This window comes from Amphritea opalescens, assembly GCF_003957515.1.
In the GTDB taxonomy this organism is placed as follows: Bacteria; Pseudomonadota; Gammaproteobacteria; order Pseudomonadales; family Balneatricaceae; genus Amphritea; species Amphritea opalescens.
In genome coordinates, this window is sequence record NZ_RQXW01000016.1 from 1 (window position 1) to 57,671 (window position 57,671).

At 49.1% G+C, this 57,671-nt stretch carries 45 protein-coding genes (1 of these 45 running past the window's edge); 30 read left to right on the forward strand and 15 right to left on the reverse strand.

Annotation, left to right across the window (positions count from 1 at the left end):
- Nucleotides 1-285: 285 nt before the first annotated feature.
- From EH243_RS14965 to EH243_RS15025, 13 genes are all read left to right on the forward strand, one after another.
- Nucleotides 286-765, forward strand: a complete 480-nt coding sequence (locus tag EH243_RS14965; protein WP_126159473.1) for a MarR family winged helix-turn-helix transcriptional regulator — start codon at nt 286-288, stop codon at nt 763-765.
- 395 nt (nt 766-1,160) lie between these two features.
- Complete coding sequence (locus EH243_RS14970; RefSeq protein WP_126159474.1) at nt 1,161-2,309, forward strand: amidase; 1,149 nt, start codon at nt 1,161-1,163, stop codon at nt 2,307-2,309.
- A 3-nt stretch (nt 2,310-2,312) separates the two neighbouring features.
- Entirely contained in the window at nt 2,313-3,461 is a 1,149-nt protein-coding gene (locus tag EH243_RS14975) for an acyl-CoA dehydrogenase family protein (RefSeq protein ID WP_126159475.1), read from the forward strand.
- 142 nt (nt 3,462-3,603) lie between these two features.
- Nucleotides 3,604-4,557 (forward strand): PDR/VanB family oxidoreductase, encoded by a 954-nt coding sequence (locus EH243_RS14980; protein ID WP_126159476.1) that lies wholly within the window; start codon nt 3,604-3,606, stop codon nt 4,555-4,557.
- Nucleotides 4,558-4,765: 208 nt separating this feature from the next.
- On the forward strand, nt 4,766-5,782 hold the full coding sequence (locus tag EH243_RS14985) for a TRAP transporter substrate-binding protein (RefSeq protein ID WP_126159477.1): 1,017 nt from the start codon (nt 4,766-4,768) through the stop codon (nt 5,780-5,782).
- An 11-nt stretch (nt 5,783-5,793) separates the two neighbouring features.
- A complete protein-coding gene (locus EH243_RS14990) occupies nt 5,794-6,345 on the forward strand; it encodes a TRAP transporter small permease (protein WP_126159478.1) in 552 nt (183 codons plus the stop codon).
- A gap of 3 nt (nt 6,346-6,348) precedes the next feature.
- The gene (locus tag EH243_RS14995; RefSeq protein WP_126159479.1) at nt 6,349-7,665 is read left to right on the forward strand and encodes a TRAP transporter large permease; all 1,317 of its coding nucleotides are present in this window, start codon (nt 6,349-6,351) and stop codon (nt 7,663-7,665) included.
- Between the two features lie 74 nt (nt 7,666-7,739).
- Entirely contained in the window at nt 7,740-8,225 is a 486-nt protein-coding gene (locus tag EH243_RS15000; RefSeq protein ID WP_126159480.1) for a universal stress protein, read from the forward strand.
- Between the two features lie 46 nt (nt 8,226-8,271).
- Nucleotides 8,272-9,195, forward strand: coding sequence for a catechol 2,3-dioxygenase (locus EH243_RS15005; protein WP_126159481.1), 924 nt, complete (start codon nt 8,272-8,274; stop codon nt 9,193-9,195).
- A gap of 85 nt (nt 9,196-9,280) precedes the next feature.
- A complete protein-coding gene (locus EH243_RS15010) occupies nt 9,281-10,210 on the forward strand; it encodes a flavin reductase family protein (RefSeq protein ID WP_126159482.1) in 930 nt (309 codons plus the stop codon).
- Between the two features lie 105 nt (nt 10,211-10,315).
- Nucleotides 10,316-11,536, forward strand: coding sequence for a multidrug effflux MFS transporter (locus EH243_RS15015; protein WP_126159483.1), 1,221 nt, complete (start codon nt 10,316-10,318; stop codon nt 11,534-11,536).
- Between the two features lie 371 nt (nt 11,537-11,907).
- A complete protein-coding gene (locus EH243_RS15020) occupies nt 11,908-13,167 on the forward strand; it encodes an alginate export family protein (protein ID WP_126159484.1) in 1,260 nt (419 codons plus the stop codon).
- Nucleotides 13,168-13,243: 76 nt separating this feature from the next.
- Nucleotides 13,244-14,653 carry an aldehyde dehydrogenase family protein gene (locus EH243_RS15025; RefSeq protein WP_126159485.1) on the forward strand — a complete coding sequence of 470 codons (1,410 nt, stop codon included), beginning with the start codon at nt 13,244-13,246 and terminating at the stop codon, nt 14,651-14,653.
- Between the two features lie 191 nt (nt 14,654-14,844).
- Here EH243_RS15025 and EH243_RS15030 read toward each other — a convergent pair whose 3' ends face one another.
- Nucleotides 14,845-21,174, reverse strand: a complete 6,330-nt coding sequence (locus EH243_RS15030) for an AAA family ATPase (protein WP_126159486.1) — start codon at nt 21,172-21,174, stop codon at nt 14,845-14,847.
- Between the two features lie 3 nt (nt 21,175-21,177).
- Nucleotides 21,178-21,903, reverse strand: coding sequence for a response regulator (locus EH243_RS15035; protein ID WP_126159487.1), 726 nt, complete (start codon nt 21,901-21,903; stop codon nt 21,178-21,180).
- Nucleotides 21,904-22,238: 335 nt separating this feature from the next.
- Between EH243_RS15035 and peaA (EH243_RS15040) the strand changes: the two genes are divergently transcribed.
- The 7 genes from peaA (EH243_RS15040) to qhpG all read left to right on the forward strand — a co-directional run bounded on the left by peaA (EH243_RS15040) (nt 22,239) and on the right by qhpG (nt 30,694).
- Nucleotides 22,239-23,834 (forward strand): quinohemoprotein amine dehydrogenase subunit alpha, encoded by a 1,596-nt coding sequence (gene peaA, locus EH243_RS15040; RefSeq protein WP_126159488.1) that lies wholly within the window; start codon nt 22,239-22,241, stop codon nt 23,832-23,834.
- Nucleotides 23,835-23,896: 62 nt separating this feature from the next.
- Nucleotides 23,897-25,330, forward strand: coding sequence for a quinohemoprotein amine dehydrogenase maturation protein (gene peaB, locus EH243_RS15045; RefSeq protein WP_126159489.1), 1,434 nt, complete (start codon nt 23,897-23,899; stop codon nt 25,328-25,330).
- 2 nt (nt 25,331-25,332) lie between these two features.
- Nucleotides 25,333-25,659, forward strand: coding sequence for a quinohemoprotein amine dehydrogenase subunit gamma (qhpC, locus tag EH243_RS15050; protein WP_126159490.1), 327 nt, complete (start codon nt 25,333-25,335; stop codon nt 25,657-25,659).
- An 11-nt stretch (nt 25,660-25,670) separates the two neighbouring features.
- Nucleotides 25,671-26,807 carry a quinohemoprotein amine dehydrogenase subunit beta gene (peaD, locus tag EH243_RS15055; RefSeq protein ID WP_126159491.1) on the forward strand — a complete coding sequence of 379 codons (1,137 nt, stop codon included), beginning with the start codon at nt 25,671-25,673 and terminating at the stop codon, nt 26,805-26,807.
- An 84-nt stretch (nt 26,808-26,891) separates the two neighbouring features.
- Nucleotides 26,892-28,637, forward strand: a complete 1,746-nt coding sequence (locus EH243_RS15060; protein ID WP_126159492.1) for an ABC transporter ATP-binding protein — start codon at nt 26,892-26,894, stop codon at nt 28,635-28,637.
- Nucleotides 28,624-29,343 carry a subtilisin-like serine protease QhpE gene (gene qhpE, locus EH243_RS15065; protein ID WP_126159493.1) on the forward strand — a complete coding sequence of 240 codons (720 nt, stop codon included), beginning with the start codon at nt 28,624-28,626 and terminating at the stop codon, nt 29,341-29,343. Before EH243_RS15060 ends, qhpE begins: the two co-directional genes overlap by 14 nt.
- Nucleotides 29,333-30,694 carry a flavin-dependent monooxygenase QhpG gene (gene qhpG / locus EH243_RS15070; protein ID WP_126159494.1) on the forward strand — a complete coding sequence of 454 codons (1,362 nt, stop codon included), beginning with the start codon at nt 29,333-29,335 and terminating at the stop codon, nt 30,692-30,694. Before qhpE ends, qhpG begins: the two co-directional genes overlap by 11 nt.
- A gap of 33 nt (nt 30,695-30,727) precedes the next feature.
- Here qhpG and EH243_RS15075 read toward each other — a convergent pair whose 3' ends face one another.
- Nucleotides 30,728-31,201 (reverse strand): NADAR family protein, encoded by a 474-nt coding sequence (locus EH243_RS15075; RefSeq protein ID WP_126159495.1) that lies wholly within the window; start codon nt 31,199-31,201, stop codon nt 30,728-30,730.
- A 311-nt stretch (nt 31,202-31,512) separates the two neighbouring features.
- A complete protein-coding gene (locus EH243_RS15080; protein WP_126159496.1) occupies nt 31,513-33,012 on the reverse strand; it encodes an aldehyde dehydrogenase family protein in 1,500 nt (499 codons plus the stop codon).
- Nucleotides 33,013-33,644: 632 nt separating this feature from the next.
- Here EH243_RS15080 and peaA (EH243_RS15085) point away from each other — a divergent pair.
- The 6 genes from peaA (EH243_RS15085) (at nt 33,645) to EH243_RS15110 (ending at nt 41,953) form a co-directional block, all read left to right on the forward strand.
- Nucleotides 33,645-35,240, forward strand: a complete 1,596-nt coding sequence (gene peaA / locus EH243_RS15085) for a quinohemoprotein amine dehydrogenase subunit alpha (protein ID WP_126159497.1) — start codon at nt 33,645-33,647, stop codon at nt 35,238-35,240.
- Between the two features lie 79 nt (nt 35,241-35,319).
- Nucleotides 35,320-36,753, forward strand: a complete 1,434-nt coding sequence (peaB, locus tag EH243_RS15090; RefSeq protein WP_126159498.1) for a quinohemoprotein amine dehydrogenase maturation protein — start codon at nt 35,320-35,322, stop codon at nt 36,751-36,753.
- Nucleotide 36,754: 1 nt separating this feature from the next.
- Nucleotides 36,755-37,081 carry a quinohemoprotein amine dehydrogenase subunit gamma gene (gene qhpC, locus EH243_RS15095; protein WP_126159499.1) on the forward strand — a complete coding sequence of 109 codons (327 nt, stop codon included), beginning with the start codon at nt 36,755-36,757 and terminating at the stop codon, nt 37,079-37,081.
- Nucleotides 37,082-37,098: 17 nt separating this feature from the next.
- Nucleotides 37,099-38,241, forward strand: coding sequence for a quinohemoprotein amine dehydrogenase subunit beta (gene peaD, locus EH243_RS15100; RefSeq protein ID WP_126159500.1), 1,143 nt, complete (start codon nt 37,099-37,101; stop codon nt 38,239-38,241).
- Nucleotides 38,242-38,391: 150 nt separating this feature from the next.
- Complete coding sequence (locus EH243_RS15105; RefSeq protein WP_126159501.1) at nt 38,392-39,723, forward strand: alginate export family protein; 1,332 nt, start codon at nt 38,392-38,394, stop codon at nt 39,721-39,723.
- A gap of 268 nt (nt 39,724-39,991) precedes the next feature.
- Nucleotides 39,992-41,953 (forward strand): sigma-54-dependent Fis family transcriptional regulator, encoded by a 1,962-nt coding sequence (locus tag EH243_RS15110; RefSeq protein ID WP_126159502.1) that lies wholly within the window; start codon nt 39,992-39,994, stop codon nt 41,951-41,953.
- A 74-nt stretch (nt 41,954-42,027) separates the two neighbouring features.
- Here the strand turns inward: EH243_RS15110 and EH243_RS15115 are convergent, their stop codons facing one another.
- Nucleotides 42,028-42,672 (reverse strand): MOSC domain-containing protein, encoded by a 645-nt coding sequence (locus tag EH243_RS15115; RefSeq protein WP_241235102.1) that lies wholly within the window; start codon nt 42,670-42,672, stop codon nt 42,028-42,030.
- A 169-nt stretch (nt 42,673-42,841) separates the two neighbouring features.
- Here EH243_RS15115 and EH243_RS15120 point away from each other — a divergent pair, with 169 nt between their 5' ends.
- On the forward strand, nt 42,842-43,504 hold the full coding sequence (locus tag EH243_RS15120; protein WP_126159503.1) for a YceH family protein: 663 nt from the start codon (nt 42,842-42,844) through the stop codon (nt 43,502-43,504).
- Between the two features lie 13 nt (nt 43,505-43,517).
- On the opposite strand, the gene EH243_RS15125 is transcribed toward EH243_RS15120, so the two are convergent.
- Nucleotides 43,518-43,700 carry a hypothetical protein gene (locus EH243_RS15125; protein WP_126159504.1) on the reverse strand — a complete coding sequence of 61 codons (183 nt, stop codon included), beginning with the start codon at nt 43,698-43,700 and terminating at the stop codon, nt 43,518-43,520.
- 164 nt (nt 43,701-43,864) lie between these two features.
- On the opposite strand from EH243_RS15125, the gene EH243_RS15130 reads away from it, so the two are divergent.
- Both EH243_RS15130 and betI read left to right on the forward strand, forming a co-directional pair.
- Complete coding sequence (locus EH243_RS15130; RefSeq protein WP_126159505.1) at nt 43,865-44,272, forward strand: hypothetical protein; 408 nt, start codon at nt 43,865-43,867, stop codon at nt 44,270-44,272.
- Between the two features lie 127 nt (nt 44,273-44,399).
- Complete coding sequence (gene betI / locus EH243_RS15135) at nt 44,400-44,981, forward strand: transcriptional regulator BetI (RefSeq protein ID WP_126159506.1); 582 nt, start codon at nt 44,400-44,402, stop codon at nt 44,979-44,981.
- Between the two features lie 168 nt (nt 44,982-45,149).
- On the opposite strand, the gene EH243_RS15140 is transcribed toward betI, so the two are convergent.
- The 7 genes from EH243_RS15140 to EH243_RS15170 form a co-directional block, all read right to left on the reverse strand.
- A complete protein-coding gene (locus tag EH243_RS15140) occupies nt 45,150-45,872 on the reverse strand; it encodes a TorF family putative porin (RefSeq protein ID WP_126159507.1) in 723 nt (240 codons plus the stop codon).
- A gap of 161 nt (nt 45,873-46,033) precedes the next feature.
- Entirely contained in the window at nt 46,034-47,239 is a 1,206-nt protein-coding gene (gene choV / locus EH243_RS15145) for a choline ABC transporter ATP-binding protein (protein ID WP_126159508.1), read from the reverse strand.
- A 2-nt stretch (nt 47,240-47,241) separates the two neighbouring features.
- The gene (gene choW / locus EH243_RS15150) at nt 47,242-48,087 is read right to left on the reverse strand and encodes a choline ABC transporter permease subunit (RefSeq protein ID WP_126159509.1); all 846 of its coding nucleotides are present in this window, start codon (nt 48,085-48,087) and stop codon (nt 47,242-47,244) included.
- 153 nt (nt 48,088-48,240) lie between these two features.
- Nucleotides 48,241-49,176, reverse strand: a complete 936-nt coding sequence (locus tag EH243_RS15155) for a choline ABC transporter substrate-binding protein (RefSeq protein WP_126159541.1) — start codon at nt 49,174-49,176, stop codon at nt 48,241-48,243.
- A 154-nt stretch (nt 49,177-49,330) separates the two neighbouring features.
- Nucleotides 49,331-51,037 (reverse strand): choline dehydrogenase, encoded by a 1,707-nt coding sequence (gene betA, locus EH243_RS15160; RefSeq protein WP_126159510.1) that lies wholly within the window; start codon nt 51,035-51,037, stop codon nt 49,331-49,333.
- Nucleotides 51,038-51,151: 114 nt separating this feature from the next.
- A complete protein-coding gene (betB, locus tag EH243_RS15165) occupies nt 51,152-52,609 on the reverse strand; it encodes a betaine-aldehyde dehydrogenase (RefSeq protein ID WP_126159511.1) in 1,458 nt (485 codons plus the stop codon).
- 652 nt (nt 52,610-53,261) lie between these two features.
- The gene (locus tag EH243_RS15170; protein ID WP_126159512.1) at nt 53,262-54,308 is read right to left on the reverse strand and encodes a GlxA family transcriptional regulator; all 1,047 of its coding nucleotides are present in this window, start codon (nt 54,306-54,308) and stop codon (nt 53,262-53,264) included.
- A gap of 496 nt (nt 54,309-54,804) precedes the next feature.
- Between EH243_RS15170 and EH243_RS15175 the strand changes: the two genes are divergently transcribed.
- On the forward strand, nt 54,805-55,815 hold the full coding sequence (locus EH243_RS15175) for a LysR family transcriptional regulator (RefSeq protein WP_126159513.1): 1,011 nt from the start codon (nt 54,805-54,807) through the stop codon (nt 55,813-55,815).
- A gap of 203 nt (nt 55,816-56,018) precedes the next feature.
- Here EH243_RS15175 and EH243_RS15180 read toward each other — a convergent pair whose 3' ends face one another.
- The gene (locus tag EH243_RS15180; RefSeq protein WP_126159514.1) at nt 56,019-57,590 is read right to left on the reverse strand and encodes a GMC family oxidoreductase; all 1,572 of its coding nucleotides are present in this window, start codon (nt 57,588-57,590) and stop codon (nt 56,019-56,021) included.
- A gap of 21 nt (nt 57,591-57,611) precedes the next feature.
- Nucleotides 57,612-57,671, reverse strand: the final stretch of a protein-coding gene (locus EH243_RS15185) for a twin-arginine translocation signal domain-containing protein (RefSeq protein WP_126159515.1). It continues 465 nt past the right edge of the window; the window shows 60 of its 525 coding nt (coding positions 466-525); the start codon falls outside the window, past its right edge; its stop codon occupies nt 57,612-57,614.

A 57,671-nucleotide genomic window follows, 5' to 3' on the forward strand; every position in this document is an offset into this window, starting at 1 on the left:
TTGGAGAAAAAAGAAGTCAGGTTTAATCTACGGCACAGCATCAAAGTGCTAAGGGTGCTCCCAAACTGACTGACTTCTTTGCAATGGAGATAGCTAATCATCCATCGCTGAGAGATACAAGGGTGCTTATTGAGACTGACTTATCTCAGGGAGAAGGTTAATAATTCAATAAATACTCACTCGGAGCCTCTCTGTACTCGTCTGTATCTCTTTAATTTGTTATGGTTGCGCCAAATTTGAGGAAGGCAGATATCTTGCTGGGTATGAAGATGGTCAGGAGCATTTATGACAACCCATTCTAAAAAGCTGGAAAAATACAATCCAGCCAGTGAAAGTTTTGATATCAAAGAGTTTCCCTTTTATTGGGTTGCTCGGGTTAACGCATTGTATTCTCGGGAGATGGAAAAAACCCTGAAGCCGATGGGGATGGATATAGCCCGTTGGCGAGTGGCGGCAATACTGCAATTTAATGGGCCTTCCAGTATCTCTGAATTGGCGCTGCATGCCATCGGCAAACTGCCAACCATTACCAAAATCGTGTACCGCATGCGCGATGCTGGCTTAGTTGAGGTCAATGCGAGTGAAAGCGATGGTCGCGTCGCCATCGTAACCCTGACCGAAGAGGGGCATAAGCAGGTTGATATGGTATTGGATATGACCACTAAAAAAGTCTTTTCACGAGCCTTTAAAGGCTTCAGCGAGCCTCAAATTAAAAAAACCAATGAGTTACTCAAACGTTTATTTGTTAATCTGTCGGCCGATTAGTCGCTAATCGTCGACCTTTTTCTTTTGCGCTCTGCCTCCCTCAACTATTGATCTGCTGTTTGGCTGTTCTGCCATTCTCAACATCATCCTCTGTTTTGAAAACCGAAAAGTTGTTTTCTTTAATGAAAAATAGCTAAGCGTATTTATTTTTATCGAATGCAAACAACTGAATGTGTTAATAGCTATTCTTATTACAACCTATTGTTTTAGATATAAATATTAATTCAGATATCCATTAATACTGATTTGTTTAAGTGTTTCACAAGGATGTTAAAGTGGAAATATCAACTAAAATTTAGTTGACAATTCAACCTTTAGCGTCAATTATTAGTCCATAGTAAGCCGTTATGATATTTAAAAAACGACGGTATAAGAATTATAAGAGTGACTGGACTATGCCTATTTTCTCTCAACCCTGTGTTTTGGGTGGTGATGGTTTGCGTGTTGCCGTCAAAGACACTATCGACATTGAGCAGTTGCCAACACGATGCGGAAGCCGAGCGTTGGAAGATGCTACACCGGCTAGCCAGCACGCAGATGTTGTGGCCGCTGTGTTGCAATCTGAATGTCAAATCGTCGGTAAGACGAACCTGCATGAGCTTGCTTATGGCATGACCGGATTGAATCACTGGAGCGGCACGCCCATCAATTATCGTTATCCGGATCTCATTCCGGGTGGTTCCTCGAGTGGTTCTGCCGTGGCAGTGGCTGCGGCTAAAGCTGATTTTTCATTAGGTACCGATACCGGTGGTTCTATTCGTGTGCCGGCGGCGTGTTGCGGTGTGTATGGTTTTAAACCTACCTTTGCTCGGCTTAGTCGTCGAGGTGTGATGCCTGCTCAGAGTAGCCTTGATTGCGTCGGCGTATTTGCGGATTCCGCTGAGATGCTCATTAAGGCGATGCAGGCGGTTGAAACCGGTTTTACAACCGCTAAATTACCGGACGCGATTGAGCTTGGCATGGTCGAAGTGACTGCCGATGAGAGGGTGCATACCTGTGTGCTAGAGCTGCTGCAACGTGCAGAGAAAAGCGCTCCTATCACTTTCAATAGTATTAGCTTGGCTTCCTTCGATGATGCTCTTGCGGCGGGCATGACGCTGATTAACGCTGAAACCTGGCACGCTTGTGGGCATCTGCTCGACACCGGTAAAGTCGGTTCGGACGTGGCAGTGCGTTTAGCGAATGCGGCGCAGACGACCGATCAGCAGGTTGCTGAAGCGGAGGCCGTTCGTGAACAGTTTACCCGCCAAGTCGACGAAGCGCTACGCAGCGTCACAGCGCTTGTATTACCAACCCTGCCTACTTTCCCTATGACGCTTGCCGATGCCCAAGCGGGCAAAACCGATTTGATGATATCGGCACTGTCCCGTCCCTTCAATTTATCCGGCCATCCAGCGCTTTCGATTCCATTACAAAGCCAAGACCATCGTCCAGTGGGGTTACAGTTAATTGGACGGAAAGGCGACGACGAACTTTTATGTGAACTTGCCCGCTATTTGAGTGAGTTTATACCTAACCAGAATAACAATTATGTGGAGTATTAAGTTATGACTGCCAACGTCATCAATAAAGAGGCCTGGGGTGGCGCAGAAGTGTTTGATGCCCTTCTCGCAGATATTCGTCTTCGTCGTCAAGAGTTTGAAACACAGAGATATGTATCACAGGACATTGTCGAACGCTTTAAAGAGATCGGTGTATATCGGGCCTTTGTTCCTAAGCGTTTTGGGGGTGATGAAAAGTCTCCGACTGAATTTCTGCAAATGGTTGAGGCTATTTCAGCTGCAGATGGCTCTGCAGGCTGGGTTGCTAGCTTTGGTATGAACCCCGCGTATCTAGCGAGCTTGCCGCTGGAAACCATTGAGAAAGTCTGGGCTGAAACGCCTAACGTGGTATTTGCCGGTGGTATTTTCCCGCCGCAGCCCGCTAAACGTGTAGAGGGTGGCTTTTTGGTAAACGGTCGTTGGCAGTTTGCCAGTGGTTGTATGGGATCATCCATTTGTGGTGTGGGTATTACCCCGGATGATGGAGAATCTTTACCCCGTATGGCGGTGATACCACGAGATCAGGTGACCATCGAACCGACTTGGAATGTTGTTGGCATGGTCGGTACTGGCTCCCATGACTTAGTGGTAGAGGATGTAATAGTACCGGAAGAATGGACCTTTACGCGGGGCGGTAAACCTACCCTCGATAGTCCGTTTTTCAAATACCCATCACTCTCTTTTGCCGCACAGGTATTGGCGGTAACGACGCTAGGGTTAGCCCGTGAGGCGATCGATGTGGTGCGTGGTATGGCTGCGGGACGTAAATCGGTGACCGGCGCGCCAAACCTAGGTGAACGAGAGTACGTTCAAATTGAGATAGCTAAGGCGGAAGCCAAGGTTCGCTCTTCTAAGGCTTTCTTCTATGAGTCGACCAATGATGTATGGGCGACGATTATGGCGGGTGATGAACCAACGCCTGATCAGGTCAGTATGCTGCGTTTATCGGCGACCAATTTAACCCATGAGTGTGCTGAAGCGATTCGTATTGCTTATCAAGTGTCGGGTATGACCGGTGCGTACAACGATCATCCACTGTCCCGCATCATGCGTGATTCGATGATGTGTACTCAGCATGCCTTTATGGGGGCGATTACCTATAAAAACGCTGGGGCGATGTTGTTTGATCATAAACCATTGCCTGGCTATCTATGAGTTCTTGGTCTTGACTACCAACTAGACCTAAAGAAATTATCGACCAGACGATTGCCGTGAAGGCGTTTAATCAGCACGTTATTGAGTTGGGGTTGGCACATAAGCGCCGGCTCTACAGTTACATTTTTTTAAGGGTGAGATGATGAGTGAACCACTAATCGATGTTGTTATCAGTCAGCGCGAGGAGCAGGGTGAGGCTGTTGCTGTATTTGAGCTTAAAGCCAAAGATGGCTCTCCGCTTCCGGCGTTTGACGCTGGGTCCCACATTGATGTGCATGTCTCCCCTGAGATGGTGCGTCAATATTCGCTGAGTAATGATCCTAGGCAGCATGATGCCTATCGGCTGGGTATTCTAAATGATCCAAATTCCCGTGGTGGTTCATTGGCGATTCACCATGATTTTAAGGTGGGTAAAACAGTACAAATTAGTGCGCCGCGCAATCACTTTCCATTGGATCTGAGCGCTGAGCGTAGTGTATTAGTCGGCGGTGGTATCGGTATCACACCGATGCTGACGATGGCCTACACACTGCGGGACGCCGGTAAAGCATTCGAGTTGCATTACTGTTGTCGTACGCGCAGCAGTGCGGCATTTCTCGATGAATTAGCGAGCGAGTTTGCGGAAAATGTTCAGTTGCATTTCGACGATGAGGCGGATGAACAACGCTTCGATCCTATCAAGGCGTTAGCACCCGTCGCGGATACCCATGTTTATGTGTGTGGGCCATCAGGCTTCATGGATTGGGTGATCGGTTCGGCAGAGACAGCAGGCTATGACAAACATAATGTGCATTTTGAATACTTTAATGCCGATATCGATACCAGTGGTACCGCCTTTGAAGTAGTGGCTCAGCAGAGTGGCGTCACGGTGATGGTGGGTGAAGATCAGACCATTGTTGAGGCTTTATCGGCAGCCGGCATTAAGGTTGATGTCTCCTGTGAACAGGGTGTTTGTGGCACCTGCCTATGCGATGTGCTTGAGGGTATACCAGATCACAAAGATAAGTTTCTTACCGAGGAAGAGCGGGAAGATAACGACCAAATCATTTTGTGTTGTTCTCGTTCGAAAAGTAAAAAATTGGTGTTGGATATTTAAAACAGTTTAGTGACGGCGCTGACAGCCGGAAGAAAGCGGCTGTCACAAGTTGACTTAGTGATGTTTCAAAAGGGTGAGGTTTCCATTTATTTAACGAGGTTTGATCGTAAGGGTGATTGATTTTATCGGTGGATAAACGGCCACTCAGATAAGAAAAATGCTTTTAATTTAAGCACATTAAACAAACAAAGATACGGAGATTATAATAATGAGAAAATATCTAAAAACAGTTGTTGCTGGTGTGCTACTCGCCTCAACAGGTGTCGTCAATGCGGATACAACATTGACGCTCTCCTCATGGCTTCCACCGACCCATCCGGTTGTGTCACAGATGATTGTGCCATGGACACAGCAGGTTGAAGAGGTGACCGAAGGCCGAGTGAAAATTAATATCTTGGCGAAAGGGTTGGGTCATCCCAAAATTCATTATGATATCGCTCGCGATGGTTTAGCGGATATTACCTACAGCGTTCATGGTTACACGCCCGGACGTTTTACCCTGACTAAAATTGTTGAATTCCCATTCGGTGGCAACAGTGCAGAAGCTTTGTCCGTTGCATACTGGCGTGTGTATGAAAAATATCTTGCCAAAGCGAACGAGCATAAAGGCACTCAGGTGCTGAGCGTTTTTACCCACGGTCCTGGTCAGATTCATAACAGTCAGAAAGCCGTCACATCGGTTGGTGACTTAAAAGGGATGAAGCTGCGGGTTGGTGGTGGTGTGATTAACGATATTGCCACTGCGTTGGATACCGTGCCGTTGCTGAAGCCTTCTTCAAAAAGCTATGAACTACTCTCCCATGGCGTTGCCGATGGCACCTTGTTACCGATGGAGTCGGTGACGGCGTTTAAGGTTCAAGATCTGGTGAAACATACGACGATCGTGCCGGGTGGTCTGTATAACATCAGCTTCTTTTTGGTCATGAACCAAGATCGCTTTCGTAGCATTTCGAAGGCGGATCAAGCGGCCATTATGAGTGTTTCGGGCGAAGCCTTTGCCAAACTGGCTGGGAGCGTTTGGGATGCCGCCGATGCTAAAGCATTAGCCGAGATGAAAGCCAATGGAAATGAGATTACGGTGGCGGATGACGCCTTTATTGCGGATGTCAAACAACGCACTTCAACCCTGGAAGCTGATTGGTTTAAAGCCGCGAAGAAAAAAGGTGTTGATGGGGCAGCGGCACTGGCCGAACTGCGTCAGATCACTGCTGATTATCCTCAATAAGCGAGGCTGTTATGAATATCCTTACCGCAGTATTTAAGGCGAAGGTATGGATCCGACCGCTCGAATTTTTATTCGAGCGGGTGCTGGCTTACACCGCTGCACTGGCGATGTTTCTCATGATGATGGTCACCTTAGTGGACGTCATCGGCCGGGATCTGTTTGCTGCGCCACTACCGGGTGGTTTTGAATTGACAGAGCTGTTACTCGCGGCGCTGATCTTTCTTGGTTTACCGATGGTCACCGCCGAAGGCTCCCATGTTGATGTGGATCTGATGGATTCCACCGTCCCTGCTTTTCTTAAGCCGATTCAAGATATTGCCGTGTGTTTAGTCAATGTGATCGTGTTTGGCGTGATGTCTTGGATGATGTGGAAGCTGGCTATTCGTACCTATGAGTACCAAGACACGACTGCCATGTTAGAGATCCCCTATGCCGGGTTAGTCATTCTGATGGCTGTCTGTTGTTCCTTATCGACCTGGGCATTAATGCTGATGCTTATCTTCAAACGGGGTAAAAAGCTATTTACCCGCCATGACGACCAACCGACCCCAGAGGTAGAGTAATTTATGGAAATTAGTCTGATCGGTTTTGCCGTTTTGTTACTTATCATCTTCGCCCGAGTGCCACTCGGTTTTGCGATGGCATTAGTGGGTGTGTGTGGTTTTGCCTATGTGCAGCAGGTAGAGTTTGGTAATCCACGAGGGTGGTCTGCGGCATTAAATATGGTGTCACAGGTATCGTTTGAAACGGGCCTGTCGTATAGCCTGTCGGTGGTTCCCCTGTTTATTCTGATGGGTAACTTTATCACTGAGGCGGGTTTGTCGTCCCAGCTCTATCGCGCCTCCAATGCGTTTCTTGGACATTTCAAAGGCGGGTTGGCCTTGGCCACGGTCGTGTCTTGCGGTGCATTTTCGGCTGTCTGTGGTAGCTCTATGGCCACTGCGGCAACTATGTCAAAGGTGGCAATGCCATCGATGCGTAAATACAACTACTCCGATGAATTAGCGACCGGTTCTATTGCCGCCGGTGGCACCTTGGGTATCTTGATTCCACCGAGTGTCATTTTGGTGGTGTACGGCATTATTACCGAAACCGATATCGGTCTGTTGTTTATCGCAGGCTTACTGCCGGGTTTACTCGGTATTATTCTCTATATGGCTGCCGTGACGGTGACCGTGAATATCAAGCCTGAGAAAGGGCCGGCAGGTGATCGTTCAAGCTGGGCTGAGCGCTTGATCGCCTTCAAAAATGTCTGGACCATCTGCCTGCTGTTTGTGGTCGTGATGGGCGGGATCTATAGCGGTGTGTTCACGCCTACGGAAGCGGCGGGAATTGGTGCGTCAGGGGCTTTCTTTATCGCGTTACTGCGTGGCCAACTGACCTTTAAAAGCCTTGTCGAGACGTTGGTCGGTACTGTCAGAACCACCGCCATGCTGTTCTTTCTGGTGATTGGTGCCGTACTGTTCTCCAACTTTATTAATCTGGCGGGATTGCCCGATTCCTTGCGGGATATGGTGCTGGCCATGAATCTTAGCCCGATCTGGGTGATTATGGCGATCATCGCGATCTATATTCTGCTTGGTTGCGTGTTAGAGAGTATGTCGATGATTTTGTTGACGGTGCCGGTGTTTTTCCCCTTGGTACAGGCGATGGGATTCGACCTCATCTGGTTCGGTATCTTGGTGGTTGTGGTGACCGAGATCAGCTTGATTACACCGCCGGTGGGCTTGAATGTCTTCGTGCTTAAATCAGTGTTACCCGATGTCAAACTTGCCACCATTTTCAAAGGCGTCACGCCTTTTTGGATTGCCGATATTATTCGCCTGGTGTTGATTGCAACGATTCCAGCGATCTCACTATTGCTGCCGGGTATGGTTGGCTAATTCAAGCTGAATGATGAATAGCGGTCTGCGGCAGGGTTGTAGACCGCATCGATATAACAATAAAGGCGGACAGGATGATTCAAGATATAAAAACGATTTTGTATGCATCGGATCTGGGTGAAAACTCTATAGAGGCGTTCTATATCGCGCTGAACGAAGCGTCTAAACATAATGCTCAATTGGTTTTTTTACATGTGGTGGAACCGGCGAATGCGGCGACTAAAACATTCGTTGAAGGTTATCTAAGCTCGCCCGGTCTATCTGAAATGCGCAGCGAAGGGATCGAAAAGATTAAAGCGTTGATGAAAAACCGTATTGAGACTTTTTGTCAGGATGAGTTAGCCGGTGCCTCGTTGCAATATCAGCCGCTGACTCGTCTCGAAGAGGGGCCTATCGCAGAAACCATTATCAATATAGCCAAAGAGTTAGATGCCGACCTTATCGTGATGGGTACACGTACCCGAACACATTCGTTATTGGGGCGTTTTTTTCTGGGCTCAGCAGCACAGGCGGTGCTGCAACTCGCCGACCGGCCGGTGCTGGCGGTGCCGATTAAATAATCATCACGATCATCAGTTACACAATAAAAATAATGAAGGTGTCGATATGCGAAAAGGTATTATGCGTGCGGGTCATGTGCAGATTCGAGTATTGGATCTGCAAGAAGCATTGACCCATTATCGTGATCTATTAGGCCTCATTGAGGTGGAGCAAGACGATCAGAATAGGGTTTACCTTAAAGGTTGGACCGAAGTCGATAAGTTTTCTGTGGTGCTGCGTCAGGCGGAAGTGGCCGGCATGGACTTTATGGGTTTTAAGGTACTCAACGATGAAGTCTTAGAACAACGAGAACAGGATCTGCTCGCCCACGGCTATGAGGTCGAGCATCTTCCGGCGGGTGAACTGCAAGGCTGCGGTCGTCGCATTCGTTTTCAGGCACCGACAGGACACCACTTTGAGCTCTATGCCGATAAGGAACAAACCGGTAAGTGGGGAATTTCCAAGATTAACCCTGAAGCTTGGCCCCGAGGTCTGCAGGGCATGAAAGCGACCCGGTTTGATCACTGTCTGTTATATGGCCCCAACATCGAACAAACCTACGGCTTGTTTTGTGATGTGCTGGGGTTTGAGCTAGCGGAACAAGTGGTTAATCCTGATAACCAGAAGGTAGCCGTTTTTATGACGGTGGGGATGAAAGCCCATGATGTGGCGTTTATCGACTGTCCTGAAGCCAATAAATTTCACCATGCATCCTTCTTTTTAGATTCATGGGAAGCGGTGTTGCGGGCCGCTGATCTGATTTCGATGACCAACACCTCGATCGATATCGGTCCAACACGTCATGGTTTAACCCATGGTCAGACTATCTATTTCTTCGATCCTTCGGGTAACCGTAACGAAGTGTTCTGTGGCGGTGATTATCACTACCCGGATCACCCGCCCGTTACCTGGAAGGCTGAAGAGCTTGGTAAGGCGATTTTTTATCATGAGCGGGTGTTAAATGAGCGTTTTTTATCGGTGCTGACGTAGCGGTTTGTCACTAAGTTGATCATTGCGTCGGTTGAACTGAGGGTCAAGCGATGCGAGGTCTTACAACAATAAAAGGGTGATTAAGATGAGTATGCAAGATTTAGATGTACGAGATTTTAGACGCGCGTTATCACAGTTCCCCACAGGGGTGACGGTGATCACCACGAATGATGAACAGGGCGTACCGATTGGCGTAACCGCGAGTAGCTTTAATTCGGTCTCTGTCGATCCCCCTTTGATTTTGTGGAGCATCGATAAAGGCGCACACAGTTTAGCGACGTTTGAAGCGGCTAAGTATTTTGCGGTGAATGTTCTTAGCCGAGATCAGGTGGATACCTCTAATCGGTTTGCCAGTCGTGGTGAAGATAAGTTTAAAGATGTTGTTTATAGCGAAGGGGTAGGCGGCAGTCCGCTGTTGAGTGATTATTCAGCACAGTTTGAATGTAAAACATGGGCGGTTTATGAAGGTGGTGATCATCTGATACTGGTCGGTGAAGTCTTGGATTATCGTTATCAGGATAGCAACCTACCGTTGGTCTTCGCCCGTGGCAGCTATTCAGTATCGAGTCAGCACCCCTCTACCGTGAAATATGATGCTGAAGGGCAAACCGGTGAGTTTATCAGCGATTATCTGCTCTATCTGCTGCGTGAATCCTATAACCGTTTTAGTTCTGATCTCTATCCTAAGTTACAGATTGAAGGCGGGGTTAACCCAGAAGAGTGGCGCATCTTAGCGATCTTACGTGATCAGGGTGAAATGTCGCTGGAACGCTTGGCACCATTAACGATGCAACCGATGGTTACGCTGATGCGGTCGGTTGAGTGGATGCAGGAGAAGAGCTGGGTCGAGCTGAAGGGTAATATGTTGGCCTTGCTGCCTGAGGGGCAGTTGCTAGCCGACAGACTATTACTATTGGCCAAACAGCATGAAACAGATGTATTAAAGGCTTTGTCGGTAGAACAGTCTGAGCAGCTAAAAGATGGCTTAAGAGTTATTATGGCAAGCCATCGCTAATCGCTAGATCGAAACATGACTATCGATATATGATCGACCCTCTGCCGAGAACATGACCTGGTGATTGATCGCCTAGTATATCGGCTCACGATATTTAGGTGACCAATGACACAGATACGACCGAGCCATGTTTCGGGTGAGTTTATTGCATTAATGGCGCTGTTGATGTGCATGGTGGCGTTATGCATTGATGCGGTTTTACCGGCACTAGGCCCGATGGCCGCTGATTTAAATGTCGGCGCATCGAATAACATTCAGTTAGTCGTTTCCACTGTGTTTGCCGGCATGGCGGTTGGGCAGTTGATTTATGGTTTTTTGGCCGATGCCAAAGGACGAAAAACATCAATCTATTTAGGCATAGCGATTTTCTTGTGTGGCACCTTGGTTGCACTCTGGGCCGATACGTTAGAAATGATGCTGTTAGGGCGTTTTCTACAAGGCATAGGAGCGGCTGGCCCAAGAACCATCACCTTAGCCATTATCCGCGATCAGTATAAAGGTGATCAGATGGCGCGGGTGCTGTCTCTGGTCATGACGGTATTTATTTTATCTCCGGTTGTCGCACCGCTCATCGGTCAAGGGGTGATGTGGCTGTTTGGCTGGCGTGAGATCTTTATCTTTTTGTTGGTTCTCGCGGTGATATCTGGGGTGTGGTTTTGGTTAAGACAGCCAGAGACACTTGCCGTGGAAGATAGAGTGCAGTTCTCGGTTGGGGAAACGGTTAAGAGCTTAAGCTCGATGTTACAGGCGCGAGCCGCCGTCTATTATGTGCTGGCGTTGGGCTTCATCTTTGGTGCTTTTATCGGCTTTATTAACTCTGTTCAGCCGGTGATGCAGGGTATTTATCAGATGGGGTCTATGTTCCCAGCATTATTCGCGACCTTGACGGTCAGTTTTGCGGGGGCGTCATATCTGAATTCACGCTTAGTGATGCGCTTCGGAGCTCAGCGGTTAGCGTTGATGGCGGCGTTATCGGTGGCGGGTTTGTCATTTATCATGTTGTTACTCTCCTGGATATTACAGGGTGTGCCACCCCTGTGGTTGTTGATGATCTATCTTTGGTGCACGCTGTTTTTTGTTGGTTTACAGTTTGGTAACTTGAATGCCATGGCGATGGAACCCTTTGGGCGCATAGCCGGTGTTGCTTCGGCGATTATCGGTAATGTCTCTACGATGTTGGCGGTGGTTTTTGGTACGGTGGTCGGTCAGCTGTTTAATGGCACCGTGTTGCCATTAGTGACGGGTTTTACCCTGTTAGCTCTCGGTGCCGCTTTTTTTATTCATAAAGCGAACAGCATTCAGTTGGTATCTGCATCTAGCCGATAAGTTCTTTCTCTTTCTATCTGGGTGGATGGGCGGCCCTAATCTCTTTTTTCTAAAGCAGCTTCGGCTGCTTTTTGTCGTTTATGGAGACTTACTTTTCTCAATGCTCTATTTTCTCAATGCTTTACCGCTGGCTTGCCGTTTTAAAGATTAGTGCGCGAGTTTGTTTTATTTCGTTACATATCTGCACAACATTACACATTTTTCAGAAAGCTGGTTTACACCCCGCAGTTAGTCTGTTGTCAGTGCTTAATGTATCAGTAAATCGGTGAGTCTTTGTCCCCTCAATACTTACTGGTTGAACCATCGGTTATGGACTGATATCAGCACCACACTATTATAAAAAAATCGCGGCTTCGCGGAGGATAAAATCGATGAAAACATTTAAGGGCCATAAGCTTTCGAGCTATTTGCTGACAGCAGCTGTGACCACGGCAACAGCAATGATGGCGATGCCAGCGCAAGCTTATAATCTTTATGCCGAAGATGGTGCCGAACTGAATCTCGATATAGAAGCGGTGTTTGGTACATTCAGTAGCGATGAAAACTATTTTAGTAAATCGGGTAATGGTTCTTCTTGGCAAGAAGGCTATATCAAAGCCGGTTTTAGTGGCAGTAAAGCGTTATCCGAGCAAACCACCGTTTATGGCGGATTGAACCTTCTCTCTTCGGGTACTTGGGGCGATGGGGATGCTAGCGGTAGTACCGATGGTAGCGAGCGCCGTACGGCCGTTGAAGACGCCTATATTGGTTTTCGTTCAGATATGATCGATATTTCCTTTGGTCGGCAGAACTTTTCCGTTGGTGATGGTTTCCTCATTAATGGCGATGCATTGAATCTAAGTGAACGCGGCGGTGCTTATTGGCTGGCTGGCCGTAAAGCGTTTGATAAAACCGTGATTGCTCGTATTGGTGGTGATGAGGGTCTGCGGGGTGATCTGTTCTATCTGAACTCCGATAACGAAGGACAGGCTGAGATGGATTTAGCCGGTGCCAATATCGAGTATATCACCGAGGTAGGCACCTTTGGGGGTACTTATATTAAAGGCCTAGATGCGGTCAATAATGCCGCCCGTGATGGCCAGAAAACCATGAGTGTGCGTTATCAGGGTAATGCTGGGGTTGAGAACCTGTTCCTGTCGGCTGAATATGCGGATCAGTCTCAGGGGGACAATTCCGATGATGCCAATGCTTGGTATGCCGAGGCCGGTTGGACCTTTGCCAATGTAGCCTGGTCGCCACAGGTGACTTATCGTTACACCAAGTATGATGATGGTTTTGATTCACTGTTTTACGGTTTCAACCGTGGCTATGGTACTTGGTTCCAGGGTGAAGTGGCGGCTAACTATGCTGGGCCTTTCGGTTCATCCGCGACCATTCAGCATGTTGGGGTGAAGGCTTCACCCACCGAGATGCTATCGATCGGTGCACTCTATTTTGATTTCAGTGATTCCAGTACCTTTGGTCAAAACTCAGAAGGTCAAGAAATCGATCTTTACGCGGAATGGGTGGTTAATGAGCACCTGATTATTAGCCCATTAGTCGGTTTGTATTCACCGGATAGCGACAATCAAACTCAGAACACCGGAGATGATAACTTTTACGCACAGGTTATTGCGATCGTACCGTTCTGATTCAACAACATAATTATAAGTGAGCCGGTGCCTTTCAGTTAAGGCATCGGTATTTCGGTAAGAAAGGAATGTGAGAATGAAACAATATTCATTAATGATTAATGGTCAACAAGTAGCAGGAGAGGCGGGAACCTTTAAGGTTTTAAATCCTGCGACGGAAGAGGTCGTGGCGCTTTGTCCTGAAGCCAGCCTTGCCCAGCTTGATGCTGCGGTCGCCTCAGCACAGGCATGTTTTGAAACTTGGCAGTATTCGAGTAATGATGAGCGTAAGCAGTTATTACATAGTATCGCTGATCGACTCGAAGCGAATGCCGATGAGTTAGCACGTATTGTTGTGGAAGAGCAGGGTAAGCCACTGTTTTTGGCACAGATGGAAGTTGGCGGTGCGGTTGCTTGGACACGGGCAACGGCAGAACTAGAACTGCCGGTTGAAATCCTTGAAGACGGTGACACTAAGCGCGTAGAAGTACACCGTAAGCCGCTCGGCGTAGTCGGTTCGATTACGCCTTGGAACTGGCCGCTAATGATTGCTGTTTGGCATATTATGCCTGCTATTCGTTCGGGTAATACGGTGGTGTCTAAACCGTCCGGTTTGACGCCGTTCAATACGATTCGTCTGGTTGAAATTATTAATGAAGTGGCACCTGCCGGACTGGTGAATGTCGTTACTGGCGAATCCGGTATTGGTAGCGGGATGTCGAATCATCCAGGCATTCGTAAAATCGTCTTTACCGGCTCGACCCCGACCGGTCAGAGCATTATGCGTGGTGCGGCGGATAACCTGAAACGTTTGACCTTGGAGTTAGGCGGTAATGACGCCGGTATTATTCTACCGGATGCTGATCCTTCCGTGATTGCTGAGGCGGTTTTCCAAACCTCATTCCTCAACATGGGCCAAACCTGTGCTGCCCTGAAACGTCTCTATGTACATGATTCTATCTATGAAGAGATGTGTGAAAAACTAGCCGATGAAGCGGCCAAGCAAAACGTCGGTAATGGGATGAATGAAGGGGTGACCTTTGGTCCGATTCAGAACCATAAACAGTTTGAGCTGGTGAATGGTTTGGTTGAAGATGCCCGCGCGAATGGTGCTCGGATTATCTGTGGCGGTGCGCCGATTGAAGGGGCAGGTTATTTCTATCCACCAACCATCGTCGCTGATGTAACCGACGGTTGCCGTCTGGTTGATGAGGAGCAGTTTGGTCCAGTATTGCCGGTTATTCGTTATAGCGATGTTGACGATGCGGTTAAGCGCGCCAACGCTGCCGATGTCGGTTTGGGCGGTTCGGTTTGGTCACCGGACATCGCTAAAGCGACAGAAATTGCGGCGCGACTGGAGTGTGGTACCGCATGGATCAATGGCCATTCAGAACTATTGCCATACGCGCCCTTTGGTGGCTGTAAAATGTCAGGCTTTGGGGTTGAGTTCGGTCAAGAAGGCCTGTTGGAATATACCTCAACACAGGTCCTCAATATTAATAAGTAAGTTGATTCATCTGTACGCAGCCATCGAGGCTGCTCATGGTTGAGGGTGAGATCAATACCCACAACCATGACAGGATGATCAAATAAGATTAAACGATTTTCACCCTGCCGGAGGGTTGTCCGGCGATCTCCTTGTTTTACCGTTTTTTGCCCCTCTCTGAGGGGTTTTTTTATGTGCGTAAGATAGTGGAGTTATTGCTCGAATGCTTTTAGCTTATTTAAGCTAAGTTGTAACAGTTGTCGTAGCGCCTCATAGCTCTCTGCGGTTAGCCGGTCAGGATGCTCCTCTAATGATTTACACTGCGCTGATAAGCGGATTAGGCCAAAGTTGGCTGCAGCACCGCTTAATTGGTGAGCAATGCTACTCACCTTGACGTTATTTTCTTGCTCGAGTGCTTGTGCGATCTGATCGAATAGTTGATCACATTGGGATTCGAGTTGGCCAATCAGTCGGGCAAACTTTTCCACGCCGAGCATATCTCGGTGCTGATGGATCAGCGACTGGTTTAGGAGTGAATCATTCGGTTCAGTTGGGATAGTGTTCGTCTCATCATGGTTAGCGGTCGGTGCTTGTTGCCCGAGTAGCTGTTGCAATTCAGTATACTGGATCGGTTTTCCGATGACCGCATCGATACCGGCGGAATAGTAGTTATTGATTTCAGCTTCAGTGATGCTGGCGGTTAGAGCGATAACGCGGATATTAGCTTTGTTGTGATCCGAATGCTGGCGTAATCGGCGGGTGGTTTCCATACCGTCCATGTCGGGTAGGTGGATATCCATTAACACAACATCATAGTCATGTTGATCGTGTTGCTGCAGGGCTTGATAACCATTGGCGGCAATATCCACTCGATGGCCATCGCTTTCGAGTAAGCCTTGGGCCACTTGCTGGTTAATGTCGGTATCTTCCACTAACAAGATGCGCAGAGGCACACATTTTTCAGGTGACGCTGTACAGGGAAGCGTTTGTTCGGCGGCAGAGGTTTTGAGGTACGGGATACTGAACCAGAAACGGCTGCCTTTGCCTTCGGTGCTGTCAAAGCCGATCTCTCCCCGTTGTAACTCGACCATCTTCTTACTGATCGCCAGCCCGAGCCCCGTGCCGCCATAGCGGCGTGTAATGGAGGAGTCCGCCTGTGAAAACTGTTGGAATATCCGATGGTGGGATTCTTTTGGAATGCCAATGCCGCTGTCTTCAATGATAAAGGTCAGTTGTAAATCATCAGTATTTTCTTGGCAGTTAACGGTGATATTCACAAACCCCTGTTGAGTGAATTTAATCGCATTCGCACAAAGGTTCATTAACACTTGGCCTAGGCTGCGCTTATCGCCGAGAACAATCTCTGGCAGTGGATCGGCTAGGGTGAGCGTCAATTGCAACTGCTTATGTTCCGCCATGGGGCGCAGTATCAGTTCTAACTCTTCTAGCACCTGTTGGATGCAGAAGGGGCTTATGTCCAGCTCAGTCTGTCCCGCTTCAACCTTAGTGAAGTCGAGAACATCATTAAGAATTGATAATAGTGTTTGTCCTGATTGATATATCGCTTGGACATGTTTGCGTTGCTCGGGTTGTAGCGGCTGCGTTTCTAACAACTGCGCCATGCCCAGAATACCGTTCATGGGGGTTCTTATTTCATGACTGATGGTGGCAAGGAACTCTGATTTGGCTTGATTGGAAGCCTCTGATTTTTGTAGGTTTAACTGTGCTTGCTCTTTTGCTTTACGCTCGGTGATATTGGCGAGTGAACCTTCGTAATAAAGGGCATTGCCTTGGTGATCGAGTTCTCGCCGGGCCGAGATTGATAGGTTAACGCAAGAGCCGTCTCGCCGTAGCCATTCGGTCTCAAAATCGGTGACACGGTTGTTTTGTGATAGCTGTTTTAGAAAGCTATGCAGGTCATGGCTGTTGGCGAAACACTGGCTGGCAATATCGGTAATGGCGTTAAGAAACTCTGCCGGTGAAGCATAACCGAGTAGCTCAGCAAGGGCGGGGTTAGCCGAGATAAAGTGCCCTTGAGGGCTGGCTCTAAAAATCGCTTCGACGGTGTTCTCAAAGAGTGAGCGGTATTCCTGTTCTGAATGTTTCAGGCTGGAGTACAGCTTTGCATTCTCGATGGAGATGGCGGCCTGCGCGGATAAAATTTGCAGGGTTTCCAGCCGAGAAGGGTCAAATACGTTGCGACTCTCATTGTTTTCGAGATACAGCACCGCGGTTAACTCGCCGTGGTATAGGATAGGCATACAAAGCAGCGAGCGCGGCTTATGCTTGCGGATATAGCTGTCCTGCATAAACATATCATGGCTGTGAGCGTTGCTGAGGACGACATTCTCTTTGGTGCGGGCAACGTAATGGATGATACTGGTGGGTAAGCGATTACTGTCTTCTAGCACCAGGCCATTAAAGAAATGCGGCGTGCGATCGGGCTCGGCTTCGGCTTCGATATACAGGCGCTCTTTCTCTTTGAGAATGAGGATCGCTCGTTGAGCGCCGGCGCTTTCCAGTGCGAGGGTCATCAGTCGGCCGAGTAGTTTTTCCAGTTCTATCTCATCAGAAATCGCCTGAGATGAACGAATCACCGAGATGATATCGAGATGTTGATTGGATATATGTGCCGAATTATCGACGCTGATCATCGTTTTATTGTGTGGATTATTGGTGATATTTCGGTCGCCGAATAACTCCGGATATCGCTGCTGTAACTGCTGTAACTTAGGCTTTATCTGCAACTGTAAGTAGCTGTTCCACGCCTCGTTGAGGTAGGTTTTGGCAATATTGTCTTTGTCCCATTGGCGATAACAACGGCCAGCCGCCTCTTTGGCGAGAGCTGCAATGAGATAAAAATGGTTATTGTCAGCGGCGCTAATGGCGTTATCGTAATGATCCATCGCTTGACTGTATTGATGGTCGACGCGATACAGTTCTGCTTGTATCAACGAGGCGTAACATTGATGATTTTCGGGGCAGTGTTTTGCCCAGCGTTTCGCGCGTCGTAGTAAGCGCCGGACCTGCTTTAATCGATGGCGTTGTTGTAACACACTGCCTTCGTCTATCTGCGCTAGCAGTGAAAGTGCCGTCATATACTCGAAACAGGCATAAGTATAGGTGCCAACAATATGGGGCATGTAGGGAGTGCCCGTTTCGCAGTGGTGCAGGGCTAGGGGGTAATCTTCCACGATATAGCAGAACAGAGCGTGATAATAATGGTAGGTCGCAATGGCGGTGCGATGGTCTTCTTGATGGTTCTGCGCGAGCATTTCTTGGGTAAAAAAACGCCCGAAAAATTGATTCGGGTTGGGGTTGCGGCCAAGAAAGTTATCGATCGTCTGTAGTGCTTGTAACGAATATTGTATCGATGGTTTTTGTCCGTATTGCTGCAGCGAATGGGTATAACTTTCGATGGTGGGTTGAATCTCGGCAAAGTTATCCGCTTGCGTGAACGCATATTGAATCCAAGCGGCGAGGTTGTAGCTACCCCATTCGATATCTCCACAGTTGAGTGCCTGTTGATGGCCCTCAAGCAGTGAGTCGGTCGAGTTCTTGAGCGGCTCTTTCCAATGCCGTACATAGGAATCGAACAATGAGGTGGTGCGGTGATGCAGTAATCGATCCGGCTGCCGTTGATCTAACTGCATCGCGATACAGCCTAGCTTATATCCCTGCTCTATCGCCGCGTATTTACCACAGAGGGTGCCGCCATAGCCGGCCAAGGCCATGGAAGAATGGGCGGTAAGCCCACGGGTCAGCGTTAGTTCAACCTCTTTGGCCATGACTAATGGTCGCAGTGCCGAGCTCGAGAACTTCACGGCACCAAACATGCTTGCCAAAATCGAAAGTGCGGCTAGGTCATGGGGATCTTGCATGGGGGGGGCGTTGAGTATCTGTTCTGCGCTGCGCCGATGAAGTAACCATTGCGTGCGCAGCATACCTTTCCAAATATCGGTTTTACCCGGTTTGGCTGGTAGCGAAACGCCGAGCATTTGTAATACTTGGAGTGCTTCGTTCATCGCCTGCTCGAATTGATTGCGAGCAATATAGGACTGGATTCTAATCTCATAGACTTTGACGCGATCGAGCACATTACCGCAGTGGCTGATGACCTGATCGATCAGTGTGTCCATCTGCTCAAACTGAGAACGGATATAAGCGGCTTCCGCGCCACTTTTATACAGGCTTAGGGTTAGTTCATATTGCTGTTGCCAACTATCGTCCGAGAGTAGTTCGATACCGGTTTGGAAATACTCTTGGGCGGCATCAAAGGCCGCTGAATCTAGCGCCTGTATACCCGATTGGCAATTTAAGGATGCCAGTTCGATGAGTTCACTGGTCGATTCTATTAATGTTCGAGCGCTATTGAGGTGGTTGGTAATTTCAAACACCGGGGCGCTGCTCTGCCCCGCGAAGCGTTGCTGTAATAGCCGACCAATCTGCAGATGGCGTTGTTGTCTTAGCTCATCGGGGATCAGCGAATAGGCGGCCTGCTGAATCCGGTCATGGACAAAGCGATACCGGTGACGTTCAAAGGTAAGACCCGAGAAGCTTGGGTAGTTGATATTCAGTGGAATCAACAGGCCTTCGCGTACGGCATCGAGTAGATCGTCGGTCACTTGAGGAATGCTCTGTTCGAGTACAGTGGAGAGGGTGTTCAAGTCGAAGGGGCTGCCGATACAAGCGGCCATCTGTAACGCTATTTGGCTGTTTGTCGATAGTTTTTGTATCTTGCTAACCATCAGGTCGATAACGTTATCGCTCATCTCTCGCGATTGAATCTTCTGTTCGTCCCACTGCCAGCGGTTTTCATGAAAGTTAATCAGCCCCTCATCATGTAACGAGTAGAGAAACTGAATTAGGAAAAAGGGGTTACCTTGGGTTTTTTCCAGACAGATCTGCGCCAGAGCGATGCAGTGTTGTGGTTCGGTTCTTAAAGTGTCAGCGATCAAACGGGTAATCTGGGCTTTATTGAGCGGTTCTAGCAAAATCTCGCTGAGATTGCAGCTGCCCTTTTGAATACGACTGATCGCCAGTGTTAATGGATGGGTGGCGTTGACCTCCTGGTCACGATAACTGCCTACGAACAGTAGATTGGGAATATCGCCGTTTTCACAGAGGGAGGTGATCAGGTTAAATGAGGCCAGATCCCCCCAGTGGAGGTCGTCGAGAAACAATAGTAGTGGATGTTCCTGGGTGGCGAAGACCTGCAACAGTGTTTTGATCAGTCTCGAAAAACGATTTTGTTCTTCGAGCACTGAGGTACGATTCTCGCTGGGCTGTTGGCCAATAACGAGCTCTAACTCGGGTAGCAGTCTAACCAAGGCGCCGGCATGCTGGCCTAGGGAGGTTAGGATAGCTTCGCGGTAGAGTGAGATCTCATGTTCGCTCTCGGTGAGCAGTTGTCTGATGAGTGCTTGTAGTGCCGTGAAAATGCCCGAATAGGGGCGCGTTCGACGAAATTGATCGAATTTTCCGCTAATAAATCGACCATTCTGTTCGTGGATGTAATGTCGTAGTTCGTGAACAAGGCTCGATTTTCCCACACCGGCATAACCGGTAATCAAGATCACTTCCTGTCGGCGCATCAGTATCTGGTCAAAACTGTTACGTAGTTTTTGGATCGTTGCGGCGCGACCATAAAGGCGTTGCGGTACTGAAAAATGCTCTGAAATATCCTGGCTGGCGAGATTGAAGAGAGGGATGCTCTGTTGCTGTTGCCAACTGGCGAGGCATTTTTTGAGGTCTTGCAATAGGGAAAAACTGGACTGATATCGTTCCGAGGCATCTTTCGCCATTAACTTAAGCACAATGCGGCTTAACATCTCTGGCATCGTTGGGTCGACTTTATGCGGTGCCTTGGGGTGTTTTGCGATATGGCTATGAATCAGTTTAAGGCGTTCATCACTACGAAAAGGAGGACGTTTACAAAACATTTCGTAGAGGGTGACACCGAGACTATAAAAGTCGCTACGGTAATCGATATGGCGGTTGATACGGCCTGTTTGTTCAGGGGCAATATAACGCAGATCATCAATCGAAAGCTGCTGTGAGTTCCAGCTAGCCTGCTCTCGAGTGAGTCGAGTGGCTAATGAGAAGTCGATTAGCTGAACGCTCTCGGTTTCGGCTAACCAGAGTATATTATCCGGTGACAGTTTCTTGTGAATAACGCGTTCGCTGTGCAGTTTTCCCAGTCGTTCACTGATAGCGATGGCCATCGAGAGCAACTGACCCCAATCTAGGTTTTGCTCTTGAAAAATCTGTCGTAATGAGATGCCTCCAAAATCGGGGAATACCAATACTCCTCGGGTATTAATATTCGTTAGTAGCAGAGGCTGAACAACCCCTTCAATATCGATGACGCGTAGTAATTGATCCTCATGCTCGAAGCGATTTAGCTCTTCTGGCGCATTGGTATTGTTGAGTTGCTTAATGATAACGGGGCTTTGGTCACTCTCCCTGATGGCTCGCCGAATGGTGCAATGCTTGCCGCGGTGGATAATGCTTAATATTGTAAACCCAGGAAGGTGGCCCATCGGTTATTTTACCTCACCGGCAAACATATAGCCGGCCCCATGAGCGGTGAGAATAAAGTGGGGATCGAGGGGGTTATCGTTGAGCTTGCGGCGCAGGCGGCCGATTAAGACATCGATCGAGCGATCATTGGGAGTCCATTCTCTATCATGAATGGCGTCCATCAGTTGATCGCGACTGAGTACCTGGCCGCGGCTGTTGATCAGCGCATAGAACAGCTTAAACTCGCCTTCAGGTAGCCGTTCGGAGCCCTCTTCAGGGCTTTCGAGTAAGCGACGGCTGCAGTCTAATGTCCAGCCTTCAAAATGGATCAGCTCGCTGCTGTTATCTTTTTTGACGGGGCTCGATTGATCCGTCACCCGCCACAGGAGGTTTTTAGCTCTGACCAGCAGTTCACGGGGGTTAAAAGGTTTGGTGACATAATCATCGGCGCCAAGTTCGAGCCCCACGATACGGTCAATTTCATCCCCTTTGCTAGTGACCAGAATAATACCGACTTTTGAATGTGCCCGTAGTTCTCGCGTTAAGGATAACCCATCTTTACCGGGCAGGTTGATATCTAGCAGCACGAGGTTGATATTGTCATCGAGCACCCTTTGCACCAGACTTTCGCCGTGATCTGTTTCGCTGACACGGTAGCCTTCGTTTTCGAAATAACTCACCAGCAGTGCGCGGGAGGCAAAGTCATCTTCAACGATTAAAATATGTGGCTGTTCAATGGGTATATTCATGGTCTGCAACTATTATTAATTTTTGTTAATCGTCTGTTGCGAGTCTAGCAAGCGGTTCGCCGTCAGAACAGCGATTCGTGCTAAAGTCTATAGACGATGATTTTTCCTATAACTTATTGTAACTCAAGGAGTTTGTTTATTATTGAATGTGACATGTTACATCTTGTTACATTAGCGGACAACTTAACACAAATCCCCGAAAATTCATTTACACCCGACCGTTAGTTTGGTCGAAGCTGGTGAGCAGCGATCTAATAATGAAAGATGAGGGCCTGCGCCGGTATGCCATTAATGATATCGGTGCTGCAAAATAATTCTTACAGGAGTGATTGGCCTTGAACAATAATAAATCCAAGTACGCACTACTCAATGCGAGTGCACTGGCGTTAGTGGGGACGATGTTAACCCCAGGAGCGACCTGGGCTATGGGTGGGGAAGCGGTAGTCAAGGAGAAGTGTCTTGCTTGTCATACGCAGACCGGTAATCCTGACAAACCTTATTCCAGAATCAGCGAACAACGTAAAACGCCAGAAGGTTGGCAGATGACGCTGCAACGTATGGAGCATCTCAATGGTTTACATCTAACCAGCGAAGAGAAGCAGACGTTGATTAAATACCTGTCGGATACTCAAGGTTTGGCGCCATCGGAAACCGCGAAGTACCGTTATGCGTTAGAACAGAAGCCAAATATTGTTGAGGACGTTGATCCGGCCTACGTCGAGATGTGTGCCCGTTGTCACTCAAATGCTCGGTTTGGCCTACAGCGCCGTACTGAAGATGAGTGGAAAGAGCTGGTCACTACCCACATGGCGGTGCATCCAACCCTAGAACTACACGCATTGTCGCGAGATCGTCGTTGGTACGATATTGCCCTGAATGAAACCGCGCCTAAGCTGGCGATGGATTATGCCTTCAATGATGCGGCTTGGGCTAAGTGGGAAAAAGCAGCGAAGCCTGTGCTTAATGGTAGTTGGTCCGTTTCTGGGTTCATGCCAGAAAAAGGTGATTACAGCGCAGTTCTTACCACCGCTCAAACCTCAAAAGATAACTATTCCGTCACCATGGTCGGGCATTATGCCGATGGTTCTGAACTGAGCGGTACCGGTAGTGCGAAAGTCTTTTCTGGCTTTGAATGGCGTGCGGGTTTGACCCTTGATGGTGTCCGTGTGCGTCAGGTCTTGGCAGCGTCTGAAGACGGTTCCATGATGACCGGTCGGATGTATCAAAGCGCCCATGATGAAGTCGGCGGCGAACTGAAAGCGGTGAATGGAACGGGCATCGTTGCTCTAACACCTTCAGCGATTAAGCAAGGCCAACAAACTAAAATCACTATCAAAGGTGGTTACCTCAAAGGTGCGGTGAAACTCGGCAAAGGTGTTCAGGTGGTTAAAGTCCTGTCACGTGATGCGGATCGTGTCGTGGTGCTAGCTAAAGCGTCGGGTTCTGCCTCTGTGGGTATGCGCGATGTTTCCGTTGGTTCGACCAAGGCGAAAGCGCAGCTAGCTGTTTACGATAAAGTGGCGGCGGTGCAGGTTTCTCCAATGCATGGCTTGGCACGTATCGGTGGCAATGGCGGCAAGCTTCCTAAGGTGAAATCAACCTTCCGCGCCATCGCTTTTGCTGCGGGTCCTGACGGTAAACCAGGTACTGATGATGATTTAAATCTCGGTTATATGCCTGCCAACTGGTCGCTTAAACCTCAAAACGAAGTGGCGGCTGAAGATAAAGATCTTGAGTTTGCTGGCACCATCGATAGCAAAGGTATCTTCACACCGGGCGATACGGGTCTTAACCCTAAACGTCGTATGTCTGCCAATAACGTCGGTATGCTGACGGTGGTAGCAACGGTTAAAGAGGGTGGTAAAGCGGTTGAAGGCGAAGCTGATCTGCTGGTAGCAGTGCCGAGTTATATCAAACGCGCCATTCAGTAATACTGGCACCGATAACAATTGTTAATGACCGCTGTTACCAATAACAAGAAGAGAAATTGAATATGGGATCTTTAACTCTGGTAAAACCTAATCTACACCTCGTAGATGTGGAGGAACGACGGATGTTGTTCCATGTGCCAACCAGCAGTCTGTTTGAGCTGGATGATCTGGGCCGTGAGCTTATTGAACTGTTTACCTCAGAGGGGGAGGTGTCTGCTCCTCAAATTCGTGAACGGTTTGATGGTCGGTTCAGTGCCGGTGATGTGGTTGATACTCTGGATGAGTTAAAGACACTGAAAATTGTGGTTGAAAAGGGTGCCCGGGAGCAGATCAATATTGATCCGAAACCGGTGGACCAGTTTCCACTGACAACCATAGTTTTGAACACCAATACCGGTTGTAATCTCAGCTGTACTTACTGTTATAAGGAAGATCTGACCACCCCGTCCGAGGGTGACAAGATGAGCTTTGAAACAGCGGTGCAGTCGATTGAGATGATGCTGAAAGAGTCTCCAGACCAGCGTCAGTACAACGTGGTGTTCTTCGGTGGCGAGCCGCTCACCAATATGCCGTTAATACGTAATGTCGTGGCTTATTGTGAAGAGCTGTTTTCGACCCGTGAAGCAGAGGTGAGTTTCACCATGACCACCAACGCCACCATGCTGAACGAAAAGCTGGTGGACTGGTTTAACGAGCACCGTTTTGGCTTAACCATTTCGATGGATGGCCCGAAAGCGATGCACGATAAAAACCGGATCAGTGTGGGTGGGCAAGGTACTTACGATGTGGTTAAGCGTAAGGCTCAGATGGTGCTGGCGCGCTATAACGCACGTCCAGTCGGCTGTCGGGTAACGCTGACGCGAGGCATCACCGATGTAGAAGCTATATTCGATCATCTGTATCACGACCTCGGTTTTGCCGAAGTGGGCTTTGGCCCCGTGACCTCAGGTGATATCTCCTCATTCAACCTCACCGGCGAAGAGATGGTCGAGGTGTTTGCGGGTATGAAGCGGTTAGGCCAAAAGTATCTGGATGCGGCTCTTGAGGGCAAAAATTTGGGCTATGGCAATATGCATATGCTGATGACCGATATTCACGAGGGCAATAAGAAACAGCTGCCCTGTGGTGCGGGTGTTGGCTTGTTAGCGGTTGATACCAAAGGTGGTATTAACCTCTGTCACCGGTTTACCGGCTCGGATCAGCCTCTGTTCGGCGATGTGAGTGAAGGTTTGGATAAACCGGCATTAGCTGAATTTGTTGAAACCCGATTAGACCGTACTGATACCGGTTGTGAAACCTGCCGAATCCGTAATATCTGTTCTGGCGGTTGTTATCACGAGAGTTATGCCAAATACGGTGATGCGACCGTACCCTCTTATCACTATTGCGACCTACTGCGTGACTGGGTCGACTTCGGTGTTAGAGCGTACACCCACATCATGCTAGAGAATCCGGGCTTTTTTGATGCCCATGTGACTCCGCGACGAGGAGCTTAAAAATGAAACATCTTAAGTCGTTTAATAAAAAAGCAAGAATGATCGATAAGGCAACATCGACCGGTGATGTCGAAGAAGTCGTTGCTATGCAGACCATCGTGGGCTGTACGTCCACCAACGATCCAGGCTGGGAAGTCGATGCCTTCGGTGGTTTGGGTTCACTGTGTCAACCGATGGAATCTGATCTATATGGTTGTGCTGATGCCTGCTGGTGGCCTGCTCAGGTGCCTGACACCATGAGTAACTATCCTGATTGGTCTCAGGATGTGGCGAAGGCGGATGAAGACTGGCGCAAGCTGGACGGCATTTTCCCTGAAGAGCAGAAGTGAAGGAGGCACAGATGAAATTTACCCATACAATAAAAGCCGCTGCCTTGGTTGGTATCGCGGGTACTGTTGCCCTGATGTCTGGTTGTGCGATGAGCCAATCGGGGGATCTCAACGGTATGAAAGGCGGTGGCCATGAATACCTGTTGACGGTGACCCGTCCGAACCAGTTGCATGTGATCGACACTGAAACCAATAAAATTGTGCGCAGCTGTGATGTGCCAGGCACCTTTGGTCAGGGTACGGTTGAACCGTCTCCGGATGGCCGTATAGCCTATGTTGGCACCAATAAGTGGGAAGATGTGGTTGGCTTTGATATTACCAATTGCGATATCGTCTTCTCGGCGAAGCAATCCTACGACAACGTTACCGTTAAAAGCTTTGTATCACTGGCGGTTAGCCGAGATGGTAAAGAGCTGTATACGGTGCAAAACCCAACCCGTAAGTTGAATGATCGCTATGAAGTGATGGAACCTCAACTCGCGGTATATGACACCAGTGCTGGGTTGAATGCTAAGCCGATCAGAACCTTTCCGGTCGATCGTCAGATCACTAAGATCATGGCGATGGATACCGGTGAAGTGATTCTCGCCGGTAATGATGTGCAGGCGATTAATCCAGAAAACGGCGATATTCGTATACTGACGTTGTTACAAAACTGGAAGCGGGGCGATAGTTGGACACAGCCTGATGCCTTTGCCATGCATACCTTAGGGGAGCAAGCGGATGAGTTTATCCTGCCGTACTTCACCATTAAGTGGAACGGTGATCCGGGTGATATGGAGAAAGCTGAGTTCTGGTGGGGTATGAGCCGGGTTGATCTTAAAACCGGTGAGGTTGAACAGGGCGAAATATTGCCGTTTGAGTTTATCGTGTTCAACTTTATTACTGATCCGACCGATAGTAATATACTCTACGGAGCGTTTAATACGCTGTCCAAACATGACATTCGCGAGAAAAAGACCCTCGCCGTGCATAATATGGAACATACCTATTACGACCTAAATATGACGCAAAACCGGACCATCTATGTGGGTGGTACTTCGAGTGATATCTCGATCCATGATCCTGATACATTGGAGAAAATTGGTTCAATCAAATTACCGGGTGATCAGTCTACCTCAGCCATGCGGATCGCATTTTTGAAGTAAGCTGACGATTGTTGTTCTGTTAAGTAAAAGGCTGTCCGGTGACAGCCTTTTTTGTATTTAAAGCGAATAATAAAAAGAGTCAACATGATCAGATGGTTAAGTGCAGCAATTGATGGGCAGGATCGAGGGCGGTTAGAAGAGGCGTTTCGTTGGCTCTACACCTTTGTTCGACCGCAATCAAAAGCGATAATTGGTTTAATGCTGCTGTCGGTGTGTTCCTCCGCATTGGTGTTGCTGCAACCCTGGCTGACCAAACTGCTGATTGATGAGGGGTTGCTGGCGAAAGATTACGGCATGCTAGTCACCATGGCGATCACGATGATCTTCGTCGGTATCTTCAGCACGGGTTTGTCGGGTGTCAGCCGTTACCTTCATACCCGTCTATCGGGCCGTATTCTGTTTGCCCTGCGCGAACACCTCTATGAACATCTGCAAACCCTATCGCCACAGTTTTATGGTGGCCGCCGTATCGGCGATATTCTTTCCCGTCTCGATGGCGATGTGTCTCAGATTCAACGTTTCGCCGTCGATAGTATGTTCTCGGCCTTAAGCAGCGTATTGGGACTGGCTGGCGCGTTCGCACTCTTGATAACGCTTTCATGGAAACTCTCGTTATTAGTGCTGGTATTGATTCCATTAGAAGTGCTTTGGCTGCGTTGGATGCGCCGTAAAGTCGAACGACAGGCGCGGATTATTCGTGAGCGTTCGGCCGATCTGAGTTCGTTTTTGGTGGAAACCCTACCGGCAATGAAGTTTATTCAGGCGGTGTCTCAAGAGAAGCGGGAATCGGGCAAACTACATAATCTCAGTAACCACTACCTGACTGATTTACTAAAATTACAGGTCACCGAATTTTTCACCCAAGCGGTGCCCGGCACCCTGACCTCGCTGACTCGCGCCACGGCATTTCTGATCGGTGGTTATTGGGTGATTGAAGGGCAGTGGCAGTTGGGTTCTTTGATCGCGTTTTCGACCTATTTGGGGATGGCAACGGGTCCAGTACAAAGTTTGTTGGGACTGTATGTGGCGATTCAGCGGATGTCGGTGAGTCTCGATCGGGTGATGGATCTAAGACGGGCTGAGCCGGATATTACCGCCCCTGACACGCCGGCTATCCTTCCCGACGACATGCAGGGAGAGCTGCAGTTTGATCGTGTGTGTTTTCGCTATCAAGATCGTGACGCCGCGATTCTGGATCATGCCAGTGTCATCATGCCCGCTGGCGGCACCATTGCGTTGACGGGGCCATCGGGTGTGGGTAAATCCACCGTGATCGACCTATTGATGCGTTATTACGATCCGCAACAGGGGCGGATTCTGATCGATGGTATTAATCTGAAACAGCTCGCCCCAATGGAGTTGCGTAAGCGGGTGGCGTTGGTGAGTCAGGATATCACGATGTTCCGCGGCACCTTGATGGAGAATATTCGTTATGCGTCACCCGTGGCCACCGATGCCGAGGTGTTAGCGGCGAGTGACGAAGCCCGCTTATCAGACCTAATCGCCTCGCTGCCGTTGGGCTTGGAAACTCCTTTGGGTGAGCGGGGCAGCCAGTTGTCTGGTGGACAGAAACAACGGGTGGCGATTGCCCGAGCGATTCTGCAAAAACCGATTATTTTAATTTTAGATGAAGCTACTTCAGCGGTGGATGAAGCCACTGAAACGGAAGTGATTGCCAACGTGAATCGTATCTTTAGCGGTAAAACACGCATATTGATCAGCCACCGGGCTTCAACGCTCAGCGGTGTAGACCTGCGTATAGAATTAAAAGATGGCCAACTCGTGGTAGAAAATTCAGTGTCGGAGGTTGAATTAAATGGCATTAACTAAAGCCAATCCGGTGTTGATCGGTATCGTCGATAGCGGTTGTGGTTTTGCCGGATCGGCGACAACGGGCAGCGATCGGGTGGTTGCCGCTCAGGGCTTTCAATATGATGAAGGTGTCGTGTTAACTCCGGCCGATGATGATCAGCTTGGGCATGGTTCTGCGCTGTTAGAGGTGATGGCAACCCAGGCTCCTGCAGCAAACTTTGCTATCGCCCAGATATTCCACGCCCGTTTAAGCACAACACCGGCACAGGTAGCCGCCGCCATCGATTGGTTGGTGGAACAGAAGGTTGATCTTATTAACCTGAGTTTAGGGCTTCGTAATGACCGAGACCTGTTACGCATCGCCTGCGAAAAAGCGATTGCCGCTGGGGTGATCATCTGTGCCTCTTCTCCCGCCAAAGGGGACCCTGTGTATCCTTCGGCTTATCCCGGTGTGTTTCGTATGACCGGCGATGCCCGTTGTGAAAATGCCACTCAGTTGTCCTGTTTGAAAACCCAATATGCGGATTTTGGTGGTTATGTAAAAGCGGCCAACGGGGTGATCGGTGCCAGTGCGGGCTGTGCTCAGATGACCGGTCATATTGGCCGTTATTTGAGTGAAGGTGGAAAGGCTGAACGGGCGGCGGTCGATCACTGGCTGGAAAGTCAGGCGAGCTATTTTGGCGTCGAAGTACGCTTCCCGGCGGGAGTGAATAATGAAGAGTGAACAACATGGCGTGGCAAAGATTGTCGTGCTCGGAGGTGGCCCTGCTGGAGGAGCCACCGCATTAGGGTTAAAAAAACTGGGTTATCAAGTCACCATCATCACTCAACCACGACCTTTTAAAGCGGTTGAGGGGATCTCGGAACGCGTGCTGGAAGGCTTACGTAATGCGGGCTTTCAACAGGCGCTCGCCAATTTACCAGCGGCGTCTCCACGGATGGCTAGTTGGAACGGTGAAACTAATAGTGCCAATACCGAAAGATTGATTAATCGTAGTGAGTTAGATCGAGGGATCGGGTTGGACCTGCAGGCCGCGGGCGTTACGGTTATTGATGGCCGTGTAGACAGAGTTAACTCAAACGATGACGGTTATGCTATTTCGGTTAAGACTGATGCGGATGCGGATGCTGCTGCACAGCTGATCACCGCTGATTTTCTGGTGGAAGCGCGGGGCCGGAGTGCGCCCGGTGCCGGTCTTGAGCGCTTACGTGGCAGTGAAACGGTGTCATTGTTGCAGTATTGGCAGGGTGTGCCCTGTCAGCCACAGTCCGCCGCTGAGAGCTTTCAGGATGGCTGGGCGTGGATGGCGGCTTGGTCTGATGGCACCCGCTATCTACAGCTGACCTTTGATGTGGCTAGTGCTAATCTGCCGGATAAATCCCAGTTAATCGATCACTGTAATCGCATCTTACGGACACTGCCGAGTGCCGAGCCCTTTTTAGATAGGGCTGAGCCAAGCGGGATTATCCATGCCCGCACCAGCACGCCGATACTTTGCCGAGAGGCGGTGGGGGATAACTGGATCAGGGTGGGGGATGCGGCGATGGCTGTCGACCCACTCTCGGGTAATGGGATTTTTCAAGCGCTTTCCAGTGCCCTACAAGCGCCTGCAGTGATCAACACCCTGTTGCAGCAACCGGAACGTGCCGCGTTAGCGAAGCAGTTTTATCAACAACGGGTCGACCATCTATTCTACCGTTTTGCCCGTATTGGACGAGATTTTTATGCCTCTGAAGAGCGTTGGGATAATCCATTCTGGGTTACTCGACGACACTGGCCCGATAGCGAACCCTTGCATCAGGAAACCGATCCCGCGTCCTTGAAAATCGAGACGCTACCGGTGGTCAGTAACGGCTTAATTACCGCTCAAGAGGTGGTCACGACCAATGATCAACCTCTCGGTATTTGGCATTTGAATGGGTTGGAGATGGCTCCGGTGGTGCGCGCCCTGCAACAGCGCGCAGCGGATGAGAATCCTCAAGACTGCCTGCAACAAGCATTAGGGCTGAACCCGCAAACCGCTGCAGGATTAACCCGTTGGCTTTACCAGAACCGGTGGTTGGCGACGGAGTAAAGGAAGGCGTCTGAGGAGCGGCCGACACCGAGGTTATTTTTGCTGTAGTTCCTCGGCAAGCTTGTTGCGAATCTCCATCAGCATCTGACCGTAGGCATTATTGCCTCGCATATCACGGCCGCTGCCCCAGAAATAGTCGTACTGGCTAACATCAGCAATGTCGATATCACCGCTGTCGAGCAGAGTTTGTGCGATATCGGGATGAGTACGGCATTTAATATAGGTACCACGGGTCATCACGGTGACTTTGACCTTATCCCAGTCGTTGCGTTTATTGTGCTGTTTACTTTTACCGAGCTTCATCGCGTCTGTTGGGCTGGGCGCTTGACGGATCTGCTCAGCGTATTGCGGGTCGTCAAACTTCATCGCTTGATAATAGTGTTCTACCGAAGGCCATGTGTATCCATCCAACTCGAAGCTGTGTTTCGAGTAGGATGCCAATGGGTTATTCGGATCACTACGGTTGACTGTTAGGAGCTTTTTCTCTTCTTTGGGTTTAAAAAACATGTTTTTTCCAAGTTATTAAGCGCCTATGCCCAACAGTAATAGGGTCATATTAGAGCGAGTGCGCAAGTCGAGAGCGTATATCAGTCAGGCTCTTAACCTATTAAATCAAAGAGATAAATTAACGGTTTTACGGCTTGATGGAAAGCGTTGTTTTGGCGCAGGGTAATGGTTGTTCGGTGATGCGAGGGATTTCGTGGTGAATAGCGATAAAAATGATGGAGGACAGCGGTGCTAGGTGTTGTTGCTCGATAACGAGAGTCAAAAAGAGCAGCAGATCACGCCGCCACTCTTTTTGTTATAACTTATAAGGTTTAGATACTGATCAAGACCGATTTTATTTCGGTGTAATGCTCAATAACATCACTGCCCATCTCTCGACCTAGACCTGACTGTTTATAGCCACCGAACGGTAGAGCAGGGTCGAGTGCGGTATGGCAGTTCACCCACACTGAGCCGGATTTGATGCGAGGGATCATCCGGTGCACCTGCGATAGATTGTTTGACCAGATGCTGGCACCGAGGCCATATTGGCTATCGTTGGCGATACGCACCGCTTCTTCGATATCATCGAAGGGCATTGCGACCAGTACTGGGCCAAAGATCTCCTCCTGTACCACCGCAGAATTTTGGTCGACATCCACCATCACTGTTGGTTTAACGAAAAAACCGGGGCCGTCAATCGCGCCACCACCGGTGGTTATCGTGGCGCCATTATCACGCCCTTGATCGATATAGTTACACACCCGCTGTTGTTGTTTCGCTGAGATGAGTGGACCCATCTGGGTATTGGGGTTTAGGCCCGCCCCGATGGTCATCTCTTCGGCGATGCTTGAGATATCCGCCACCACGTTATCGAAGTGTTTCTTGTGAACATAGAGGCGTGAACCGGCACAGCATACCTGTCCTTGGTTAAAGAAGATGGCATTGGCCGCACCGGCTGCCGCCGTAGGGATATCGGCATCTTCTAAAACGATGGTGGGGGATTTACCACCGAGTTCCAGCGTCACCCGCGTCATGGTATCCATCGCGGCTTTACCGATTAGCTTGCCAACCTCAGTCGAGCCGGTAAAGGTGAGTTTATCCACATCGGGATGATGAGACAGGGCGGCACCGGCTTCGATACCGGTGCCGGTAACAACATTCAAGACTCCCGGTGGATAACCTGCTTCTAGGGCCAGTTTGCCTAGCATCAGGGCGGTGAGTGGGGTTTCATCGGCGGGTTTCAGTACCACGGTACAGCCTGACGCGAGTGCAGGACCTAACTTCCAGCAGGCAAGCAGTAATGGAAAGTTCCACGCGACAATGGCACCGACCACACCGACGGCTTCTCGGCGAGTATAACCATGGAACTGAGCATCCGGCATAAAGGGTACAGAGACATCAACACTACGGCCCTCGATTTTAGTGGCAAAACCGGCCATATAACGCAGAAAATCGACACCAACGCGGATATCCACATGTTCTGCAACGGCGACATTTTTACCATTATCCAGGGTTTCGATTTCAGCCAGCAATCCCGCATTTTTCTCAATGAGATCGGCGAAGTTCCATAGCAGTTTTTGACGATCTACCGGCTTGATGCGGCTCCACTCTGAATCTTCAAACGTTTTGCGGGCCATTGCGACCGCTTTATCAATATCCGCCTTGCTGCCACTCGGTACGGTGGCTATCTGTTCGCCATTGGCGGGATTGATGACCGGTAGGGTACGACCATCTTCGGCATCAAGCCATTGGTCGCCGATCAAAAATTTATGCTGACGTTGGATAAAATCTAGCGCTTCTGTTGAAGGAGAGAATTGTGTTTCGCTCATATTTATAAACCTTTTTATCGTTATATTCTTTGTGACCGAGGTCTGAAATCCTATACCGGCAATCCGCAACGCAGTGGGATGGCTATTCAGTAGAGTTGCTATCGCAAGGGCTGTGCCAGAGTGATTAAATATAACTAACTTATTGTTTTATATTTGTTTGTTTGTGGTTTTTAATCGAGAGGCGGCAGCGTCTAACTGTTTTACTCTGAGACAGAGTGTTAAAAAATAAGTCAGTTGGCAGGCTTGTTTGTACGATTGTTGTTCATGAAGGCGGTCTGTAGCGAATGGAATAGCTAGGCTATATGAGCGTCTTATAGAGTTGATTCGAGGATGAGCATGCAGGGCGTCGCATCGAGGCGGGTTCTTCTGCGTGACGTTTTTCTCGATCAGCTTTGCCGGTGAATACCGCAGGACCTATCTCGGTACTGTTACATTTTTGAACAGCGGTGTTGCGTAATAAAACACTCGCCACGCCGTTTATCTCTAGTGGTTTACCCTTATTTTTAGTTATTTGCTTGAAAACTATAGGGTTATTCTTGTTGGCACAGGCCGTGCTACATATTTTTATAGGTTAGAACTATGGGCGGTGTGAGGCTGCCCAATTAAATTAACAACAAAGGAGTCTGGCCTTGATGAAGAATTTTAAACTACCCCGGTTGACGGGTGGGTTTCTGTTGGGGTTGATGTTACCAACAGGAGCCGTACAGGCGGCTGATGCTGAAGCCATTATTCAAACGAAGTGTATGGCGTGCCATACCCAAGAGAAAGCAGAACCTTTGCAGATGAGCCGTATGAGCCATCAACGGAAAACCCCTGAGGGTTGGTTGATGACCATCGCCAGAATGCAGGTGATGCATGGTCTTGAGGTTACCGATGATGAGCGGCGAACCCTGGTGAAGTACTTTGCTGACAAGCAAGGGCTGGCACCCGAGGAGACCGAAGGTTCTCGTTATGCGATGGAGCGTCGCTTGAATACGATGGAGAGCTTTGAGTCGACTAATTTTGAACAGATGTGTGCTCGCTGTCATTCCGGTGCTCGGGTGCAACTGCAACGCCGTCCGGCGTCTGAATGGAAGCATTTGGTGAACTTTCATTTGGGTCAGTGGCCTAGCCTTGAGTATCAAGCACAGGCACGGGACCGTGATTGGATAGGGCTGGCTTTTAACGAGATGGTGCCGGAGCTTGCGAGTAATTTCCCTCTACAATCGACGAGCTGGGATAACTGGCAAAAAGTGGACAAAATCCCAGCGAGTGGTCGTTGGAGCTTTAGTGCGCATATGGCCAGCAAAGGTGATATTCGTGGCGTGATGACGGTCACCGGAGGCAAAGGTGATCAATATAAGGTCAGTATCGATGGCGAATATGCGGATGGTTCGGCACTGCAAGGTAGTGGTACAGCGATTGTCTATACCGGCTATGAGTGGCGCGCTAACCTAACCGTCGATGGCGTCAAAATGCGTCAGGTGTTTGCCCTTTCGGATGATGGTAGTGAGTTGACGGGGAGGATGTTTGAGGCGTTGCACGATGAAGCCGGTATGGATTTCTCCGCTGTCCGCAATGGCAGTGCGCCAACGCTGTTATCGGTTCAACCTGAATATATTCGCGCCGGCAGTACAGAGGTGCTGACACTGGTAGGTACCGGTCTGGGTGAGGAAATCTCGTTAGGTGAAGGCCTGTCGGTGGTTAATGAAGTTTATCGCGATGAGAACAAAGTGGTACTTCAAGTAACAGCGAATACCACGGCAACCCCAGGCTCACGTGTGGTAAGTGCGGGTAAAGCCGGCGGTGCATCCTTGAACGTCTATAACAAGGTTGATCGAGTAAAAGTTGTACCTGATTTCGCCGTTGCGCGTGTCGGTGGTAATGGTGGTTCAACGCCGAAATACAATGCTTATTTCCAAGCGGAAGCCTGGATGAATGGCGCTGATGGTCAGCCGGATACGGCGGATGATATGCGCATCGGCTATCTACCGGCGAAGTGGCATGTTGAAGCATTCAATGAGCAGGCTGAAGCGGATCGGGATGTGCATTTCACCGGGAAGATGAATGCTAAAACCGGTGTCTTTACGACGGCTGCTGCAGGGCCAAACCCTGAACGGCGTATGTCGACCAATAATGCGGGTAATCTCAAAGTCATTGCTGAAGTAATGGATGGAGACAAGGCGCTCAATGCCGAAGGTCAGATGATCGTGACGGTGCAGCGTTGGAATAATCCACCATTGCCATAAGCCGTTCCTGACTAACACATAAGCGATGTTGTGAACACGGCAGCATCCTGAGAATAATAATAGTGAGGAGGGTCGTTCTATGGGCGCCCAATTAAATCTGGTAGAGCAAAACTTGCATCTCGTCGCCGTCAGTTCGCGACAGATGTTGTTCCATATACCATCGAGTAGCTTATTTGAGCTGGATGGTTTAACGGCACAGTTAATCGAAAGGTTGCGTCATCGGCCGCAACAAACCGCCGAGCAGTTGATTGGTGAATTGTCGGCGCAGTATCCAGCCGATCAGATCGCTGAAACCTTGCAAGAGCTGGTGGCACTGGAATTGGTGAGTGATGGCTCACCATTAACACCGGAAATTGCGCTGAAAAAGATCACCGAGTTTCCGTTGAATACCTTGGTGCTAAACGTCAATACTGGCTGTAACCTCAGCTGCAGTTATTGCTATAAAGAAGACTTAGATAAACCGTCTGAAGGCAAGAAGATGCAGTTCGACACGGCGAAACAGTCGATCGAAATGCTGATTGCCGAATCACCCCATGAAAGTCGTTATAACATTGTCTTCTTTGGTGGCGAACCGCTGTCTAACCTTCGCTTAATCAAAGATGTGGTGGCGTATTGTGAAGCGCGTTTTGCCGAGCTGGGTAAACCGGTGGATTTCACCATGACCACCAATGCTACCTTGCTGACAGAAGATATCGCCGACTGGCTTAATGAGCATCGCTTTGGACTGTCCGTGAGTATGGATGGCCCTAAAGCGATTCACGATAAAAACCGTATCACGGTGGGTGGCCAGGGCACCTATGATGTGGTGAGTCGCAAAGCAAAAATGCTGCTATCCCGCTTTCGCTCCCGGCCCATCGGTGCCCGTGTCACATTGACAAAAGGCGTTACCGATGTGCGCCAGATTTGGGATCATCTGTTTAATGAACTGGGTTTCTCCGAAGTCGGGTTTGCCCCAGTTACTTCCGGTGATATCAGTTATTACAACCTCAGCGATGATGAGTTGGTTGAGGTGTTCCGCAATATGAAGCTATTGGGAGAAGAGTACTTAGCGGCTGCGCTAGAGCATCGGAGTATTGGTTTTTCCAATATGCATCAACTTATTACCGATCTACATGAGGGCAATAAGAAGGCTCTGCCCTGTGGAGCGGGTGTCGCGCTGCTTGCCGTCGATCACGAAGGCGGACTCAACCTCTGTCACCGGTTTACCGGCTCGGGGCTAGATACCTTTGGTGATGTTCACACCGGTATCGATAAGGAGCGCCTCGGCGGTTTTCTCGAGCAACGGCTGGATCGTAGCGATACGGGCTGTGAAAGCTGCCGTATTCGGAATCTCTGTTCCGGTGGCTGCTATCACGAAAGCTATGCCCGTTTTGAAGATCCAACTCAACCTGTTTATCACTACTGCGATCTGATGCGCGATTGGGTGGACTTTGGTATCGAAGTTTACAGCCGCATCATGGCCGAAAATCCGGCTTTCATCGACAGTTACATATCTCCTCGGAGGGCTCATTGATATGAAACATCTCAAGCCTGTGAATAACAAAGCACATACTCTTACTAAAGCCGTAGCCGACGATCAGGTCGAAGAAGTCGTGGCGATGCAGTCGATTGCGGGCTGTACCGCGACCACCGATCCCGGTTGGGAAATCGATGCCTTTGGTGGGGTTACCTCTCTGTGTCAGCCAATGGAATCCGACCTCTATGGTTGTGCCGATCCATGCTGGTGGCCTGCTCAGGTGCCCGACACCATGAACACCTATCCTGATTGGAATGATAACGCGGCGAGTTCCGCGGATAACTGGCGCAATCTGGGAACAGTGTTCCCTGCTGATAAAGACTAATAAACGGGATGCTTACGATGAGACAAAGAATAATGCTTCCTCGCAGCATGACGATCATGCTGACGACATTAACGCTGGGATTAACAACTTTAACCAGTGGTCTGGCGGTTGCTGCCAAGGGGCCTGCGCTAAAACCAGGCAACGAATATATGGTGGTAGCGAACTATCCGAATCAGATGCAAGTGTTAGATTTGCAGACCGATACGCTCTATAAAACCTGTGATATGCCGGATCGTTTTGGCCCCGGAGCTTTGCAGGTCGCTCCGGATAAGAAAACGGCGTATATCCTCAATAATGGATATGAGGATATCTATGGCGTCAATATGGACACCTGTGAGGTGACATTCCACGCGAAAATGGCGCAGACTCCTAAAGAGCGAACCAAAACCTTGTACGCCTTTGCTCTTAGCTATGACGGTAAAGAGTTATATGCGGTGCAAAACCCCACCTTAATGGAGCGGGATCATTACGTCGTGCAACCCACTCGGTTGGCGGTGTATAACACCGATGCCGGATTAGATGCTAAGCCGGTACGGATGTTGCCGTCACCTCGTCTCGTGACGGCCATGCAAACGGGTAAGGATGGCGGTTTATACATGGCGGGTGCCGATATCTATAAAATGGATGTACACACGGGTGAATATGAAGTCGCCGTACCGAGCCGTAACTGGCAACGGGAACGCTATGTTCAGCCGGATGTCTTGAATGTTTGGGCGGTGCAAACACCGACCAAAGACTTCACCATCTTGTATACCACTGCACGCTACCAGAAAGGCTCTGAAGATCTGAATACGGCGGATTGGATCTATGGTTATTTCAATATCAATTTGGAAACCGGTGCTACCGAAACCAAAGATTTTGGTCCGTTAACCGAGATCTATTTTACCGGCACTCGTTCACCGAAAGATCCCAATATTATGTATGGCGTACTCAACCGGTTAGCCAAATATGATATTGAAAAACAAACACTGATTAAAGCCGCAGAGTTAGAGCATTCTTACTATTGCGTCACGCTCAATCAGAGCGGCAGTAAAGTGTACCTCGCGGGGACCAATAATCATGTCGCGGTGTTTGATGCTGATTCCCTTGAGCATTTGAAGACCATTGAGCTGCCGGGGGGTGATATGTCCACCACAACGGCTCAGATTTTTGTTCGCTAAACAACTTCTCTAAGACGGTAACTCCCCTTGCCGCTACTCATCTTGAGTGGCTTAAGGGGGAGCTTTGCCTGAAAACTACCGCAGCGGTGTGTTGGCTCTTTGTTTTATCTTGAACAAGGCTATCGGCACCCTGTTGTCTGGGATTTGATGATGAAAAATAATAATAGACACTTTGTTAGAGTGAACCTCTTGGTTGGCGCACTGTTAGCCACCGGCGTGGCTCAAGCGGCCACAGTATATGAACAAGATGGCAAAACGGTTGAGTTTAATGTGGAGGGGATGGCAGGCATTTTTTCCACCAATGAAAACTATGATGGCGTTGATAATGGCGGTAACGATTGGCAAGAAGGTTATATCAAAGGCGATCTGGTTGGCCGTCAGGCGACCGACAATGGCACGATTTACGGCGGCTTAGGACTCATTGCGCTGGGCACCGGTGGTGATGGCGATGCCGGTGGTTATACCGGCGGTGATGAGGGTGAAGTGAAGGTAGAAAATGCTTTCATCGGTTGGCAGAGCCGTACCGGTCTATTTGATCTCTCTATCGGCCGTCAAGCCTTCACCATTGGCGATGGTTTCATCTTAGCCGGCGATGCCATCAGCTTAGGAGATATGGGGATCTCCGGTGTAGATGTGGATCGCGGCGGTGCTTACTACTTAGCGGGACAAAAAAGCTTTGAAAAAACCGCCATACTTAAAATTGATCTGCAAGGCCCATTACGCAGTGATCTTTTCTGGTTGCAGTCGGATAACCCCTATCATCAGGATACCGAGCTTGCCGGGGTTAACCTTGAGTGGGTCGATGACACTCATGGGACGCTGGGACTGAGCTATATGTCGGTACTGGATGTCGATCAAGGCGCTGGTTTTGGTCTTTGGGATCAGCGTAAGGGGATGGATGTTGTCAGCCTGCGTGGACAGGGTAGTGCGGGGGTTGAGAATCTGTTCCTATCGTTTGAATATGTCGATGAGCAGGGTGGCGATACGGCGGTTAAAAACGATGCGAATGCTTGGTATGTAGAGGGCGGCTGGACCTTTGCCGATCTACCTTGGTCACTAACGCTTAACTATCGTCATGCGGAATTTTCTGGAGATGATAGTGCTACCACGGATAATGAAGCCTTTGATCCGCTATTTTTCGGTTTAACCCGTGGCTTCGGTACTTGGTTTCAGGGTGAAGTGGCCTCTAACTATGCTGGGCCTGCGAACAGCGGTAATGATGTTGATCGCTTAGAGCTACTGCTGCAACCTCGGGACGATCTGACTCTCGGTATGCAGTATTGGGATTTTGGCAAACAGGATGATGCCGGGGATATGTCCGGCCATGAAGTTGATATGTATGCCCTCTGGTCGATTAACGACAACTTTGTCTTTAGCCCACTGGTTGGTTATTACACACCGGACGGTTCAGCGGTAAAAGCAAATCAGGCAAATAATGATAGCAATCTGTACCTGCAGGCGGTGCTGATGTACTTCTATTAAGTGTTGGTTGTTCATGATTGAGGAGTCCCTGCTCCTTCAGCCGCGATAACAGGTTTTATTGCTTACCTCGATATCGCTTTCCCACGCACTGTTTCAGTGTCGTGGGTTTTTTAGCCTGTTATAGACGGGAATTTTATGATGAGCCATCAGCAGCTATTGGCTTGTTCGTATGAAGAGGATTGGGTTGCTATCGTTAAGGTGATACGGTAAAAAATTAGATGGTGTATATTTGACTCGTTAAGCCTAGACGTGGTGAGTGATTATAATAATGAAAAAAACAGCGGTTACAGCCCCGACGCCCGATCAACTTCAGACGGTGGAAATTGCGCGCAGTCGCCTTATCGAACAGGGTGAGGTGCCTAGTGGGGTATTGCGCAGCGAAATAGAAGATTCTTGGTTACGCAGTGTTAATGCCGGGCTTAATTGCGATGCGCCGCTGGATCTGGAAAATCTGTCCAAAGACGGTATCGATGACCTGAGAGATAAAAATCGCCGGCTGATTGAAGCTGCGCATCCCGAAATTAAACAGCTGGTCGAATATTTTCGTGCCGATGGAGGCTTGGTTATGCTGACCGATGAGTCCGCCACCATCCTTAAAATCAAAGGGGAAACCCGCCATCTGGACAGTAATACCCGCTATGCTTTAGCGCCGGGGGCCCATTGGGGGGAAGAGTTGCGGGGCACGAACGGTCCAGGCACGGCGGTGGTGAATCGCTCACCACTGATGATTCGGGGTAATGAACATTTCTTAGATTCTATTGGTTATCTCTCATGTTGCTCAGCCCCTATTTCTGACCCGAAAGGGGAGTTGCTTGGCGTACTCGATCTGACATCGCCAACGGATTACCAAAATTTACCGCCCAATCTCAGCCTCGTACAGCAGGCGATACGATCTATCGAAAACCGTATCTTTAGTGGGCAGTTTCAACAGCATATTGTGCTGAGTGTTCACTCAAGGCCAGAATATCTACGTTCGTCTTGGCAGGGCTTATTAGCGCTGGAATTGGACGGTCATATTCAAGCGGCCAATGATCAAATCTGTCAGTTGCTTAACCGGAAACGGGAACAACTGGTGGGACGCAATCTCGAAGAGCTGTTTGGTGTTCGCGCTGAAGTGTTGCTCACCGATCTACACCGTAAAGGGCGTGGTCAGTTGCGTACCCGAGGCGGAGATTTTTACTGTGAGTTACTACATTTCCCCAATAGTTTACCGACCGCTTATAAGGCACCCCTCAAGTCAAATCGCCATAAAGCCTCACCTGCGCCACTGCATGCGCCACCTTTGAGCGAACTGGCAGGCCAAGATCCACGGTTACAGAAAGGTGTCCGGATGGGCAGCCGAGCATTGTCCCATGAATTGCCGGTCTTGATTCAGGGGGAAACCGGTACCGGTAAAGAGGTGATGGCTAAATCTCTGCATCTTGATAGCCGCCGCTGCCGAGGAGCCTTTGTGGCGGTTAACTGTGCCTCAATTCCCGAAGGGCTGATAGAGTCTGAACTGTTTGGCTATCGGGAGGGCGCGTTTACCGGATCACGGAAAGGCGGCATGGTTGGGCGTCTGGAACAGGCTCAGGGCGGCACGCTATTTCTCGATGAGATCGGCGATATGCCGCTGGCATTACAGGCGCGGTTGTTGCGGGTTTTACAGGAGCGAACCATCTCCCCATTGGGAGGCGGGGATGAGATTGCGTTGGATATCGCAGTTATCTGTGCATCCCATAGAGACCTAAAAGCCTTAGTCGCGGACGGTTTGTTTCGCGAAGATCTCTATTACCGTCTTAACGGGGTCTGTTTGCGCATTCCGGCGTTTCGTGATCGCACCGATAAAGAAGACTTTATTCGCTACTTCTTGCAGCAATTAACGCCCGATGGACGGCAGATAGATATCGACGCGGAGATGATGGCGCAACTGCTGAATTATCATTGGCCGGGTAATATCCGCCAACTGGAAACAACACTGCGGGTGGCTATCGCCTTTATGGAGCCCGATGAGCTGAAGATCGATAGTAGCCATATCAGCGATGACTTTCTTGAAGAGCTGAGTGGGCAGGCTCATGCGATGGGGTGCTTCGGGCAGCATCAGAGTGGGGGCACATTGAAAACCAGTGAGTTGTTAACCATTCAACAGGTGTTAGAGCAGCATGAGGGGAATATTTCGGCAACCGCCGCAGAACTGGGGATCAGCCGAGCAACCCTGTATCGTAAACTTAAGCAACTCGATGATGCTTAGTTGAATGAGTGAATAAATGAGTGCGTGTGCGTTTTAAGGGGCGCTTACCTGTTCGTTAGAATACTTTGCAACCTCTACTCAAAACGCCACTCATCCGACAGCCCAGGGATCTTAGCATTCACTAAAGGTCCCGGCTGTTTATTCAAGCGTTGCAACAATATCTGCCAGATCTCAGCCACCGGAATACTGTTATCCAGTCGATCGAGAAACTTAATGTCATCTCCTCGACGCAGCTGGCCGGTTTCTAATATCCGATAATACCAACCGGAAATCGCCTCAGACATCAGCAATGAGGCGATATGGGCGTTGCCATATTTATGATTGACCTTCCAGCAGGGACGGCGGGGTTGGGATACCTGCACAATAGCGCTGCCAAGCCGAAAGGTATCACCGATATGAACCTCGGTATCGATGAGCCCATGGGTCGATATATTCTCTCCGATAGAGCCGGGTATAAAGCTATCGTTGAGATGGGGCAGGGCTTCTTGTAACAGGGCGTAATGTTCAGCCGGATAGTGATAAAGCGCCTTTTCGGGGCCGCCGTGAACCCGTTTATCCACCTGGATATCGCCATTCAAGCCGAATTCTCCGACTTCGTGACATTGGTCCGAGGCATGTTTGAAAATTCCCGTGGCGGTATTTCCTGGGCCGATGGTCGATAGCTCACCGATATACACCGCTTCAATCGAGGCTTCATGTGGTTTGATTTTATTATCCATGATGGCGTCTCGTGATGAATGTCTGGTTGTCAGTGTAGGGGGCTGTTGCTGAAATCACCAGCTTAACCCTTTCGAGTAAACGGAGTGTTGTTGAATAATTAGGATGCCATTTACTGGAAATAGGGTAACCTTATGAAAGTGTTAATAATTTATTGTAAGAGGGTAGAACATGGATATGGATCTGAGTCTGTTGCAAACGCGGGTGATCGGCTGTTTGATTGAGAAAGAGAAAACCACGCCGGATCAATACCCTCTCACCCTTAACGGCCTAACTACCGCCTGTAATCAAAAAAGTAATCGTGATCCGGTGATGGATCTATCGGATACTGAGGTGCAGGCAGTCATTGATGAGCTAACGCAAAAACATCTCATGCGTGAAGAGAGTGCTTTCGGTAGCCGAGTGGCTAAATACAAACACCGCTTTTGTAATACGGAGTTCTCCGAGCTAAAGCTGAGTGAGCAGGAGTTGGCGATAGTTTGTACGTTGTTTCTACGTGGGCCGCAAACCCCGGGTGAGCTGCGTAGCCGCACTAACCGTCTCTGTCGTTTTAGTGACGTCCATGAAACAGAAGCTGTACTACAAAAAATGAGTGAGCGGGAAGAGTATCCGTTGGTTGTACGCATACCAAGAGAGCCAGGCAAGCGGGAATCCCGCTACGCACATCTGTTTAGCGGCGAAGTAGAAGCGGCTGATCCATCAGAGTACAGCGCGCCTTCGCAAGGCACGCCAACGATGCGTATCAGTCAGGAGACGATACAGGCATTGGAGGAGCGCATCTCAGTACTTGAAAAAACCGTTGCTGAATTACAGGAAAAGTTAGCTGACGAATGAACGTTGTTTTTGCTTAATGGTTGCTATCCGTTTTCTGCTGTGAACCCTGCATGCGAGGAATGCCGCTAAAGCCTGATGGTACGACGGTGACCTTGCCACCCTGTTGTAGGAATTGATTGGTTTGCTGGCTGATGGATTCATGAGTTTCTTCGGCGGGACGTGCTTTGGGCTTATTTCTTTGACGCAAGGCTTTCATTTTATCTCTCACTGGTTGTTAGTTCAGGAATAGACAAGTATAGGCAAGATTGGCGAAATTGCTTAAAAAATAGTCAATTAAACTAGAGCTATGCTCAAGTAAGGCTATGCTTATCCATGCAACAGATTGAATCGTATCTAATTTAGTGAAAGGGGATTGCAGGGATGAGACATCTGCTAGTGTTTGTACTGATCGGTATCATATCGGGTTGCTCAACCGGGGGTGAAGATTTAAAACCCTTTACCAGTGACGGCTGTAGTTCGTTTCCAAATGGCACTCGGGCTGAGAATACGCTTTGGCTTTCCTGTTGTGAGCAGCATGATTTAGCTTACTGGCAAGGTGGCACTTATCAACAACGCCTAGATGCTGATAATGAATTAAAAGCCTGTGTGGCCGGGGTTGGTAAGCCGGAAGTCGCGATGCTGATGCTGGCGGGTGTGAGAGTTGGCGGAAGCCCTTTTTGGCCGACCAAGTTTCGTTGGGGTTATGGTTGGTCCTATTTCAAGCCTTACGGTGAACTGAGTGCCTCGGAACAGGCGCAGGTTAAAAAGTTATTACCGCTTAAGCCGTAGCTCGCTTTTGTAGATCGTTACTTATTTCTGTCTGTTAGCGGTGATAGCGTCTGATTATGGGTTGACAGTTTATGGTCAGAAGAGCATTTTTAATTAAACGACTATTTAAGTATATGGATCTCGGTTAATGCCTAAAGTTGGAATGTCTGAAATACGTAAACCACAGTTAATTAACGCCACAATGGATGCGATTAATGCGGTGGGTTTACATAAAGCCAGTGTGGTGATGATTAGTAGTTATGCCGGTGTCTCTCCCGCCATCATTAACCACTATTTTGGCGGTAAAAGTGGTTTGCTGGAAGCCACCATGCGTTCGGTGTTGAAACAACTGTCTGAAGGCGTTAAGACGCGCTTGCAGGAGGCGGGCCCCGATGATGCGGTATTGCGAATTCATGCGATCGTCGGGGGGAATTTCTCCTCTGATCAGATGGAGAGTAAAGTCGTTAAAACCTGGTTGGCATTTTGGTCCCAATCGATGCACGATGAAGCTTTGTTTCGTTTGCAGCGGGTTAACGAAAAGCGGCTGCTTTCATACCTTCAACTAGAATTGAAAAAGTTATTACCGGCAAAGAAAGCTATTTTTGTGGCCCAAGGGATTGCCGCATTGATCGATGGTATCTGGCTAAGAGGGGCGTTATCGCCGGAGGGTATTAATGCTGAGTTGGCCCAGAGAATGATTTCTGACTATTTGACACTACAGTTGGCTTAATGCTTATCGTGGTTTTTATCTTTAGATGAATGAATAAAACCGTATTAATTACCGCGTGAATATAAAAAGCCCCCGCTTAATTAAACGGGGGCTTTTTTACGGTGATAAAGTGTGAAGGGGAGTGCCACTACCACCTTGGTTTTTATATAAGTCTAGCTGCGCGTGGATTTATTCAAAGGTACGGCTGATGCTAAAAACTGCCCGTGCATCAGCGGTGTCACCCCAATAGTTATCTTCGATATCCGTGTCGGTATAACCTAGGGCTAGGTCAAATCCTGCTAGACTTTTAGCGACAGAGATACCCCAATGATTATAAGAATCATCATCAATATCAGAGCCAAAGTAGTAATCGCCACCGTCTTCTAATAACTTGGTGTGAGAAGCCTCTAGCGTCAGAGCAAAGTCCTCAGGCAGGTTGAACGTATGGCTCAGGATCAGCACCACCGAGTTGCCAACCTCACCGAAGTAATCATCAGAATAAAGTATTTTGGCGGTGGTGTTCTCTTTGTAGGTAATGGCACCATAGAGTTCACCGTAATCGAACTCAGCACCGGTATCGTTGGCGCCAGGGTAGGTATAATAGGCATAACCGACATCATAGCTAAAGTCGTCGTTGATGCTGCTGGCGTAACCTGCATAGTAATCTATTTCGACTTCAGCACTGCTGTAGCCTGTTTCATCTAAGCCTGAAGCCCAGGCACCGACATAGAAACCGGCATCGTTATACCAATCGACACTTCCTTGAAAGGTAGCATCACCATCGGTGCTACTGACGCCGTTGTAGACATAGTCAGATACCAGTGAGACGGTGGCCGACACCTCGGCATGGGCTTGCAGTGCGAAGCTAGCCGATGATGCGATTAGGGAAGTAAGGGCTATTTTCTTTAACATGTTGAATCTCCGGTTTTAGTTTGTGTGTATTCGTTATGTTTCCGAGTGTTTGCCCGAATTTAGGGTGAGTTTTGCCGCTACCTGATAAATCAGGTAGTGCATAAACAGGGTCATGAAAAAGAGCGGTTTACCTATTCAGGTTTCCGCTCTAGCAATCGGTGTTAGCCGCTGGTTACTTCTGCGTCAGAGGTAAAGTGCTTGCCTAAGAGGGCATGATATAAATCTTTATCGGACAGCACGCCCACGAGACTCTCGTTCTCGGTTAGCAGTACAGGGAGCCCGGTGTTATAGCGAATCTCGATGGCGGCCCGCATTGAGATATCGGGTGATGCGATAACAAGGCTGCCTTCTGCTAGGGCATCTATATTTTCGCCCTCCTGCCAGTGATGTAGTGCTAGGGGTTTATCTTGGCGGCTAGCCGACATTACCTGACCTGAGGCATCGAGACTAATACGGGTGTTGTCATTAGGATTAAGGATGAGCATACCGTCATCACGGGCTAATTGAGCCGTTTCGGTCATCAGTGAACGGCCTTTCAATACATTTAGCGGGTTGGTATGCGCGACAAAGTTTTCAACATAGGTATTGACGGGGTTCAGGACAATATCTTCGGGTTTGCCGTGCTGAATAATTTCAGCCGATTCCATAATGGCGATATTAGTGCCAATCTTTAGCGCTTCATCTAGGTCGTGGCTCACGAATAGAATGGTTTTATTGAGGCGTTGCTGTAATTCAATCAGCTCATCTTGGAGCTGGCTACGGATCAGAGGGTCGAGTGCCGAAAAAGGTTCATCCATAAGCAATATATCACTGTCCATGGCGAAGGCTCGGGCAAGACCAACCCGCTGCTGCATACCGCCGGACAACTCATGGGCGTACTTGTCGCTCCATTCATGTAGCCCAACCATCTCTAATTTTTCCATCGCCTTGGCACGACGTTCCTGTTTACCGATGCCTTGCATCTCCAGACCAAAGGCGACGTTATCCAGCACGGTTAACCAAGGCATGAGGGCGAAGCTTTGGAACACCATTGAGATACGACGGGTACGCATATGTCGCAAGGTAGTTTCATCGCAGGAGCCAATATCGACCATCTGATCGCCATCTTGTACTAACAGCTCACCGCGGCTAACGGGGTTTAATCCGTTGACGGCCCGTAAGAGACTCGATTTACCTGAGCCAGAAAGGCCCATCAGGACACAGATTTCGCCTTCAGCCACCTCGATATTGGCGTTATGGACACCGACAACGCTACCCGTTAGATCGATGATCTCCTGGCGGGTTTTACCCTGATCCAGTAGTGTTAGGCTGGCTTCGACACTATCGCCGAACACCACATCTAAATTGCGAATACTGATAGCAGACATGATTAACCTTCCTCTTTAGAACCGGGATTTTTGAAGATACGATCGAGAATAATAGCGACGAGCACAATAGCTAAGCCCGCCTCAAAACCCTGAGAGATATTCACGGTGTTGAGTGCACGGATAACCGGTTTGCCGAGACCGTCAGCACCGACCAGCGCGGAAATAACTACCATCGATAACGACAGCATGATGCATTGGGTGATTCCCGCCATAATACTCGGCATCGCCGCTGGCAGTTCAACCTTAAAGAGTAGTTTGGAAGGCGTGGCACCAAAGGCTTTACCGGCTTCGATAAGCTCATCTGGCACTTTACTAATGCCTAAATAGGTCAGGCGAATAGGGGCCGCAATGGCAAAGATAATGGTTGAGATAAGACCGGGTACCACACCCAAACCAAACAGCACCAAGGTAGGAATCAGATAAACAAAGGTGGGAATGGTCTGCATCATATCCAGTATGGGGCGCAGGTAGGTATAGAGTCTGGGGTTATGGGCGGCCAAAATACCAATGGGAATACCAACAACCACCGAGATAGTGGTGGCGGTCAACACCAGTACGAAGGTTTCGAGCATCTCCTGCCAATAACCTAAGTTTAAGATTAATAGCAGTGCTACGACGACAAAGATTACCAGTGGAATGCTGCGGTGCAGAGCCCACGCAACCGCTGCCGCCATTATCATCGGCACATAGGGTGGAAACCACTGAAAGATATCCACAACCGAGAGGATGACCCACTCGAGGGAGATAGATATCGCATCGAAGAATCCCGCCGCGTTAAACGTCAGCCAATCGACGAAAGCTTCCATCCAGCTACCCAATGGGATTTTATGTTCTGTAATCCAGTTCATACGACTGCCTTTTTATAGTTGGGTTGCCGATATTCAGGTTAGCGTTGTGAATATCGACGGGTAAAGATCACCTCGCTATCGGATGAAGTCTGTTGGTACTTGGCTAATCCGATAGCGCTTGAAGAGTGTTGCAGCTGTTGAAAACCCAGCGTACTAAAGTTCTAAATATTGACGCACAGCGGGTAGTGACGCTTTGCCATCCAAAGTGGTGACACCTTCAAGCCAGTTGTTCAGTACTTCAGGGTGGGTTTTTAACCAAGCGCGGGCTGCGGAAGCAGGCTTCATGCCATCATCCAAAATTGAACCCATGATCTGGTTTTCCATTTCCAAACTGAATGATAGGTTTTTCAGGAGGTGGCCGACATTCGGACATTCTTGGGTGTAGTTTTGACGCACATTGGTATAAATGTTGGCGCCACCGTAGTTCGGGCCAAAAACATCATCGCCACCGGAGAGGTATTCCATGTCGATATTGGCGTTCATCGGGTGTGGTGCCCAACCGAGGAAGACAACCCATTGCTCACGTTTTGCTGAACGGCTGACCTGAGAGATCATGCCGGCTTCGCTGGATTCAACGAGTTTGAAACCTTTCAAGCCGAACGCACCGTCATCGATCATTCCTTGAATCAAACGGTTGCCATCATTACCAGGCTCGATACCGTAGATGCGGCCTTTGAGTTGATCCTTAAATTTTGCAATATCAGCAAAACTTTTTAAGCCTGCGTCATAAGCGTATTTAGGCACGGCTAGCGTATATTTTGCCCCTTCTAGGTTAGCGCGAACGGTTTCAACGGTGCCTGCTTCACGGTAGCTGGCGATATCCGCTTCCATGGTGGGCATCCAGTTACCCAGAAAGACATCGATATCACCATTGGCTAATGAGGTGTAGGTGACGGGTACGGACAACAGTTGGGTCGATGGTGTATAACCTAGGCCGGTAACGACCTCGCTGGCGACGGCGGTGGTGGCGGTGATATCGGTCCAACCGACATCCGAGAAGCGAATGTTATCGCACTGTCCGGCAAAGGCGGTAGAGGCTGTTAGGCTGGCGACGGTAAGCCCTAATACGCGAGTGAAGCGGTTAATCATCGGTGTTGAACTGGTGTTTTTCCGTTGTACATTCATGCGTGAATACCTTTGTTTTCATTAAAATAGGTGCGCTAGTGTTCTCTTCTGTTGTGTTGCTTTTAACGCTGCAACAGTCCCTGTGCAGCAAGGCAGAACAAAGCTCTGCCGGTGTCGTTTAATGGTTTTGTATGAGCGGTCTTTTGGCATTACCTAGACGTTGACGGTTTTGCCATTGATCATCAATCCAGACATCAACATGGGCCGCAGGTAATGGTTGTTTACCAAGAATGAGATCGGCTGCTTTTTCGGCCACCATGATGGTCGGGGCGTTTAGATTGCCATTGGGGATCGTTGGGAAGATAGATGAATCAACGACCCGTAGCGCTTCGATACCTCGGACTTTACACTGGTTATCCAGTACGGCCATCGGATCGTTATCCGCCCCCATCTTACAGCTGCATGATGGGTGATAGGCGCTCTCTACGTTTTCACGCACCCACTGATCGATCGCTTCATCGGACTCAATGCCAACGCCGGGTTGAATCTCTTCGCCACGGTATGCATCCATCGCGGGTTGATTGAGCAATTCCCGGGTGAGACGGATCGTATCCCGCCAGTCTTGTTTATCCTGAGGGGTACCGATGTAGTTAAAGAGGATATTCGGTTTTGCTTTAGGATCGGCGGATGTTATTCGGATTCGACCACGACTTTCGGGTTTGTTAGGGCCGACATGCACCTGAAAACCATGACCCTCAATCGCTTTGCCACCATCGTATCGCATGGCCGCCGGTAGGAAATGATACTGAATATTGGGCCACTTTAAGCCCGCTCTGGAGCGGATAAAGCCACAGGACTCAAAGTGATTGGTTGCGCCGAGGCCATCCTTAAACAGCATCCAGCGAGCGCCGATCAAGCCTTTGTTGAACAGGTCGAGTTTACCGTTCAGTGTGATCGGTTGTTGGCAGTGGTATTGGAAATAGACCTCTAGGTGATCCTGCAGATTTTCGCCGACCCCAGGTAAGTTTTGGATCACCTCGACCCCCGCGTCTTGAAGTACTTTCTCTGGCCCGATGCCCGATAGTTGCAGTAGTTGCGGTGAGCCGACAGAGCCTGCCGCTAGAATAACCTCGTTAAGCGCCGTTGCCTGCGTGATCTGACCGTCTTTCTCATATTCGACGGCCACGGCACGTTTACCCTCTAACACCACCTTACGGGTGAGCACACCGCTGATCAGGGTTAGGTTACTGCGTTTCATGGCATCACGCAGGTAAGCATTGGCTGTGGACGCCCGCACACCGTTTTTAACGGTCATATGCATGCTACCAAAGCCTTCCTGACGGTAACCGTTGTAATCCTCGGTGGTAGGGTAGCCCGCGTCTTCTCCGGCATTGATAAAGGCCTGATAAAGCGGGTTGAGCTGCATGTCATTACCACCGCAGGTGGTTAGCGGACCGGTGGAACCGCGATATTGATCGCCACCGTGATCCCAGCTCTCTGCCTTTTTGAAGTAGGGCAGACACTGTTGATAACCCCAGCCAGCGGCGCCCTGAGCTTCCCATTCATCGAAGTCGCAGGCATGACCGCGGACATACACCATACCATTAATAGAGGAGCCGCCCCCGAGCACTTTACCGCGAGGGCAGTGCATTGAACGACCATCTAGATAGGGCTCCTTTTCGCTATGAAACTGCCAAGCGTATTTGGGAGTGTTCATCGGGTAGGATAGGGCGGTGGGCATCTGAATAAAGATACTTTTATCACTACCGCCAGCTTCAAGGATTAACACCCGATGGTTACCATCTTCGGTCAGCCTATTGGCCAGAACGCAACCAGCAGAGCCTGCGCCAACAATGATGTAATCGTACTGTTTTTTGTTCGTCATACTGCTACCGCTTAATAATGAACTGGAAATAATGACCTATGGCGTTGAGCGTAATCGTTATGCTGCTGTTTTCTACCTTAGGCTTTTAGGGCAACTCGGCCATGGCTGATGTGGTTATTGATAAGGGCACTCAACATCGCCGAGTTCGACATAGACACTTTTGACCTGAGTGTAATGATTGAGTGTCTCAATCCCATTTTCACGGCCAACCCCAGACTGTTTATAGCCACCGACGGGCATCTCGGCGGGCGAAGCTCCCCAAGTATTGATCCAACAGATACCGGCTTGCAGGCGTGCAATCACGCGGTGGGCTTGGGCGAAATTCGTCGAGAAGATACCGGCGGCGAGTCCATATTCGGTATCGTTAGCACGCTCGATGACCTCTTCTTCGTCGCTAAAACGCAGTATCGACATGACGGGGCCAAAGATCTCTTCTTTGACGTTGGGCATCTCATCGGTGCAATCGGCAAAGACCGTTGGTTTAACAAAAAAGCCGTTAGCCAAATCGTTGTCAGTGACCCGTTCACCGCCACAGACTAAGCGAGCTCCGGCGGCTTTGGCGGCATCAATAAACCCAAGCACTTTTTCCATATGATTCTCTGAGATCAGTGCGCCTACCTGAGTATTGAGATCGGTAGGATCACCGATGATCATGCGTTCGGTGCGTTCGGCAACTTTCTGGACAAACTCATCATAGAGGCTGTCATGGACGAACACTCGGGTACCGTTGGTGCAAACTTCACCTTGGGTATAGAAGTTTGCCAGCATTGCACCGGAGACCGCATTGTCAATATCGGCATCCTCGAACACAATCAGAGGTGACTTGCCGCCTAACTCCATCGTGACCTCTTTGAGAGATCCTGCGGCATCGGCCATCACTTTTTTACCGGTACCGCATTCGCCGGTGAAGGACACCTTGGCGATCTCGGGATGGCGAGACAGTGCTTGGCCTACACGGTAATCACCTTGCACCACATTGAAAACACCATCAGGTAATCCCGCTTCGGTAAAGATCTCGGCCAGCTTAAGCACGCTCAACGGTGTTTCTTCTGAGGGTTTAAAGATCATGCAGTTACCGGCGGCCAACGCGGGGCCAGATTTCCACATCGCGATCTGAATCGGATAATTCCATGCACCAATACCGGCACAGATGCCTAAGGGTTCACGGCGGCTATAGAAGAAGTTAGTGCCTCCTAGATCTTGCTGTTGTCCATGAATGGACGCCGCAAGCCCAGCATAATATTCAATCACATCGGCACCGGTGGCGATATCGACGCAGTTGGCTTCCTGTAGCGGCTTACCGGTGTCGAGTACTTCCAGCATTGCCAGTTCATCGTTACGTTCGCGGAGAATAGCGACCGCCCGCATGAGAATTCGTCCCCGTTCAGCGCCGCTCATAGAGGACCAAACGTTAAAGCCCTTGTTAGCCGCGGCAACGGCTAGATCGACATCGGCCAGAGACGCTTGTTGCACCTCGGCAATGACCTTACCCGTCGCGGGATTGACGCTGGTAAAGGTTTCACCGGAGGTCGCATCCTGATAACGGCCATTGATATATAGAGCTTTTTGCATAGGTATTCGTCTCACTTAATTCTCAGCCTACCACTCAATGAGTGCTACCAGGCTTGGATGACGGATGCTCAACCGACGCTAATAAAGTGCCTATAAAGACGCGAGGCAGTTCAAGTTATTAGATTCGCGAGCATATTATTTTTTATTGATTGATCGTTTAATTAAAAATAATACTGGCTATTTCTTGAGCAAATGTCAAAAGTGAAAGGTGTCGCTTTTAGAACTTAAATTTTCTAAGCGACAGTATGAAGGAGGTTGTTTTTTGAACACTAGTCGTTATTGTTTAAATAACTATATGATTTTAAATAGATAAATTTATTTAATCTTTTCGGTTGATTTTTAGCCGATAGAGACGAAATGTCGCAAAAAGATATTTCATTGACGTGAATGGGCAGTGAGCAGGTGGAGGGAATGCTGGTGATTAGGGTCGATGTCGCTTCTGGTATATTTATTTCAAGGCCACTTGGCTGGGTTATTGAGTGATAGTACCGTAAGGATATGTATCAGCCATAGATCCGTAACTGATAACGACAGGTTTCAAGGAAGCAGCGTTGTGTTGGCGTAGAAAGAGTTGAGAGGGCATTGAACCAGACGCTAGATGTTACGGCACCGTTTAGACTTCTCTTCACCCGTTATGAGGGGCTAGCCGCAATCAACTATTCTGTTTCTGCCGTGCAGCGCTGGGAGATAAACCGAAATAATCCTTAAAGCAGTTGCTGAAGTGGCTGGTACTAACAAAGCCACAGGCTAGAGACACATTGGTGATGCTTTCATTGCTTTGTAGTAATAAGCGACGGGCATGGGTGATCCGTAGTTCCAGATAGTAGCGTGAAGGGCTCGTTTCAAGATGTGTCTGAAACAGACGCTCCATTTGACGTCGGGAGATATCGATACAGTCCGCTAGTTCTTCAAGGCTGAGAGGCTCTTCGATATTGTTACGCATCAATACCATGATGTTGCGCAGGGTTTCAGGAAAGGTTGGATTATCGCCTATCTGCAGAGGTATGGATTCTTGGTTTTCCGCTACCTGATCGCAGCTCAGAATCTCTCTGACCGCGCGCACAATCTCACTCCCCTGTTGTTGAGCGATAAGTTTCAACATCATTTCCAACGCACTAACGGGGCCGGCACAGCTCGCGCGTTTTTCACCAATCACCAGAGTGTTATTCGATACACGGGTATTGGGAAAGTGCTCTCGCATGTAAGCGTGATTATCGGGATGGGCTGCGCACTCGACCTGTTCCATCAGGCCGGCATGGGCCAGTGGAATGACGCCGTTCCATAAGCCACCGAGAGTGATCCCCAGTTTGTCGGCCGCCCTCAGACAGGTGGTGAGTTTTGCATTGGGCTCTAGTGAGCAGCGAAACCCCCCGCAGACAATCAGAATGTCCAGTTCATCACGATGCTGAATGGCTAAGGCTTCAATCGTGCTGCCGGTGGCGATATCGATACCAAGATCACTGGTGACCATCCGTGAATCGACCCCCAGCGTCATATAATCAAAGTGTTGCCCAGGCAGCACCAGGTTCGCGGTCACCAATACATCGACCGCTCCAGTAAAGGCAACCATCGAGAAATTTTTCTGCAGAATAAAACCGACTTTTATGAGCTTTTGTTGGTCGTTATTCTCGTTTAAAAATGCCTTATTGGTATTGCTGATCGCTTTGCTGAAATCTCGTTTGGTCGATGGGGCTGCCATTGATAGCGTCTCTTTAAATATAAGTCGGGCCGTTTATATCAGTGATTGTACTGCTATTTTCCGTCATAGATGTAGCAATAACAGTGGAACTACTTTAATTGGCCTCTATTTTACCATTGAGGTGGGAGTATCCGTGGCGAAGATGACCTCTCCATAGGGTTCGTTGAGTCAAATGGTTCTCGAGTAATGAATACGGAAAAGGGAGGCTATACTGCACATCATCTTTGTTATTTTGGGGCACTTGTTACTTTGAAGTGGTTGAGGTGTCATTGTTGTTGTTTTATCCGCTAGTGAAGTGACACAGCTATTGTTGATGAGAGGTTAAAAATATTGCGGTGACCTCACTTGAGTTGTTAGCCTAAAGATCGACATTCGTTGACCTACTTTAAACTTGCTTTATGATGCTTGATTTTATGTAAGTTATGAATCTGAGTTTATGGCTGGACTAAAAGCCGATAAAGCGACTTTTTATTAAGAGAATTGAATACCTGACGTTATGGTTAAACATGTAGAGCCCGATCAGATTTTAGTGAAGATGCCCTCCTTGCGAGCAGTTAGGTCGTTTGTTGCCGCCGCTAAATATCAAAACTTTACCCGTGCAGCCGAAGCGTTGTGCGTGACTCAAGCGGCGATCAGTCGTCAGATTAGAGAGTTGGAGGCTTCACTAGGTGTCAGTTTATTTAAACGGGCGGGCCGAGCGGTTGAGCTGACCGAGGCGGGGACGATTTTTTATGATGCAGCTTATCTGTCGTTCGTAAATATTGCACAGGCCGCTCAGCGGATTAAAAACAGCGATAAACGTAAGCACGAACTGATCATCTGTTGTTCGCCCGCTTTTTCAGCTTTTTGGTTATCGAGCCGCTTACCCAGTTTTTTTGCCGGCCATCCCGATATTGATGTGAATATCGTGACCACCAATAACTTTCTAAAGATGGAGCCGGGTATACATCCTGACATCTTTATCAATAAAGTGAGCGATCCCCGTGAAGGTTATCATTCTATTCCCCTGTTTTATGATCTGATCTATCCGGTCTGTTCACCTCTGTTTTTAAAGCAGAACCCCGATATTGTTACCTTGGATGGGTTGCTCAATACAACGCTACTAAACCTTAGCCCGTATGGGCGTTCGCAGATTGCGGAGCATGTAGACTGGGAGGTGTGGCTGAGTAGCCATGGGGTTTCACTGGATATCGATAGCGAGGGGGCGCGGCATCTATTCAATGCGAATGACTATAATATGTTGATTCAGATGGTACTGAACCATCAGGGTGTTAGCCTAGGCTGGAATCAGCTTGTTAAGCCTATGATCGAACAGGGCTGGCTAGTTCGGGTGGGGGACTATGAAGCGGAATATCGAGAAAAACTCCACTATCTTACCTACTCGCAAAGTAAAAAAGATAACCCCGCTTTCCGCGCATTTAAAGATTGGTTTCTGGATGTGATTAAAACGGAAGATACCTGTTTGAATCGAGATGTAAGCACGCCAACTCAACCATTGAAGCCGTAGTCCAGCTCATATCAAGGTTGTTTTGCTCTGCATCAGGCGTGCAACGAAGGACGGCAACAATATCTCCTAGGTTATTAGCGATTAGATTTGATAAAAAGCCCCCTCAGACGCGGGGGGAGTTCACTTAAATGAGATCACCGACCTGATCGTTTCGCAGCCTCACTGCGCCGAATGATGATCAGGCCGGTTAAGTGAAGCGCGGTTTAGATGTTCATGGCGGCCATTTGACGGGCAATGTATTCAGATTGTCTAATCGCCAAGGCGACAATGGTAAGCGTCGGGTTTTCCGTCGCGCCTGTGGTGAACTGACTACCATCGGATATAAATAGATTGTCGATATCATGGCTCTGGCCCCAACCATTAACCACGCCGTCTTTAGCGTTAAGGCTCATTCTGTTGGTGCCTAGGTTGTGGGTGCTCGGGTAGGGCGGTACACGAATGGTGTTGAGCGCGCCAATCGATTCATAGACGGCGGCACCTTGTTTGTAGGCCTGTTCACGCATGGCGATATCATTAGGATGATCCGTGACATGGACATTAGCCACCGGCAGACCATATTGATCTTTAACCTCATGGTTGAGGGTAATTCGATTGGTTTCTTGCGGCATATCTTCACCAACAAGCCACATACCGGCCATATTCTCATAGTTGTCCAGTTCACCGGTAAACTCTTTACCCCAACTGCCGGGGTTAAGGAAGGCCGCTAAAAAGGGCAGGCCGAGTGATATGGTTTCCATCTCATAACCCGCCACAAAGCCCCGTGTAGGGTTGTGTTCGGATTCGTCCTGAATAATACCGGCCATGGTGGTGCCACGGTGCATATTAACGGGTTGTTCAAAAACCCCATAGACCGAGCCTGTGACGTGACGCATGTAGTTTCTGCCGACCTGTCCTGAACTATTGGCAAGGCCATCTGGAAACTGTGCGCTGGCAGAGTTGAGTAGTAGGCGTGGGCTTTCAATCGAGTTCCCAGCGACACAGACAACGCGTGCCTTCTGAGTATGCTGCTGGCCATCGGCATCGACGTAAATCACGCCGTCCACTTTGCCTGCTTGGTTATGGGTGATTTTTAATACATGAGCTTCGGCCCGTAGTTCGAAATGACCGGTAGCCTCTGCCTTAGGGATTTCGGTATAAAGTGTTGACCACTTCGCGCCCATCCGACAACCTTGAAAACAAAACCCTAGCTGACGACATGATGCACGACCATCTCGAGGTTGTGAGTTGATGGCCATGCGTCCGGTATGAACTTCTTTATAACCGAGTTGTTTGGCGCCGGCTTCCATCACCTTATAGTTGTTGTTGCCTGGGAGTGCGGGGATGCCGTTGGTTTGTGTGACGCCCATTTTATCTTCGGCCATATCATAATAGGGCTCTAGATCTTGAAGTGTAATGGGCCAATCTAACAGGTTGGCGCCTTCAACATGACCATAGGTGCTGAGGCCTTTAAATTCGTGTTCTTGAAAGCGTAAGCTGGCCCCCGCCCAATGTAACGTGGAACCGCCGACGGTTTTACAGATCCATGCGGGTAAATTAGGAAAATCTTTAGCAACCCGCCATTCGCCGGAGGTGGTGCGTTTATCCAACCAGGCTTCTTTGGAAAACATTTCCCACTCTTTATTAACGAAATCGGTTTTAAAATCGAGGTGCTTTCCGGCTTCTAGGCAGACGACGTTAACGCCCTTCTGGGCTAATTCATTACTGAGCGTACCGCCACCGGCGCCAGAGCCGATGACAACCACAACACTGCTATCGTTTAGATCAAATTTTTTCATTGTTATTATCCTCAATCTTTTTTAGTGGTTTGGCAGCCAGTCGATATCATCGAAACCACGTTCTAGATAACCACCGTAAGG

Bases quoted from the DNA above. Each gene is read 5' to 3' on its own strand.
- EH243_RS14975 (WP_126159475.1), top strand. From the start codon at position 2,313: ATGACTGCCAACGTCATCAATAAAGAGGCCTGGGGTGGCGCAGAAGTG.
- qhpE (WP_126159493.1), top strand. From the start codon at position 28,624: ATGGCATTAACTAAAGCCAATCCGGTGTTGATCGGTATCGTCGATAGC.
- EH243_RS15080 (WP_126159496.1), bottom strand. From the start codon at position 33,012: ATGAGCGAAACACAATTCTCTCCTTCAACAGAAGCGCTAGATTTTATC.
- EH243_RS15075 (WP_126159495.1), bottom strand. From the start codon at position 31,201: ATGTTTTTTAAACCCAAAGAAGAGAAAAAGCTCCTAACAGTCAACCGT.
- qhpC (WP_126159490.1), top strand. From the start codon at position 25,333: ATGAAACATCTTAAGTCGTTTAATAAAAAAGCAAGAATGATCGATAAG.
- peaD (WP_126159491.1), top strand. From the start codon at position 25,671: ATGAAATTTACCCATACAATAAAAGCCGCTGCCTTGGTTGGTATCGCG.
- EH243_RS14985 (WP_126159477.1), top strand. From the start codon at position 4,766: ATGAGAAAATATCTAAAAACAGTTGTTGCTGGTGTGCTACTCGCCTCA.
- choV (WP_126159508.1), bottom strand. From the start codon at position 47,239: ATGTCTGCTATCAGTATTCGCAATTTAGATGTGGTGTTCGGCGATAGT.
- EH243_RS14990 (WP_126159478.1), top strand. From the start codon at position 5,794: ATGAATATCCTTACCGCAGTATTTAAGGCGAAGGTATGGATCCGACCG.
- EH243_RS15030 (WP_126159486.1), bottom strand. From the start codon at position 21,174: ATGGGCCACCTTCCTGGGTTTACAATATTAAGCATTATCCACCGCGGC.
- peaD (WP_126159500.1), top strand. From the start codon at position 37,099: ATGAGACAAAGAATAATGCTTCCTCGCAGCATGACGATCATGCTGACG.
- EH243_RS15000 (WP_126159480.1), top strand. From the start codon at position 7,740: ATGATTCAAGATATAAAAACGATTTTGTATGCATCGGATCTGGGTGAA.
- betA (WP_126159510.1), bottom strand. From the start codon at position 51,037: ATGACGAACAAAAAACAGTACGATTACATCATTGTTGGCGCAGGCTCT.
- EH243_RS15115 (WP_241235102.1), bottom strand. From the start codon at position 42,672: ATGGATAATAAAATCAAACCACATGAAGCCTCGATTGAAGCGGTGTAT.
- EH243_RS15010 (WP_126159482.1), top strand. From the start codon at position 9,281: ATGAGTATGCAAGATTTAGATGTACGAGATTTTAGACGCGCGTTATCA.
- EH243_RS14965 (WP_126159473.1), top strand. From the start codon at position 286: ATGACAACCCATTCTAAAAAGCTGGAAAAATACAATCCAGCCAGTGAA.
- peaA (WP_126159497.1), top strand. From the start codon at position 33,645: ATGAAGAATTTTAAACTACCCCGGTTGACGGGTGGGTTTCTGTTGGGG.
- EH243_RS15125 (WP_126159504.1), bottom strand. From the start codon at position 43,700: ATGAAAGCCTTGCGTCAAAGAAATAAGCCCAAAGCACGTCCCGCCGAA.
- EH243_RS15025 (WP_126159485.1), top strand. From the start codon at position 13,244: ATGAAACAATATTCATTAATGATTAATGGTCAACAAGTAGCAGGAGAG.
- EH243_RS15180 (WP_126159514.1), bottom strand. From the start codon at position 57,590: ATGAAAAAATTTGATCTAAACGATAGCAGTGTTGTGGTTGTCATCGGC.
- EH243_RS15035 (WP_126159487.1), bottom strand. From the start codon at position 21,903: ATGAATATACCCATTGAACAGCCACATATTTTAATCGTTGAAGATGAC.
- betB (WP_126159511.1), bottom strand. From the start codon at position 52,609: ATGCAAAAAGCTCTATATATCAATGGCCGTTATCAGGATGCGACCTCC.
- EH243_RS15130 (WP_126159505.1), top strand. From the start codon at position 43,865: ATGAGACATCTGCTAGTGTTTGTACTGATCGGTATCATATCGGGTTGC.
- peaB (WP_126159489.1), top strand. From the start codon at position 23,897: ATGGGATCTTTAACTCTGGTAAAACCTAATCTACACCTCGTAGATGTG.
- EH243_RS15120 (WP_126159503.1), top strand. From the start codon at position 42,842: ATGGATATGGATCTGAGTCTGTTGCAAACGCGGGTGATCGGCTGTTTG.
- EH243_RS14980 (WP_126159476.1), top strand. From the start codon at position 3,604: ATGAGTGAACCACTAATCGATGTTGTTATCAGTCAGCGCGAGGAGCAG.
- peaB (WP_126159498.1), top strand. From the start codon at position 35,320: ATGGGCGCCCAATTAAATCTGGTAGAGCAAAACTTGCATCTCGTCGCC.
- EH243_RS15105 (WP_126159501.1), top strand. From the start codon at position 38,392: ATGAAAAATAATAATAGACACTTTGTTAGAGTGAACCTCTTGGTTGGC.
- betI (WP_126159506.1), top strand. From the start codon at position 44,400: ATGCCTAAAGTTGGAATGTCTGAAATACGTAAACCACAGTTAATTAAC.
- EH243_RS15005 (WP_126159481.1), top strand. From the start codon at position 8,272: ATGCGAAAAGGTATTATGCGTGCGGGTCATGTGCAGATTCGAGTATTG.
- EH243_RS15020 (WP_126159484.1), top strand. From the start codon at position 11,908: ATGAAAACATTTAAGGGCCATAAGCTTTCGAGCTATTTGCTGACAGCA.
- EH243_RS15175 (WP_126159513.1), top strand. From the start codon at position 54,805: ATGGTTAAACATGTAGAGCCCGATCAGATTTTAGTGAAGATGCCCTCC.
- EH243_RS15170 (WP_126159512.1), bottom strand. From the start codon at position 54,308: ATGGCAGCCCCATCGACCAAACGAGATTTCAGCAAAGCGATCAGCAAT.
- EH243_RS15015 (WP_126159483.1), top strand. From the start codon at position 10,316: ATGACACAGATACGACCGAGCCATGTTTCGGGTGAGTTTATTGCATTA.
- EH243_RS14995 (WP_126159479.1), top strand. From the start codon at position 6,349: ATGGAAATTAGTCTGATCGGTTTTGCCGTTTTGTTACTTATCATCTTC.
- EH243_RS15140 (WP_126159507.1), bottom strand. From the start codon at position 45,872: ATGTTAAAGAAAATAGCCCTTACTTCCCTAATCGCATCATCGGCTAGC.
- EH243_RS15060 (WP_126159492.1), top strand. From the start codon at position 26,892: ATGATCAGATGGTTAAGTGCAGCAATTGATGGGCAGGATCGAGGGCGG.
- choW (WP_126159509.1), bottom strand. From the start codon at position 48,087: ATGAACTGGATTACAGAACATAAAATCCCATTGGGTAGCTGGATGGAA.
- EH243_RS15155 (WP_126159541.1), bottom strand. From the start codon at position 49,176: ATGATTAACCGCTTCACTCGCGTATTAGGGCTTACCGTCGCCAGCCTA.
- EH243_RS14970 (WP_126159474.1), top strand. From the start codon at position 1,161: ATGCCTATTTTCTCTCAACCCTGTGTTTTGGGTGGTGATGGTTTGCGT.
- qhpG (WP_126159494.1), top strand. From the start codon at position 29,333: ATGAAGAGTGAACAACATGGCGTGGCAAAGATTGTCGTGCTCGGAGGT.
- qhpC (WP_126159499.1), top strand. From the start codon at position 36,755: ATGAAACATCTCAAGCCTGTGAATAACAAAGCACATACTCTTACTAAA.
- EH243_RS15110 (WP_126159502.1), top strand. From the start codon at position 39,992: ATGAAAAAAACAGCGGTTACAGCCCCGACGCCCGATCAACTTCAGACG.